Genomic DNA, 57,671 nt, shown 5'->3' on the forward strand with positions numbered 1-57,671 from the left:
GTTAGTCGTCCTATACCTTGGGCCATCATTGCTGCGTTTTGCTCGTGACGCGTAACAATAAGTTCAGGTCCATCGTCTTCAAGTGCGTTAAATAAATAGTCAATTTTTGCACCTGGAATACCAAATACGTATTCTACTCCATTATTTTTTAATGTGTCTATGACCATATCAGCTGCAGTATATTTTTTGTCTGCCATTATATTCATTTCCTTCCAATGCTCACATTTTATTTTATCTTTACGATAACATCAGTGTGAAATCAATTCCCCGTTGCTCATTTATACATTAAAGATGGATCATTCATGTTTTATTGTTCTAAAAGATGTTTCACTGAATCATATGAAGCTTCTAATGCCTCAACAGATTGTTTAAACAATTCTTTTTCGTGATCGCTTAATGGTGTTTCATAAATTTTACTTGCACCATTTTCGTTAATTAATGTTGGTACACCAATGTATACATCTTTAAATCCATACTCTCCATTTAATTGTGAAGAAACTGTTAAAATAGTGTTTTCGTTGTTTAATAAGGCTTTTGAAATTCTTAATAAGGCTAAAGCAATACCGTAGTATGTTGAACCTTTAGCTTGAATAATTTCATATGCAGCGTCTCTAGTTTTTTCATAAATTTCTTGTGCTTTAGCTTCACTACCAGTTTGTTCTTTAAGCGTATCGAATACTGAAATACCAGCAATATTCGCTTTAGACCATACCGCTAATTCAGAGTCACCGTGTTCACCTATAATAGCAGCATGAACGCTTGCAGGCGCTACATTTAACTCGTTACTGATTAAATATCTAAGTCTTGCAGAGTCTAATACTGTACCTGAACCGATAACACGTTCCGCTGGTAAGCCAGTTAATTCTTTGACATAGCGTGTTAGAATATCCACAGGATTTGCCGCAATTAAGAAGTAACCATCAAAGCCACTATCCATAATGCTTGTCACAATGCTGTGCATAATTTTTGTGTTTTTCTCTACTAATTGTAAACGTGTTTCACCTGGTTTTTGTGGTGCTCCAGCAGTAATAACAACTAAATCAGCATCTTTACAATCGCTATATTCTCCAGCTTTAACAATAACTGGTGAATCACTGTGAAGTGCCCCGTGGTTTAAGTCTTGAACGTCCGCATTCACTTTGTCTTTAGCAATATCAATAATTACAAATTCATCTGCAATACCTTGTGTGACCATTGCAAAAGCATAACTAGAGCCTACTGAGCCATCCCCAACTAAAACAACTTTTTTACCAAATTTTTTCATAATGAAAAACTCCTTCACTTTGAAGAGATAAAGATTAAAGTTTACCTTTTTATCTCATTCATTTATAATAAATTACAATTAAATCCGACTTCATTTTAAATATACTTTATTAAATTTTATGTGTAAACATTCAAGGGGGTGAATGATGTTAACGTCACCATTTGTTGGTTTTATGTGCCTTACATCATTCATTATAGTCCCTCTTGAAGTATTAATAAAATACATATTTTCGATTAATAACATTCCTAAAAGGAATACATTATATATAGAAAAAAGTAATAAAAAATACTTTGATGTACAATGACTGACACCAAAGTATTTTTCAATTCACGTATTTATTTGTATTAAAGAATTACTACTTCTCTCTTAAGTCCCTTATAAATTGTATCCATTCGCGTGTCACAAAATTAAGATATGCATCTCTCCTCCAGATTAAACCTAAATGCCATGATAACTCTGCATTTTCGAGTTTCAATGCTTTCACATTATCTCCCATTAAATGTACTAAACTTTCTGGTACGACACTAATACCAATACCTTGACTAATCATATTCGCTATAAAACTAATTTGGGAGATATTAGCTACAGTTTTCGGATAAAAGCCTAATCGTTTACAGTTCTCGATAATTTGATCTTTTAAGTAATAATCATCATGAAATAGCACAAACTCTTCTTCTTTAAGTTCGGCTAAATCCACTTTTTCTTGTTGTGCCAATGCATGGTCTTTACTCACAACGAGTAGTAACTCTTCATTATATAATGGAACCGAATGAAATAAAGTTGCATCAACAGGTAAAGTCGTAATACCTATATCCACTTCATCTGTTTCTGTGAGGTTTTCTACTATTTTACCTCCACCTTCCATTACTTCATAGGTAACTTTCGGATATAGTTGGTGAAATTGATTTAAACTATCTGTAAATAATTGAACATTCATCATCGGTGATAGCGCTATTCTAATATGGCCTTTTTGAACATTCATCACATCATTCATTTCTAATGATAGTTTCTCAAACAATGCTAAAAACTCTAAGCTATTGTCGTAAAATGTCTGACCGATGTCTGTCAGTTTAATTTGCTTTTGTGAACGATCAAATAATGTAATATCATATTCATTTTCTATACTTTTGATTGCTTTACTAATTGTTGACTGTGCAATATATAAATGTTCAGATGCTTGCGTCATACCACCGCGTCGAACAGTTTCAACAAAATATTTTATCTGTTTTATTTCCATAGCACTAACCTCTTAATTTGATTTTTGAAAGTTATTCCACTGTATGCTCTCTTCTATAAATTAATATACTATAAAAGATAAATATTAATACTAGAATCATTGCTGCAACTAATATGGCATAGGTGCCTATATATTTTTGAACTTCTGCTGAAATAATAGCTCCAATAATAAAACTTAATACTATTCTAATGTAAAGTTTAGCCTTTCTCAATTGGGCGGTATCACCATTTAATATATATTCACTCAACGCTATCACACCATTTTTAAGGTTCCCAGTTGAAAAGGTATTATTATAACCTTCACCTTCTATTTTACTAAATGAAGTTGTTAGCATTGCCATACCGAATGCTAATGGTGGTAAAATATACAAATTAGGTATACTCATTGGCAAAAATCCTACAACGAGGCAACTTAATGTAATAGGTATTAATGAGACTAATCTCCAATACCGTGTTGCCAATTGATGATGAATTAAAGATACAAACATTACGCCAATCATAAAGGAGACAACCGAAGCAACCTTCAACATACCGCCTCTTAAATCTCTATGTGACAACTCTGAAGCAAGAAAAATAATGTTTCCTGTTTGACCTGCTGCTAGTGTACCTCCACGACTTAAAAAGGTGTAAGCATCAATATATCCACCAACAAAGGTTAAGAGTATAGCCATTTCTTTACTCTGATATATATTTCTTCTCATAAATTTTTCTAAAGCCATCGTTATCGCCTCAACGTTTTTATAATAGTAATATGACACATATCGTTCATTGATAAGTTTCATATACCTTTATTCTATAGAATATGTTGTAAAAAGCTAAAATATCGTTCACATTTATAAAAAAATACTTCTTATCCCGTTATTTTCTGTTATAATCAAGTTTATCCTTTTAAATTTGAGCGTGAAACAGAAATAACTAATCACTTTATTTCATTGTGTCACCTCGGCAAGGATAGCTCTAATTGTAATACATTAATATACAATTTAGATAGCTACTGCCATTTTGTAGACATATAACATAATGCGAATTGATGTCACGTATAATAGAAGTGAACAAGAAAGTTTTGATTTTTCAGAATTTTTAGACAAAATATGTGTTTTTTATGCTATGATATAAATTATTAAAATGACAGTTAAATATAACTCATTGATATACGGAGGTTTATTATGTCTAGTTTTTTTAAACGATTAACACAAAAAGAAGATCCATCCATCTATCAAAGCAAAGATGGTCATTTAAAAAGAACATTACGTGTTCGTGATTTTCTTGCATTAGGTGTAGGTACTATTGTTTCTACGTCTATATTTACTTTACCTGGTGTTGTAGCAGCTGAGCATGCTGGACCAGCGGTTGCATTATCATTCTTACTTGCAGCCATTGTAGCAGGATTAGTTGCCTTTACATATGCTGAAATGGCTTCTACTATGCCATTTGCAGGTTCTGCTTATTCTTGGATTAACGTACTATTTGGTGAATTTTTTGGTTGGGTTGCCGGTTGGGCGCTCCTAGCCGAATACTTCATTGCTGTCGCCTTTGTGGCTTCTGGCTTTTCTGCTAACTTACGAGGTTTAGTCAAACCCTTAGGTATTGAATTACCAAAAGCATTATCCAATCCATTTGGTAGTGATGGTGGCGTGATTGATATTGTTGCAGCCATAGTTATTATCTTAACTGCTTTACTATTATCACGTGGTATGAGTGAAGCTGCACGTATGGAAAATATTTTAGTTATTTTAAAGGTGTTAGCAATTATCTTATTCGTCATTGTAGGACTAACTGCTATCAACTTTAGCAACTATGTACCATTTATTCCAGAACACAAGGTTACTGATGCAGGTGATTTTGGTGGCTGGCAAGGTATTTATGCTGGTGTATCTATGATTTTCTTAGCATATATTGGATTTGACTCTATCGCTGCCAACTCTGCTGAAGCGATTAACCCTCAAAAAACAATGCCAAGAGGAATTTTAGGATCATTATTAGTCGCTATTATACTATTTGTTGCAGTTGCTTTAATATTAGTAGGTATGTTCCATTACAGTCAATATGCGGACAACGCTGAACCAGTAGGTTGGGCATTACGTGAAAGTGGTCACGGTATTGTTGCCGCAGTTGTGCAAGCTATCTCAGTCATTGGTATGTTTACTGCTTTAATTGGTATGATACTTGCTGGATCAAGACTATTATACTCATTTGGTCGTGACGGTTTATTACCTTCTTGGCTAGGTAAATTAAATAACAAACATTTACCAAATAGAGCATTAGTTATTTTAACAGTAATTGGAGTCTTAATCGGATCAATGTTCCCATTTGCTTTCTTAGCTCAATTAATTTCAGCAGGAACATTAGTTGCATTTATGTTTGTTTCATTAGCAATGTATCAACTTAGAAAGCGTGAAGGTAAAGACTTACCAATACCATCTTTCAAATTGCCTTTATACCCAGTATTACCCGCAATCACTTTCATACTAGTTCTATTAGTATTCTGGGGGTTAAGTTTTGAAGCAAAATTATATACACTGATTTGGTTTATTATAGGTATATTTATCTATTTACTTTATGGCATGAGACATTCTAAAAAAGATCGTGATGATGCCTACAAATCTCCTAAAAAATCTTAATCAAAACATTAAAAGAGCGATTCCACAATGATTATCATGTGTGGAATCGCTCTTTTATTTATAGCCTAAACTCCTTTTACCAACCTTGACCTTCTATTTCATATTGGTCTAAATCTCCTCGATTTAACGCTTGTATCGCTTTCTCAAGTGTCGATAATGCATAATCTAACTGGTCGTATGAGATAACTAGTGGCGGTTGAAATCTTAACACATTCCCTGCTACTGCTATGATAACTACACCTTTATCAAAACAATAATTACAAATTTTTAATGCCGCTTCAGGGTCACGCGTCTTTTGAATTGGATCAGATACTATATCGATACCAATTGATAATCCTTTACCACGGACATCTCCAATACATTCATAATCAGTAATCCATCTATCCATTGTTTGACGTACATAGTCACCTTTTTCTAGACTTGCTTCAAGTAACTGTTCTTCCTCAATCATCTCAAGTGTAGCTAAGGCCGCTTCACAACTAACTGGATTCGCACCAGTAGTAAATAGATGTGCCGGTGCTTCTAACGTCTCCATGATTTCTTTACGACCAACTATGGCTGACATAGGCAATCCTCCGGCAAGTGACTTACCAAACGTAATTAAATCTGGTGTAAAGTTGAAGTGCTCTACTGAACTCCATTTCCCAGTACGTCCTAATCCTTGTTGAATATCATCAACCGCAATTAGAATGCCATGTTCTCTACAAATACTTTGTAAAGCTTCAAAGTAGCCTGGCACAGGTTCTAATAGACCACCATCCCCTTGTATCGTTTCTAATACAATACATGCTACTTCGTCAGCCGGAACATATTTATTAAACATTTCTTTAAGTGGCGCTAAATATTCATCTACAGTATTCGGAGTAGGTTGTTCAAATAAACCTCTATAATTGTCAGGAAAAGGTATGTGATAAAAGCCATTCAAAAGCGGACCATATTTCTTTCTCATATTCAAGCTAATTGCCGACATAGAAAGCGAACCAAATGTTGAACCATGATACGCATTTGTAAAACTGATGATATAAGGTCGTCCTGTATATGCACGAGCAAACTTGATAATACCATCATTGGCATCTGAACCACTCAAACCATATGTCACTCTTTTTTCATAATCCCCGGGTGATATATCGCATAACTTTTTAGACAAACGAATTAGCGGCTCATGGTACATATACGCTGGCGTATAGTGGACAAACTTATCAACTTGCTTTTTAATCGCTTCGGTGACTTTTTTAGGCGCATGGCCCACGTTTTGTGAACTTGCACTGGCTAATAAGTCGATGTACTCTTTTCCATCAACATCTACTAGCGTTGCACCGTACCCATGATCGATGGCTAAAGGATAATATTTGATTCTGCCAGATTTAGCAAAATATTGCTCATCTTCTTTTATTAAGTCTTGTGCTTTACTCATGATCAAATCATCCTTCCTTAATTAAACTTCACTTCATTACTGACGATTAAAAAGATGATTCAAATGCTTCAGTTATAAAATGATTTCGATTTGATGATAGTACTCAATATACTAATAATTTTCAGATTTGTAAATATTTTCCGAAAATTCTAACTAAATAAAATAGATATCTTTTTTGTATGTATATGTTATCCGTATTAGGGAATAAAATATACATCAAACGTGGACTAGGAGGGGTATTATTCTAAGACTGACTTACCACTTTTTAAGTGCCGTTGCTTCATCCTTTGTATTATTACTCAGTACTATGATTTTAGATGTTCTCATACAGCATACTCATCTAACACAGCTATTATTAAATATAGATTTTTTAGTTAACCCTAAACTTGTACCAACATGGATGGAAGTCATCATACATCTGTCTATAGGTTTGATGATTTATCTCATCTTCATGGTACTTTACAATATATCAAAACTACTCTATCACTTAGCCTATCTACCTTTACTAGTGATATTTATTGGTATGTATCCTTTCCTCATTGCCATCGCTCAAAGATCATTCTTTGTATTTAATGCGACGGAATGGATTTGGTGGCTCATTGCACATATGATCTTTGTAGTATTCATGTATTTCTGTAACTTTGCTATTTCAAAATTACATTTATAAAACAATGGAGTGGGACAGAAATAATAAAGAACCACTAATCATTGATTATGTAGTGGTTCTTACGCATTAGCCACAGCTAATGTGTACTTTAAATATAGAAATACATGAGTGAAACTCATGCATAAGAGATACTAATTTCTAAAGAAAAAGAATGACTTTACAGTCAACTACGGCCTAAATATCAATGTAACTTGAGGTATATATTTATGTCCTAGCCTATCGCTAATTGAATGATGATTATTCTTCGTCACCATTTTCATCGTATTTCGTTACATTTCCATCTTCATCAATAATATAAGAACCTGCTAAGTTACCGTCTTTATCTGTGAATGAGAATCCCCATTCTCCATCGCTATTTTTCTCAGGTTCTTTATACGTATATGTTGATGTATCCAATTGATGACCTTCATAGTCTTCAACTTTATCAATAACATTATCACGAGTCACTGTTGTATCACTAGAATCTGAAGACGTGTCATCATCTGAATCGTCAGATGAATCGCTTGATACATCATCATCAGTCGCGGCTACGGTATCTGATTCATTAAAGTAACCTTTAACTTTATCAATTTCATCTTGACTCGCATCATATAACTTAATCGTATTAGCATTATCTAAAATACGTTTTGTTTCAGATTTTGTATAATCATCTTCCATCCAACGACGGTCTTGGAAATGAGATGGCGTACCATAAGTCGTTATTGTGCCATCCCCATTATTTTTATATATAACGTGCCCAGCAGCAGTTGGTGTACCATTTATAATTTGAACGCCATCTGGATATTTTTCTGATGCCTCTTTATTGTATGGGTTAATTGCTTCACCACTAACATCAGTATGAGACATATTTGATATATGGTTCTCTACTTCACCGCTTCCACGGTAGTCTTTAAATACAGTAAGCCAAACTTTAGCATAATAATCTTGCGTATTGGTATTTTCTTGTTGTGTTTTTGAACTTTTTGAAGATGATTGACTTGAACTTTGATTCGATTGTGATGATTGATCACCTTTATTATCACTGCTTTGATGACTCTTACTTGTTGAATCATCAGAGACTTTAGAACTTCCTTTGTCATTATTCCCAAACCCACAACCTGCTAATACTATAGATGCTGTTAGTATTGTCCCAGCTAATTTTTTCATTAAAGAATCCCCTTTATTTATTTTTTGTATATACATTACATTATAAATTTATTATAAACTACCTTATTTCAAAAACATATATCTAATTACACATTAATTGTAAATAAATAAATTGTGGACCTTCTAAACTATTTGGTTTGTTTATAACTTTTGATACCCATTTCTAAATCATTTATTAATTTCTTTAAATTAGCTTTAAGTTTGAGTATTGATTCTTTTAAAAAGGCTTATTCAGAAAAAAATGGTGGTACACTATTAATGTAAACGAAATTAAATCATTCTCTAATTGGAAATGGGGTTTTCATTGTGAAGAAACGCTCTATAATAGCAACAACTGTTTTAGCTAGCACTGTTTTATTTTCAGTATCTTTCGCAAGTGAGGCAAAAGCTGAAGAAGTCACTGCAGACAATGCCATCAATGTTGCACAACAAGCTATGAAAAATAGCAGCGGTAATCCCGACTTACAAAATTTCAACGACGTCAAAGATAAAGGTTCCTATTTTATCATTAATATTAATAATAAATCTGGTGCCGGTGTTGGTGCGTATAAAGTATATAAAAATGGAGAAGTTCAATATAAAAGTGGTAATTTCGGAGATTTTAGTTCTTTGAATTCATCAGATAACTATACAGGCCAAGGTATCAGCGCCAAAAACTATGAAGAAAATCACGAAAGCCAACAAGAAAATGCCTCAGTAGATAGCACTAAAGAGTTAAATGCGTATTATGTTGGTAAAGTGAAATCTAACGAATTACCAGAGTCAGGTAAGGATGACACAATACCTACCGATGCATTAGCAGTGCTATCTCTAGTAGCAGGCACAGCTTTCATTAGCCAAAGACCATTAAGAAAAATTTCATAATTCATATATTTAAAAAAGAGGTTGAGATATAAAGCTTTGTACTTTGGGAAACCGATTAACGGCGTTCCAAAAGTAGGATTATCGGCAGAAGGGACCCAACATAGAGAAATTGGTATTCCAATTTCTGCAAATAATGCAAGTTGGGCAAATGTTCACGATTCGACAAAATTTGGAAAACAATTCAAATGAACAAACTCAACTATTGAGTTTGTAAGAACTACTAACCTATGAATAAGGAAGTAGTTCTTTATCATTGTTCGGTTCTGCTCAAATCCTAAACGCTTTTGTCACGACCTCTTTTTATGTTTTCAAAACTGTTAATCATGACAAATTTTTGAACATTGCTCAAAACAGTCCTTTCTCTGAATAAAAAATAAATATAGTGGTAAATATAATTTGTGAACGAAAATAAATTGTTTTCATATGTATAAAATTCTAATAGGAGGTAATAAAATGAAATACATCATTGTTGGTACATCTCATGCTGGATATGAGGTCATCCAAACATTACTTAAAGAAGACAAAGGTGCCGATATACATGTATATGAAAGTGGTGACAAACCTTCTTTCCTATCTTGTGGTATACAAAGTTACTTAGAAGATGTATCACCATCTCTCGATTCATTACACTATGCGAATGAACAATCATATAAAGATCAAGGCGTTAATATTCATGTTAATAGCACCGTTACTGATATAGATACTGAACAAAAAGTCATAACAGTTAATCAAAATGGTAATACTGAACAAGTAAATTACGACAAACTCTTCTTAAGTCCAGGAGGCAAACCAGTCACTCCTCCAGTTGAAGGTATTGATCAATATAACCATGTTTTATTCATGCGTGGCAGAGATTGGGCTGATCAAGTAAAATCACGTATGTCAAACGCCAAAAAAGCAGTTGTCGTGGGTGGTGGCTATATCGGTATTGAAGCCGCAGAAGCCTTCGCTAAAGCCGGTATTCAAACGAAAGTGATTGATGTAGCGGATCGTATTTTAAGTACGTATTTAGATCAAGAATTTACTGATATTCTTGAGGATAATGCTAAAGAACATGGATTAGAATTTATTGGTGACGAAACCGTTCAATCCTTAAATGGTGATGAACAAGGTAATGTAACTAAAGTTATCACAGACAAAAATGAGTATGAAGCAGATACAGTACTATTTGCCGTAGGTGTCCAACCAGCAACAGATTGGTTAGAAGGTAAAATAGATTTAGGTAAAAAAGGTGTCATTACTATTAATCATCATCAACAAACATCTGCTAAAGATGTCTATGCTGGTGGCGATGCAACACTTGTCCCATTTGCACCAGTTGAAGAAGATCGCTATATTGCTTTAGCAACCAATTCACGTCGACAAGGTGTCACAGCAGCTAAAAATATGTTAGGCCATGATAAGACAATGCCACGTGTTTCTGGTACCTCTGGATTACAATTGTTTGATTATAAATTTGGTCAAACAGGCATTCATGGTACTGAACAAGATAATTATGATGGAAACTTAGGACAAAAATATGTCAAAGAACTTATTCGTCCAAAATTCATGCAAGATGAAATCCCTGTACACATGAAAATAATTTATGATGAAGATAGTCATAAAATTTTAGGCGCACAGCTAATGTCTAAAGAGAATATCACTGAATCAATCAACACAATGTCCATTGCGATTTCAGCTGGTTATACTTTAGAACAACTTGCAGTACAAGACTTCTTCTTCCAACCTTACTACGACAGACCTTGGAATTACTTAAACGTACTTGCTCAACAAGCATTAAATGACACATTCGGTAGTGACCAAATGTTATTTTAATTGATATTGAAAGAAACACCTCTAGTGCATTGCATGCATTAGAGGTGTTTTTTGATTAACTATTCATCTTTTTTATCTTTTTGGTAATCTTTATCTTGATTCTTTCCTTTTTCAGGATTGAAGTTGGCACCTTCTGTATAGTCATTGCCAGCATTCCATAATAAGAATTCGTTAACGCCATTATCTTTTAACGCTTGTACTTGATCAGATAATGCTTTTGCATCATATTCTTTATACTTTCCTTCTCCAAGATATGAAGCGGTAAAGTCTTGAATCCATGGACGAGAAATTGGTTTTTGTTTACCTAATGAATCTAAAATACTATTTTCTTTTTGGATATATCGATTAATCGTTTTATATGGTTCAGTATCTGGTGCTTCTAATCCAAAATCTCCTGGACTCCAATGTGATGGATAAATCATAGAAGAAATTGCATCCACGTTTTTAGAAATTTTAGGGAAACTTTGACCGATTCCTGGTGCATTTTTCACTAATGCAGAATATCCAAAGACATCCGCTGATATTTTCACATTGTATGGTTTTAATTCTTTACGTGCATATTCTAAATAACTTGTAACAGCATCTACACGCTGATCACCTTTACTTAATTTACTATTTCTATAATCGCCTTTATCATAATCCAATTGATCAGCTTCATTTTCAAATCCTTCTGGGAATCTAACATAGTCATATTGAATGTCTTGGAAACCAGCTTTAGCTGCTTCTTTAGAAATACTTACATTATATTTCCAAACATCTTTCACAAATGGGTTTACAAAACTATCCCCTTTACCATTCTGCCATACAGAACCATCTTTCTCTTTATATGACCATTCTGGATGTTCTTTAGCTAGTTTAGTATCTTTAAATGTAACGATTCTTGCGACAGGATAAATGTCATTATCTTTTAACTTTTTCAATAATGGTTTAGCATCTGCAATATCCATAGAATTTTTGTCGATCAATTTATTTCCAGTATTAAATTTCATAGTGACATTACCTTCGTCATCTTTGACATCGATAACCATTGCATTTAATTTGGCATCTTTCACATATTTGATTAATTGATCAATTTTATCACCTTGTGTTGAATTACTTGTAACGTAGATACCTTTCACACCATCTTTAGGATAAGCGACTTTATTTCTTTGATTAGCCGTTTGTTCTGCTTTATTATCTTTTGATTCATCTTTCTCATGCCAGAACTACACCCCGTAATTATTAATGCACTTGCTGCTAATGTAATCCAGATTTTCTTTTGCTTCATCCTTAATCCCCTTTTATGTATTGAAAAATGATTCTTACAAATAATTTAAGTAGTGATACAAATTTTTAAAAATCATAAATCTTTTCTTATATTATATATTATCATATTTCATACATAGCATGTACATTACATATATTTAATTTCTTTATTTGATAATCCATAATTTCTCAGGGTACTTACGTTGTAACTTCTTTATTTGTTCGTCATTAATCTTTGGAAAATCCCAGATAAATTTTAAAAATGCTAGACTCATTGTTTTAGGATTCTTTCCAATCGTTTGCTTACAAATGACATGTAGGAAATACCGTTTTAGTACTCTCCATATACACGTCACTCTTTTTTCTTGTAACCAAATAACAACTTCAGCATGACTTACTCTCAGTTCTAATGTGTCTATATAATTACCATCAATAATCCAATATTGTTGTATCAAGATATCTTTGATTTCGTTAATCAATTCATCTTGTTCTATCGTCTGATTATCATCTTTCCAATTGATTTGATCCAAATGATAAAGAGGCAAGCTCATATATTTAGACAAATGAGTACTTAAAGCAGATTTACCGCTCCCTGGACTACCTATAACTAGAACTTTGTTATACATTGTTATCCTCCTTCAAATCATCACATTATAAGGCGATTTTTTGACTTTATACTATTATAGTGTAATTTTCTAGGTAATTATAAGTTGAATCGCTTGAGAATAACAATATTTTTTATCATACTGTAGATGAAAGTTAAGTTAAGGAGTGGAAAGTATGAATAAAGAACAATTAGAAAAAATGAAGAATGGTAAAGGATTTATTGCTGCATTAGACCAAAGTGGCGGTAGTACCCCTAAAGCACTTAAAGAATATGGTGTTAACGAAGATGAATATAGCAATGACGATGAAATGTTCAAACTTGTTCATGACATGCGTACTCGCGTGGTGACTTCACCATCATTCTCAGCTGATAAAATCCTAGGTGCAATTCTTTTCGAACAAACAATGGATCGTGAAGTTGAAGGTAAATATACTGGAGACTATTTAGCTGATAAAGGCGTTGTTCCTTTCTTAAAAGTTGATAAAGGTTTAGCTGAGGAACAAAACGGTGTTCAATTAATGAAACCAATTGACGATTTAGACGAAACATTAGATCGTGCTAATGAACGTCATATTTTTGGTACTAAAATGCGTTCAAACATTTTAGAATTAAACGAACAAGGTATCAAAGATGTTGTTGAACAACAATTTGAATTCGCTAAAAAAATTATTGCTAAAGGTTTAGTACCAATTATTGAACCTGAAGTAAATATCAATGCTAAAGATAAAGCTGAAATTGAAAATGTCTTAAAAGATGAACTTAAAAAAGGTTTAGATAGCTTAGACAGTGATCAATTAGTAATGCTTAAATTAACTATCCCAACTCAACCTAACTTATATAAAGAATTAGCTCAACATCCAAATGTTGTACGTGTTGTAGTACTTTCTGGTGGTTACAGCAGAGATGAAGCTAACAAATTATTAAAAGATAACGATGAACTTATCGCAAGCTTCTCACGTGCATTAGCTAGTGACTTAAGAGCTAGTCAATCTCAAGAAGAATTCGATAAAGCATTAGGTGACGCTGTAGATTCAATCTACGATGCATCAGTTAATAAAAACTAATTTCCACATTTAAAAAAGGTCGTGCAGTTTTCCTGCACGACCTTTCTTTATGTCATTTTTATTTTTTATGCTTCATCAAAAGCTTGGTTGAAAAAATCACCAAATTTTTGTGCACTATTTTCACTAAACATTAATTCTAAGTTATCTTGTGACTCTTGTGCTCTTGGTGCCGAACTTTCATACATTGCTTCTTCATACTGTTTCAATGCCGTTTGTAAATCTTCATTGCGTTCTATAGATTTAGCTAGTAAATAAGCATCATATAGCGCCATATTAACACCTTCACCTGCAAATGGGCTCATGACATGCGCTGCATCACCAATTAAAGTAATATGTGGATGATTGTCCCATTTGAAACCAATAGGCAATTTATAAATTCTTCTACACATCACGTCATCGCTAGCATATTTGATATATTTTTTTAGATCTTCATCCCAATCAGAGAAATCTTCAAGTAATTGTTCTTTCAACTCACCTACTGATAACACTTTGTAATCATCAAGCTTTTCACTTGGCATGCGGAAGGCAACATATACTTTTATACGCCCATTACCAGTAAACTGACCTAATATACCTTTATAATCTCCTAATGCGACTAAGCTACCATTACTATTGATTTGAACTAAGTCTGGATGTTTATTGACAACATCGTCAATATTCAATTCAATCATTGAAATATCGTTATAAGTTACATCTACATGTGCAACATCATTTCTAACTTTCGAGAACGCACCATCAGCACCGACAACCACGTCGAACTGTTGCACTTCATCTTCTAAAAATTGTAAAGTTACTTTACCATTATCTAATTCTGTTAAAGATTGATACGTATAGCCATATTGAATCGTATCTTCTTTAAGCTTTTCAATAATAATATCACATAGTTTACCTCGATCAATTTCAGGACGATCGCCTGTTCCTTGACCAATTTCTTCAAAATAAACAGTGCCATCTTTACCTAGCACACGTGTATCTTCCCCTTCTACACGGGCTAATGCTTGGAATCGTTCGAATATATCTGCTTCTTTCAATGCTAATTGGCCACTTTCTTCATGTATATCAAGAGAGCCCCCTCTTTTTTGATTTGAATCTGGACTCGCTTTTTCATATATTGAAACGTCATGTCCTTGTTGTTGAAGTAGCAAACCTAACATTAATCCTCCTGGACCTGCACCTATAATTCCAATTCTTTGTTTTTTCATTGAAAAGACCTCCTACACGACAACTATATCTCTATTTAGATAATTGTTCTAATTTCTCTTTTGTTTCTTTTATAATCTTATCTAACTGTTCTTTTTTATCATTGTCTTGCATAGATTCTTTTGAAGCTTTCATAAATAAATGGAATAAATCATGTAATTTTTCGCGTGATTGTTTCATTTCTTCAAAGTCTACATTTTCAAATTGTGCCATACGTTCTGAAAAATCACTATTTTCTTTGTTTTTTTCAACAAATTGTTGACCTTCTTCTGTAATTGAATACACTTTTTTATTGCCATCTTTAGTGATTGTGACAAAATCTCTGTCTTCTAACATTTGTAAAATAGGATACACTGAACCTGGACTTGGAGAATAAAAACCTTTAAATTTTTCTTCTAAATCTTTAATAATTTGATAACCATGTCTTGGTTCCTCTTTTAACATTTCTAAAATTACAAATTGTAAGTTTCCTTTTTTGAAGAATCTATCTCTACCATTCATTTGTCTAAAGTCTCCAAACTGACCTGGCCCTCTACCTTGGCCTCTATTCATGTCAAATCCTTCAAAATGTCTCATACCTCTATTTAAACGATTATTATTTCTATTAAACATGTTAATCACCTTTCTTTTTTCGATATATCGATATACTAAACGATATATCGAAATAAGTCAACGATATATCGTTAATTATTTTAAATAAAAAAATGGTACTATGATTTTTCCTTTCATAGCACCATTTATATTAATTAATCTTCTTCTATAGGACTAGTTATCTCGATATTTTCTGGCTTACCAAACATAGGTGTCCATTGTTCTATCGTATAATCTGCCACTAATCCTTCTTTCCAAAACGGATCAGCTTTGAGTAATGACATTAATTGGTCTTCATTATTTGCTTTGAGTACTAAATACGCTTCCAATTTGCTTTTATCTTCATTTTCGACTGGACCTGATACTAATAAGTCACCAGATTCAACGAGCTGATATAAATAAATAGCATGATCACGTATGTGCTGTTGCCAGCCTTTCATATCTGTATGAACAAATTTCACTAAATAATAAGACATAGTATACTCCATTTTAATAATGCGTTATTTATATTCTTATAACCGTTCTCCATTAGATTCAATCACATTTCTATACCATTCAAAAGAATCTTTTTTCGTGCGTTCGAGTGTACCTTGTCCTTTATTATCTCTATCAACATGGATTAAACCATATCGTTTTTTCATTTCTCCAGTAGTGAAAGATACAATATCTATAATACCCCAAGGTGTATAACCCATTAAGTCAACACCATCCTGGTCGACTGCATCAATTGCGGCTTCAATATGTTCTTTTAAATATTGAATACGGTAGTCATCATGTATATTTCCTTTTTCATCCATTTCATCAACTGCACCAAAGCCATTTTCGACTATAAACAATGGAATTTGATAACGATTATATAATACATTCAATGTGAATCTTAAACCTACCGGATCAATTGCCCAACCCCAATCACTAGTTTGAATATAAGGATTTTCAACTGAATTAGGTAAGCCACCGTTCACAACGTTATCTTCTACACTACTATTACTATCATGTTTAACTACTGTAGACATATAATAGCTAAATCCAATGTAATCGACTGTACCTTCTTGTAAAATTTGGTCGTCTCCTTCAAGCCAACCTATGTTAATATTTTCTCTTTCAAACATTTTCGTAGCATAACCTGGGTAATACCCTCTAACTTGCACATCTGGGAAGAAGAAACGCATTCTACCTGCAATTTCCGCTTCCAACATATCTTTAGGATTACAACTATATGGATAAATAGGTACATGTGAAATCATTGCGCCTATTTCAAATTCAGGATTAATGTCTTTACCAATTTTGACAGCTTTGGCACTTGCGATGAGTTCATTATGTGCGACTTGATATAATACCTCTTCTTTATTATCTTCTTCGGATAATAACACACCAGAGTTTGTCCATAAAAAGAGAGGATTATTCAAATCCATCTGGTTATTAATTTCATTGAATGTCATCCAATATTTCACTTTATCTTTATAACGTTGAAATACTGTTTCTGCAAAGTGAGCGAAGAAATCTGCTACTTTTCTATTTTTAAATCCACCATATTCTCTAGCAAGGTGTAATGGCATTTCAAAATGCGATAGCGTAATGACTGGTTGAATATCATATTTTAATAATTCATCAAATAAGTCACCATAAAATTTTAGTCCTTCTTCGTTAGGTTCTTCTTCATCCCCATTAGGGAAAATACGTGTCCAAGCAATAGACGTACGTAAACATTTTAATCCCATTTCACTAAATAATTTCACATCTTCTTTATAACGATGATAAAAGTCAATACCTTCGTGGTTAGGATAATACTTGTTTGCTTCTACTTCTTGTGTGATTTCACGTGCTTTTCCGTGTTCACCTGCTGTCATCACATCAATCACACTAAGCCCTTTTCCGCCTTGATCATAGCCACCTTCAAATTGGTTAGCCGCTAATGCGCCACCCCATAAAAAATCATTAGGTAATTTAGACATTGTCATTCTCTCCTTTATTTTTTAATAATTGTCATTATATTATCTTTATCTGTAACTTCATTTCTATCTTCGATTAGTATTTCTTCAAAATCATCACTATTAGTTACAATAATTGGTGTAATAGTGTTATATCCTTGCTTTTCAATATCACTCTGATTAAATCTAAGTAATGTTTGACCAATTTCTACATTGTCATTTTCACTTATTAATACTTCGAATCCATTGCCCTTTAAATTCACTGTATCTAAACCAACATGGATTAATATTTCTATACCATTATTAGAAGTAATACCTATAGCATGTTTACTCGGGGCAATCATACTTACTTTACCGATAACAGGCGATTTTATTTCACCCTCAATCGGTTGAATTGCTACCCCTTTACCCATCATTCCTTCAGAGAAGATTGGATCTTCGACATCTTTCAAAGGTACTATTGAACCAGTTGCTGGTGATAAAATATATTCTTCTAATAAATCATTATTAACGTCTGTTACATTGTTATTTATATCTGCATCTTGAACTTTATCTGTTGTGTCTTCGCCATAACCAAAAATTTGTATTAAAATGATTGGTAAAACAATGGCTATAATAGAACCAATTACTATCCCCCATATTGACGTTGGATTATCGCCGCTATATCCATTAACAATAGTTATTGGCCCAGGCAACCCTGCATAAGCATAGTATTTAGGATTAAAGAAACTCGCAACTAAAGCACCAATACCACCACTAATACATGCAATAATAAATGGCTTTTTAAATCTTAAGTTAATTCCATACATAGCAGGTTCTGTTATTCCAAATATACCTGTTATACCAGCAGATAAGGAGACTTTTTTAATTTCTGCATTTTTTGATTTGAAAAAGACACCCAATACTGCTCCAAATTGTGCGATAACTGCGATAGTTTGGAAGGCTTGAAATGCATCACTTTTATATTCTTCAAAGTTTGCAAGAACCATTGGTGTAACACCCCAATGCACACCAAAAATAACAAATACTTGCCAAAATGCTCCAATTAAAATACCTGCTAACCACGGCGCTACCTCTACCAATGTATTAAAACCATTTGCAATACCATGTGCTGCACCTGAAGCTAATGGACCTATTACCATTAGTGTTAACGGTACCATGATGACAATACTGAAAAATGGTACAAATAATTGTCGAACCACTTCAGGTATATATTTATTCAAATACTTTTCAACATATGATAAAGCCCAAACTAATAATAGTGGTGGCAAAACAGATGAAACATAACTCGTTTCCGATAAGGGTAAACCTAAGAAATGAAAACTTTCACCTTTACCTATTCTTTCTATTATTCCCGCTAAATCTGGACTAACCAGAGCTGCACAACATGCAACTGCAATATAAGTATTAACATTAAAATGTTTTGACGCAGTTAAAGCTATGAAAATAGGTAAAAAGGTAAACGGTGCCCATGAAATAAAGTTGAAAACTTCAAAAGTCCCCGTTTCTTTAAAGCTAGGCATTATCAAATTGATGATAATTAATAATCCCTGCAATATTCCTGCCGCTGCAAGAACATAAATAAAAGGGGCGAACACAGCAGACATCGTAGCAATAACTCTATTCAATATAGACCCTTTTTGCTCTTGGCTATCATTATTAGAGTCCTCATTTTGGTCAATTAATTTTTCAAACTCTTGGAATACAGAACCTACTGCGTTACCAATGACAACTTGGAATTGACCATTGTTTTCAACTACAGTTACAACGCCATCTAAATTCGATACTTGTTTCTTAGCATTAGGTATAGATCTTTTTAATACAATTCTTAGCCTTGTAGCACAATGTGATGCTTTAACAACATTTTCATTCCCACCGATAATATCTAAAATATCCTTAGCTAATTCTTTATTTTTGACGCTCAATGTCATTACCTCCCAATGGCATATATTTTGTAAGCCTTTTCACTATCATTATAATTATACCGGTACAATTTGTAAATGAAATTACCACTATTATACCGGTACAATTCTATTTTGTTATAATATATGTATGTTTATAGATTGGAGAATTAAAATCATGTTGAAATACGAACATATCGCTAATAATATTGAAAAGTTTATTGAGAATGGACAATATCAAGCCGGTGATAAATTGCCTAGCGTAGAAGAATTAAAAACAAATTATGCGGTAAGTAAAAGTACTATCATAAAAGCGCTCGAGGTTTTGGAAAAAGAAGGAACTATATTTCAAGCTCGTGGTAGTGGTATCTATGTTAGAAATAAAAGAATTGATGGTTACGTTAATTTATTAAAAACAAAAGGATTTTCTGATAATCTACAAGATCATGATATAAGTAGTTTAGTCGTTGAATTTGATGAATTTATCCCAGATGAAGCAGTAAGAGCACATCTAAAATTAAATCAAAATGAAAAAGTGATTTATATTAAAAGATTACGCTTTTTAGATAATCAATTACTATGTATAGAAACATCGTACTTTAATAAACGAATTGTTCCTACACTTGATACACAAATAGCTACGCAATCCATTTTCAATCATATACAAGAACAATTAGATATCAACATAGGATTTTCTGACATATATTTTTATGTGGATTTTCTTAACAAAAATGAGTCACAGCTATTAGAATTAAATGAAGGTGATCCTTGCATGAGACATGAACTCATATTCCACACTAATAAAGGTATGCCTTTTGACTATTCTAATATTGTGTATCACTTTAAAAACGCTAAATTTTTCGTACCAATTCAAAGTTAATAAAACAAAAAACTCAACCAAAGTTTTTGACGCTTTGGTTGAGTTAATTTTTAATTATTTTTCTCCATAGAAACCTAATTTAAGGTCTTTAGAAGTTTGTTTACGGATTTTTCTCATTAATTGTTCATCTTCAATTAATGATTCTCCATATGATGGAATCATTTTCTTAATTAATGGTTTCCATTCATCAGCATATTCAGCGAAGTTTTTCTCAAGTACTTCTAATGCTACAGATACTGAAGTTGAAGCACCTGGTGATTCACCTAATAATGCAATCACTGAGTGGTCTTGTGAGTTTACTACTTCAGTACCAAACTGAATGTAACCTTTACCATGTTCTTCTGTATCTTTAATGACTTGTACACGTTTACCCGCTGTATAAACTTGCCAATCTTCATCACGTGCTTCTGGATAGAATGTACGTAAATGATTCATACAACCTTCTTTAGTCATAATCACTTGGTCAAATGAATATTTGATTAATGGTAAGTTTTTAACTGCAGATGCAAGTAGAGTTGTAATATTGTATGGTTTTACAGATTTGAATAAATCTAAGTTTGAACCATTTTTAAGGAATTTAGGACCTACGTTCGCAAATGGTCCGAATAATAATGTTCTTTCACCATCAATATAACGTGTATCTAAATGAGGTACAGTCATTGGTGGTGTGCCTGGTGGTTCTTTACCATATACTTTGGCATCGTGTTGTTTGATTACTTCTGGGTTGGTACATGCAATGAATTGTCCACTGATTGGGAATCCACCTAAATGTTTACTTTCAGGGATACCTGTTTTTTGTAATAGTGGAATTGCGCCACCACCAGCACCAATAAATACATAATCCGTTTCTTGTTCAAACACGTCACCTGTGTTACGGTTTTTAATTTTTACTGACCATTTACCATTTGATAAACGTGTAAAATCAACCACTTCATGATTATATTTTACTTCTACATTATCAGTTTCTTGAAGGTGTTGTGCCATCTTACGTGTTAATTCACCGTAGTTTACATCTGTACCTTCATCAATTTTACTTGCTGCCATGTAGCCACCATCATTTTGGCGACCTTTCATCATTAACGGAATCCACTTTCTCATTACTTCGATATCTTCAGTGTATTCGATATTATCGAACATTGGGAAAGCTTTCATTTTTTCATAACGATCTTTTAAGAATTTAACGTTATTTTTACCTCTTACAAAACTAATATGAGGTAATGGATTAATAAATGCGCGTGGGTCTTCAATATTTCCTGATTTAACTAAATGACCCCAAAATTGTTTAGAAATCTCAAACTGTTCGTTGATTTCTTTCGCTTTTTCGATATCAATTGAACCATCAGGTTGTTGAACAGTATAGTTCAATTCACAAAGCGCAGCATGACCTGTACCTGCATTGTTACGTTCGTTAGAACTTTCAATACCAGGACGGTCTAAGCGTTCATACAAATGAATATTCCAGTCTGGCGCAATTTCTTTTAACATTGATCCGAAAGTTGTACTAAGTACACCGGCACCAATTAAAATTACGTCTTTTTTGTCAGACTTTGCCATGTTGTTCACCTCTCCAAAATAAATACTTACACCAGTCCACTAAAATTGCATTTTATTGACTAAATCAGGATTTAATACAATTTTTCTAACATTTCATCTCGTAAACTAGTCTTCTATTCTTATGTTAAATCAACCATTGATAAAAGTAAATTATTATTCTTTATAATAATAGAAATTGATTTAGAAGGTGATTATATTTTTCCACAAATACATGAAATTATATATATGTCACATTAATTCACTGCGGAATAATATTTAATTTGATTATACTTTAATCATTTTGTTGTAAAAATTTCTCGATATAAAATGCTGATTCTTCTATAGATTTATATTCTGTATTAATAACGGTAGCATTTAATTTATTGAATATTTCTTCAGCATAGGATAATTCTTTCTTAATTCTATCTAAACTATTGTATGTTGACGATTTTGAAATACCTAACGCTTCGGCACGATTTTTTCTAATATTAGCGATATAATTAGGACTTGCTGTTAAACCGAATACCTTTAACCCTTTATGTTGGAAAACACTTTCGGGAATCGTCACTTCTGGCACTAATGGTATATTCGCTATTTTATAGCCTTTATTGGCTAAGTACATACTCAATGGTGTTTTAGACGTTCGAGATACGCCAACGATTAGGGCGTCTGCTTCTCCAATATCAGTGAAGTGTTTACCATCATCGTATTTCACCGAATATTCTATGGCTTCTATACGTTTGAAATATTCTGTGTTCATTTTTCGTAATGCGCCACTTTCCATCAACGGTGTAGATTGCGTATGTTGCTCGATCATCGTAATTAATTCCGACATATAATCTATATATGATATTTGATGTTCCTTTGCATATTGATGACCAAGTGCATTGAAGGATTCACTAACCAGTGTTGTAACCACTATCGCATTTTTTTCATGTGCTAATTCTAATACATTAAGAAATTCATTTTCATCTTTAATATATGGGAACTTCTTAATTTCTATTTGGGTTAAGTCTGGAAATTGAGTTAATGTCGCATGTATCATCCGTTGTGCTGTTTCCCCTATAGAGTCAGAAACGATGTAAATCGTTAATTGTTGTGCTTGTTGTTCTTTCACATTATCTCTCACTTTCTTCAGCTTGACTCTGAGCTGTAGCTAGGATTGCTCCAGGTACACGGAATGGTGAACATGAAACATAATCAATGTCCAATTGGTTAAATCTACGTATTGATTTAGCATCTCCACCTAATTCTCCACAAACACCTATTTTAATAGACGAATTAACGCGTTTAGCATTTGTGACCGCTATGTCTATCAGTTGACCTACGCCATCATGATCTAACGTTTGGAAAGGGTCAAGCTGTAATATATTACTTTCAGTATACACATTTATAAATTTGCCTGCATCATCTCTTGAGAACCCATATGTTAATTGCGTCAAATCGTTCGTTCCAAAGCTAAAGAAGTCACAATGTTGTGCCAATTGGTCTGCAATCAAACATGCTCTTGGCGTTTCTATCATAGTGCCAATCAAATAATGTACTTTATCTTCCATAGCATTCTCTAAATCCTGAATAGTTGATACTAATTGTGCTTTTAATGTTGTGAATTCTTCAACTGTAGACACAAGCGGAATCATAATTTCTGGTTGAGATGTCATACCTTCTTTTTTAAGGTTAAACACGCTAGTCATGATTGCCTCAACTTGCATTTCATAAAGTTCAGGGTAAGTAATAGCTAAGCGACATCCTCTATGTCCTAACATTGGGTTAACTTCATTCAAATCATTGATTCTTCGTTTTAGATGTGCTGTAGAAACATTTAATTGGTCTGCAACCATAGCAATATCTTCTTCTGTTGATGGTAAGAACTCATGTAACGGTGGATCTAATAGGCGGACAATTGTTGGTCGCCCAGATGACAATTTAAATATGGCTTCAAAGTCTTCGATTTGATATGTCTTGATTTTATTTAATGCTTCTACACGTTCATCATAATTAGAAGCTAATATAAATCGACGCATTTCCACAAGGCGCTCCGCACCGAAAAACATATGCTCTGTACGCACTAAGCCAATGCCTTTAGCATTAAACTGATAACCTGCTTGTATATCTTGTGGTGTTTCTGCATTCATGCGTACTTGTAATCGTGCAATCTCTTCTGACCATTCCATAAATTGTTCGAACTCATCACTATGTTCAGCGCTAACTGTTTCAATTTCTCCAAGATATAAATCTCCAGCGCTACCATCAACTGAAATGATATCCCCTTCATGTAACATATCACCATTAGGGTAATATACTGTTTTGTTTACTGTATCAATTTCGACATCAGAACAACCTGTCACACAACATTTCCCCATCCCTCTAGCGACAACTGCAGCATGTGATGTCATTCCTCCATGTGTAGTGACGATAGCTTCACTAGCCACCATGCCTTCGATATCTTCCGGAGATGTTTCAGGTCTCATTAAAATAACACTGTCACCATTCTCTGCTTGAACTTTAGCTTCTTCAGCTGAAAATACAACTTTTCCAGTCGCTGCACCTGGACTTGCAGGTAGCCCCATTTTCGAAATAACCGTCGCTTGTTTTAATGCTTCTTCTTTAAAATTAGGATGTAGTAATGTCTCAATTGATTTTACATCAACTTGTGTGACAGCTTCTTCTTTAGTGATGAGTCCTTCGTTAACTAAATCAACGGCTACTTTAATAGCTGCTCGTGCTGTACGCTTACCATTACGCGTTTGTAATAAATACAGTTTTCCATTTTCAATTGTAAATTCAATGTCTTGTAAATCTTTATAATGCGTTTCTAATTGTTTCGTCACATTGACAAATTGTTGATGCACGTCTGGCATTTGTTCCTTCAATGTATCGATATCCTTTGGTGTACGAATACCTGCTACGACATCTTCACCTTGAGCATTTAATAGATATTCTCCAAACAATTGATTCTCTCCTGTCACAGGGTTTCTAGTAAATGCCACGCCTGTACCACTTCGTTCACCACTATTACCAAACACCATTTCCTGAATGTTCACAGCTGTACCAATATCATGTGGAATCTCATTTAAATCTCTATAGACACGAGCACGATCATTATCCCAAGACTTAAATACAGCTTCAATTGATTCTTCTAATTGTTGAAGCGGATCTTGAGGAAAGGGTTGGTGACCATGTTCTAAATAAATATCTTTATATTGTTCACAAATTTCTTTTAACCCTTCAGCAGTAATATCAGCATCAGAGTCATATTGATGTTCTTTTTTATATTGTTCAAAATATGTATCAAAATGAGTCATTGCTACGCCATAAACAACATCGCCAAACATTTGTAATAGACGACGATAGCAATCATACGCAAATCGAGCATCATTTGTTTTAGTAGCAAGTTTTTCTACATTCTCATCATTTAATCCTAAATTTAATATAGTATCCATCATACCTGGCATGGATATTTTCGCACCACTACGTACTGATACAAGTAATAAGTGATCCTGTGATGAAAAAGATTTACCTGTTCTATTTGAAAAGGCTGTTAAATGCTTATGTAATTGTGCCTTTACATCGTCAGATAAACGTTCACCTTGTTTTAAATAATCTATACAAGCTTCTGTAGTAATTGTAAAACCGTCCGGAACAGGTAACCCCAATCGTTTCATTTCTGATAAATTGGCACCTTTTCCGCCTAGTAAGTCTTTCATCGATTTTTGTCCTTCATCAAATGCATAAATCAATTTTGTCATAAGTAAGCACCTCTTTTTATTATGTCATACTAATTAATTTTGAGTATGTCATAATAAAAAGAAAAATACAAGTATGATATGAAAACGATTACGTATAGTTTTTATTTTTGACACAAATTATCTAAATATTTGTGCTAAAAACCTATAGTTATTTTAGCCATATAATCACAAACAATGTGTCATACTAATTAAAAAAGAACCTGAGCATAGATTCAATGCTCAGGTTCTTTATACTTTATATTTTATTCATGTTCTTGATTATATTTTTCTACTTCTGCGTCTCTTAATTTCACACGTCTAATTTTACCTGAATTTGTTTTTGGCAAATCTTCTACAAATTCTATAGCACGTGGATATTTGTAAGGTGCTACTTCATTTTTTGTGAATGTTTGAAGCTCTTTAATTAGCTCGTCATCACCTGTGTATCCATTTTGAAGAATGATAAATGCTTTAACAATATTACCTCTTAATTCATGTGGACTTGCAACAACCGCACATTCTTTAACAGCAGGGTGATTAGTTAGTGCATCTTCAACTTCAAAAGGTCCAATCGTATAACCTGAACTAATAATGATGTCATCTTTACGACCTTCAAACCAGAAATAACCATCTTCATCTTGATGAGCTAAATCACCTGTCACATAGTAGTCGCCTAATCTTGCAGCTGCAGTGCGTTCTGGTTCTTTGAAATAACCTTTAAATAGTGCTGGTAAGTCTAATGGCACAGCAATATTACCTTTGACGTTTGGTTCTACTTCATTTCCATCATCATCAATAATGGTTGTGTAACTACCTGGAATGGATTTACCCATTGCACCTGGACGAGATGCTGTGTCTTTTAAGAAGCCAATTAATAATGTGCTTTCTGTTTGACCATACCCATCTCTCACCGTGATATTAAAATACTTCTTAAATTGTTCAACGACTTCTCTGTTTAATGGTTCACCCGCTGACACCGCACTATGCAGATGTTCTAAATGATAATCATCTAGATTTTGTAATTTGGCCATCATACGATATTCAGTTGGGGTGCAACATAAAACATTGATTTGATATTCTTGTAATAATTCTAAATATGTTTCTGGTTTAAAACGACCGTTATATACAAACGCTGTTGCCCCTGAACCTAAACTTGATAAGAATGGACTCCATACCCATTTTTGCCAACCTGGTGCTGCAGTAGCCCAAACAAGATCATCTTCTTTAATACATAGCCAATGTTTAGGCGCCATTTGTAAATGAGCATAACCCCAGCCATGTGTATGGGTAACGGCTTTGGGATTACCAGTAGTACCAGACGTGTATGATAAAATAGCAACATCTTCTCGAGAAGTATCAGCCGCTTCTAATTCATCACTTGCATTGGCTTTTTCTTCTTCAATTGAAATCCAATCTGGATGTGTATCACCAACAATAAATTTAGTAAGGTTTTGATATTCTTTTAAACCTTCAAATTCCTTAATAAATTTCCCAAATGAAATTACTGCATCAATTTCACCATGGCTTACTCGATATTGTAAGTCTTTGGTACGTAACATTTCAGAACTTGGAATGATGGCAATACCTAATTTTAATGCTGCAATATATAATTCATATGTAGCTATAGCTCTAGGCATCATGATTAATACTTTATCACCATATTTCAAGCCATGCTTTTTGAAAACATTACCTACTTTATTCGCATTTTTTATCAATTCTTGATAAGTCACTTCAATATGATCATGTTCTGAATCTCTGTAAATAATTGCTTTTTTAGTTGCATCTGTAGCATATTGTTCTATTGCTGATGTAATATTATACTTTTCAGGTGCAAGTAAATCTGTTTTTTGCATATTTTTACTCCCTTTCCATGTCATTCATTTTAATTTTATCAAATGTATTATCACATTGGTATATTTTACTCTTTATTGACGGATGACCAAACTATTATGACTTTCATAGTTATCAAAAAAACGATACAGAATTAATTTCTGTATCGTTTCTTTATATATGTTAAAAAATATCTTCGTAATTTAGAAATTGATTGGTCATATCTTCAAGTTCTATTCTAATATTATATGATAAATCACGATTTACGATTAGGTTATCTACCCCACGTTTTGTTCCACGCTTACGATGTGTTTGCGCGTATGCTGATGACTTTTGCCAATCGTAAAAAGCTTGTCTCGATTGCCATAAAGTCACTATAATATAATGTTTATGTTTCGCTTGAGGTCTAAGAAAACGTAACGCTTTAAATCCCGGTACATCTTGCAAATGCTTTTGACGTCCTAAAAATTTATCTTCAAATTGAGATTCTTTATCTTCATTGACATATAAATGATTGAGCACACAAAATGTATCATTTGATAGCTCATTGATCGATTCTAAGATGTCATAATACTGAGCATCATTATTTTTTTCAATCATAAATGTATCTTCTGATTCGTTCATTTTATATGTTTTATAGTAATCATTTAATAACATGTTATACCTTCATCCTAGTTCATTTTTACATTTATTTATACAGCTTGTTCGTATAATGAGAGTGATCTTTTAACTATTTCTAATTTTTCATCATCTAAATTAGATACTTGATTAAAATATAATAATATATTGTCAGCTAACTTTTCTTCTTTGGGAAACTGTATATCTTTATCTACCCATGCTGCAAGTTCACCTAGAGGTGTTTGGTCCCCTGTAAACCCTTGTATAAATTCATAAAACGTCACGTTATCACCTCATCTTACTTATTGCTACTATACTATCACGAAATGCGTCATAAAACATCACTATCAATCAAATAGTATTAAATTTTTTAGTTTTTCAAAATTATACCAACTCATATGTAAGCCTATAAACATAAGTGATATTATTTTGAACGATGTGTTAATTTTGGCAAAGCTAAACAAACAACTAAAAATGAGCTTAATGCCATTAAAGCATTAAACCAGAAGCTTATCATAGCACCAGTAGCAATAGAAGATGTACTTGCTGTTACACTATAAATGGTACCAGCTAAAGTAATACCAAATGCGCCACCTAATGATGATGACATTTTATATATACCTGCTGCCACACCGACTTCAGATTCTGCACAATTGGAAATAGCCGTATCTGTAGATGGCGTTGCAAACAAACCTAATCCCAATCCAAATAACAGATATCCTAATATACAGGCTACAATGTAACTTGTAACTGAGAGCATAGTCATCGACATGAGTAACACGCCTAACATGGTTGTAAACGTACCAAGCAACATGGGTTGTCTTGGCCCTACTTTTCTTAATAGCATTTCGCCAACTCTTATCATTGAAAGCACAGCAACTAAATATGTGATTGATAACATACCTGCCTTAAAAGCAGAAAAGCCTAATCCTTGTTGTACAAACGTATTTGCAACAATGAGTGTACCTGCCACTGTATTTAATAAAAAGTTAGCTAACGTCGCAACCGAATATAATCTATTATTAAAAAGATTAAAGTCTATTAATGGATGCGTGTATTTTCTTTCAAAATAATAAAATACAATGGCCATCATAATGCAAAAACATATCAAGCATATGATAAATATAGACAACCATCCCATCTTCGAACCTTGCGTAATGATGATATTAATACTTAGCATAATTAAAACAAGTAATCCTACACCTATAACATCAAAGCGTTTCTTCTCATTCCCTTGATGTGCAGTTGTTTCAGGCGTGCCTTTAATAAGAAACAACGCTGTGAGTGCTACGATAATGGAAAATATAAAAATATATTTCCATCCTAAAAATGTGGTCACTACACCACCAAATATGGAGGCTAATCCTGAACCGCCCCAAGACCCTATGGACCAAAAACTCAATGCACGTTGTCTATCTTTACCGTGATAATATGTTTTAACTATTGCCAAAGTCGCCGGCATAATAGCTGCTGCTGACAAACCTTGAATCGCTCTTCCTATTAATAGCAACGGAACAAAAGATGTTGCAATAACAAGTAATGACCCTACGATATGAAGCCATAAACCGATATTCGTTAATTTAACGCGTCCATATGTATCAGCAAGACCGCCAGCACCTACAACAAACATTCCACAAAAGAGTGCTGTTAGGCTGACGGCTATACTGATTGTCTCCAATCGACTATGAAAGGTTTGTGTCAATGTCGGGATCACGTTAACTAATGATGTCGCAAATAACCAAAATGTTAATACCGATAATACGATACCAATTAATAATCTATTATTACCTTTAAATTCTTGTTGTTGATTCATAGTTGTATTAAACTCCTTTAATTCAAGTAATCGAGCACGACAGTTCCTACTGCTTCAGCTGCAACTAACATAGAAGATTCACTAATATTAAATTTAGGATGATGATGTGGATAAATTTCACCATCTTCAGGTGCTGCCCCTGAATAAATAAATGTACTTGGCAATTCTACTGCATAAAATGCAAAGTCTTCAGAAGGGGGTTGTGGTTCACATTCTTCAACACCTTTAATATCATTGTCTTCTGCATTATTAATTGTGTCTGCAACGTAAGATGTAAATTCCGGATCATTATATAAGGCAGGATAGTCCTTATTAAATTCAAAATCGCATGTCACACCGAATGTACTTTCTAATCCTTTAACAAGACGCGTTAATTCTTTTTCAATTGTATCTCTAGTATCATCTGTTAACGCACGTCACCTTCAATTTCAATACTATCTTTAATAACATTAAATTGACCCTTACCATCAAATGAACCAATTGTAACAACACCTGTTTCAAACGGACTTAAGCGTCTAGACACCACAGTTTGTGCTGTTGTCACAAAGTTAGCACCCGCAACAATCGCATCATTTGCCATGTGAGGTGATGAACCATGACCACCTTTACCGTGTACAGTAAGTTTGAAATACGCACGTCCTGTTTGAACAAATCCTTCTTTATAAAAGACTTTTCCAGCTTCCATTGTACTCATCACGTGTGCGCCTAATACATGATCAACGCCGTCTAAGACACCATCTTTAATCATACCTTGTGCACCACCTGGAGGCATTTCTTCAGCTGGTTGGTGAATAACAACAACTTTACCTTTAAATTGGTCTTTCATTTCGATAAGCGTTTCAGCCAAAATTAACATATATGCAGTATGTGCGTCGTGACCACACGCATGCATAACGCCTTCGTTCTTAGAGGCGAATGGTAACCCAGTTTCTTCTTTAATTGGTAACGCATCAAAATCAGCACGAATCGCAAGTGTTTTACCAGGCTTACCACTATCAATCGTTACTTTCACACCATTTTGTCCTATATTCGTTTCTACTTTACAATCTTTGTCTTTGTAAAAGTCTGCGATATATTTAGGCGTTTCTACTTCTTTAAATGATAATTCAGGATGTTGATGAAGATATCTTCTAATCTCAATCATTCTATCTTCTTTTTCACGTAGACGTTCAACTAAAGTATTACTCATAAAATCCTCTCCTTTTATCTATATTATAATACGATATGCCATTTTATTGTTGTGTCACACTTTACATTGTTAAAGATATGATTATGACAATATAAAAAATCACTTCGATATGAATCATGTCATACCGAAGTGATTGATTGAAAAAATTAATGTTTATAAAATGGGTCGTTTTCTTTAGCGCCAGCCATTTCATCATGAACACCATGTTTATAATAATCTACATACTGAGGTTCTAATGGTTTTCTACCGCGAATAATGTCAGCAGCTTTTTCAGCTAACATTAAAACTGGTGCATGAATATTTCCGTTTGTTGTTCTAGGCATTGCTGATGCATCAACAACGCGTAAATTTTCCATACCATGTACTTTCATTGTTAGTGGGTCTACAACTGCCATTGGATCTGATGCAGGTCCCATTTTCGCACTGCATGAAGGATGTAACGCTGTTTCACCGTCTTTACGTACCCAATCTAAAATTTCTTCATCTGTTTGAACAGATGGTCCTGGAGAAATTTCTCCAGCATTAAATGGATCCATCGCTTTTTGAGATAAGATGTTTCTTGCAACTCGAATAGCTTCTACCCATTCACGTTCATCTTCTTTTGTTGATAAATAGTTAAAGATGATACTTGGTTTTTCAAATGGATCTTTAGATTTAATTTTCAAGCTACCGCGTGAATTAGAGTACATTGGACCTACGTGCACTTGGTAACCATGTGCGACAGGTGCTTTTTGACCATCGTAACGTACTGCAATTGGTAAGAAGTGGAACATTAAATTAGGATAATCCACTTCATTATTTGAACGTACGAAACCACCACCCTCAAAGTGGTTAGAAGCTGCAGCACCTTTACGTGCGAAAATCCATTGTAAGCCGATAAATGGCATACGTTTAATATCTAAACTAGGTTGTAATGATACAGGCTCTTTACATTCATGTTGAATATAAACTTCTAAGTGGTCTTCAAAGTTTTCCCCAACACCAGGTAAATGAACACGAGGTTCAATACCTTTAGATTTCAAGAATTCTGAATCACCAATACCTGATAATTGTAATAATTGTGGCGTATTGAAAGCACCGCCAGATAAAATAACTTCTTTGGCATTAATTGTTCTTTCTTTACCATTTTTCTTGTAAGTGACACCCGTTGCTCTTCTACCATCGAAATTAATTTTAGTTACAAATGCTCTTGTTTCCACATCTAAATTTTTACGTTTCATAGCTGGACGTAAATAAGCTCTTGATGCTGACATACGGCGTCCATGATGTACTTGACTATCAAATGGACCGAATCCTTCTTGACGGAAACCATTCACGTCAGGTGTTTTATGATATCCTGCTTCAACACCTGCATCAAAGAATGATTTGAACAATGGATTAGTTGCTGGACCACGTTTCAATTTGATTGGGCCATCATGTCCTCTATATTTATCATATGGCGCTGAACCATATGTTGTTTCTAATTTTTTAAAGTATGGTAAGCAATGTGCAAAGTCCCAAGTTTCCATACCTTCAGGTTCTGCCCAACCTTCATAGTCCATTGGGTTACCTCTTTGATAAATCATACCGTTAATTGAACTTGAACCACCTAATACTTTACCTCTTGCATGGTCTACTTTACGTCCCATATGTGGTTCTTCTTCAGTTTGATAAATCCAATCATATAATGGATTACCAGAAGGGAACATTAACGCAGCTGGCATTTGAATAAATAGATCCCAGAAATAGTCATTACGTCCCGCTTCTAATACTAATACATTTTTATCTTTATCTTCACTTAGTCTTGCACCTAATACTGATCCTGCACTACCGCCACCAATAATGATGTAATCGTATGAATCGTGTTTTCTACTCATCACGTATAACCTCCGAAATCAATTTTTGTTTGTATACATCTCTTTCATTGTTATCTTGAATGGTACTGATATATGTAAGAGGTCGAGCAACCCATATAACATACGTCACTCTAACCTCTGTTTCATTATTATGTTTTATTTACTGAAAAAGTTAACTGGTTCTGGATTAGTGTTTGTTAGAATGTGTTTAGATGTTAAATACTCTTCTAAACCTTCTTTACCAAGTTCTCTGCCGATACCTGATTGTTTATATCCACCCCATGGTGCTTGTGCGAAATATGGATGGAAATCATTAATCCATACAGTGCCTAGCTTTAATTTGTTAGCAACACGTTGTGCTTTACCGATATCTTTACTAAATACAGCACCAGCTAATCCATAAATAGAATCATTAGCTAAGTGAATGGCTTCTGCTTCATCAGAAAATCCTTCTACTGTAACAACTGGTCCAAATACCTCTTCTTGTACAATACGCATAGATGTATCGCAATCCGTAATTACAGTTGGTTCAAAGAATAAGCCTGCTTGTAAATCTTCTCTTTCAGGATGTTTACCACCAATAGCGATTGTAGCGCCATCTTCTTTGGCAACTTCCATATATTTCTCAATTTTATCTCTATGTTCTTTTGAAATCACTGGACCCATTTCTGTTTCATCATCAAAACCATTACCAAGTTTAATTTTGCTAACACGATCGATGAGTGCCTTTTCAAAGTCCTCTTTAATGTCGTTATGCACTAATATTCTTGAACCTGCTGAGCATACTTGTCCTGCGTGGAAATAACCACCATTCAATGCTTGGTCAACTGCTAATTCAAAATCTGCATCATCAAAAATGATATTTGGATTCTTACCACCAAGTTCTAATGCTATGTTCGTTACATGGTCTGCTGCTTGTTTCATGATATGTTTACCAGTCTTAATACCACCTGTAAATGATACAAGATCCACTTCTTCGTGACCTGACATCACATCACCAATTTCTGAACCAGCACCTAAAACTAAGTTAATTGTACCTTTAGGGAAACCTACTTCTTCCATCAATTCGAATACTCGAATCGTTGTTAGTGGTGTAATTTCACTTGGTTTCATAACAAGTGAACATCCAGTTGCTAATGCTGGCGCGATTTTCCATGATGCTTGTAATAAAGGATAGTTCCAAGGTGTAATTTGTGTCACCACGCCTACTGGTTCTTTAACGACTTTACTTTCTGAATTAGGAATTGGCGTATTAATTATTTCGCCACCGTCTTTATCAGCTAATCCCGCAAAATACATAAATACATTATGAATATCATCCATATCTGCATAAGATTCTTCTAACGTTTTACCTGTATCTAATGTTTCTAATTTTGCTAATTCTTCACGATGTTCTTTGATTTTATCTGCAATGGCTCTTACTTTTTGACCTCTGACTTCACTTGTTTCTGAGGACAACTCACCATCTTCAAATGATTGTCTTGCCGCTAAAATAGCGCGTTCTACATCTTCTTTTGTTCCTTCAGCTACCGTGAAAATAACTTCTTGATTATAAGGATTTATTATATCTCTCGTGTTTTTATTTGAGCTATCTACCCATTCACCATCAATGAATTGACGATTTGACAAGCGCTTTACAAGTTCCATCAAAATACCTCCGTTAAGTTTGTTAAATTTTTATTTAACGAATTTTACAGAAATATGTTAGCATATAAAACGAAAACATGTCAAAAGGTCTGAAGAAAAGCGTTTAGGATTTGAGCTGATTCGAACGATAAATAAAATTGCTTTTCAAATTTTATGCGTCGTGAGTATTTCAGCCGAAAATCCTGCTTTTTGGAAGCCGTCAAAAGGTCTGGAGAATAAAGAATCACTCTTAATTTTATTAAGTTAGATATTCTTACGCACTAGCTTTAGCTAGAGTGTTCCTTTTTGAGCTGATTCAAACAGCGCTCTTACAACGAGATAAAACAAAATAATTTTTCTAAAACCTTGCTTTTCATTTTTTTAAATAAAATTATATAATTGATTAGCATATAAAAGATGAAATCATGTTAACTTTATGTTGAGACGTGGTAAAATGAAATAATTCTTTTTGGAGGTACAGTCATGATACGTTCGGAAAACTACACATCTCAAGTCGAAGAAGCCAAAGACTTGGTAATTAATTCCATTGGCGAAACAATGGACTTGTATGGCATTAATCGTAGTGTTGGTAACTTATACGGTATCATGGTGTTTGAAGGAAGTATGACACTAGATGAAATGAGACAACAACTGCAAATGAGTAAACCTAGCATGAGTGCAGGTGTAAAGAAACTACAAGAATATGACATCGTTAAACAACAATTTACAAGAGGTAGCAGAAAGCAACATTTCATTGCTGAAAAAGACTTCTTTACTTTCTTCCGCAATTTCTTCACAAAAAAATGGGAACGAGAAATCGATACAAACATGGAAGCAGTTAAAGATGCTGAAGCTATTTTAAATCCTCTCTTAAACAACAGTGATTTAACTGATGAAGAAAGACAAGATATTGATAAAGTGAAAGCACAACTCGATCATTCAAAGGTGTATTACGAATGGTTAGCACAACTTAGCGAAGCTTTAGAAACAGGAGAAATCTTTAAATACTTCCCTATTCCAGAACACGAAGATAAGTAAAAGGCTAAAGGATATCAATCCTTTAGCCTTTTTAATATGTTATAAATTATCGTCTTGTTCTTCTTCTTTCACTTGAACAATTCGTAGTGAACGTCTTTCAACCTCTTTTAATTTCTCAGCACGTGTTTCTAATTTGATTCGATCTCGTCCTAAAGTAATCAAGAATGAGACCATCATAAATATAAATATGACGATTAATGGTACACTCGCAAGTATCGATGCAGTCTTAAGTACATCTAGTGCACGTTCCCCACCCACTAACATTAGTGAGAATGGCAATAAACATAACGCAAATGCCCAGAATAATCTGTTCGCTCTTAATGGCTCCCCAATCACTTTCTTTTGAGAAGCAGCTGCTAAAATATAAGAACCAGAATCAAATGTTGTCGCTAAGAATAAGAATGCTGAAATTAAGAATAAGACAATCGTTATAGTTGGGAATGGTAAATGATGCATTACCTCAATGATAGTCGCTTCTGTACTGTGATGATTTAAGAAATCAACCACATTAAATTGACCAGAAATTTGTAAATAAACGGCATAGTTACCAAATATACCAAAGAATAATGCACAACCTAACGTACCATATATCATTGTACCAAGAACGACTTCTTTTAGAGTTCTACCTTTTGAAATTCGAGCAATAAATAAACCAATAAATGGTGCATACACTAGCCACCATGACCAATAGAATATCGTCCAATCTTGAGGGAAATGTGTCTCTTTACGATGACCGATACCACCAAATGGCTCAACCCAAGTGGCCATATGGAAGAAATCTCGCATCATGTTCCCTAAACCAGTCACTGTAGTTTCCATAATAAATACAGTTGGTCCAATAATGAAGACAAAGGCTAATAAGATAAATGATAACCATACATTGACGTCACTCAGCTTTTGAATCCCTTTTTTCAATCCTGTATATGAACTAATGGCAAATATAACTGTGATAGTTAATAAAATAATTGAACGCATTATCATATTCTCGCCATTCAGACCAGTAAGTCTTTCAATACCTGCTGATATTAAAGGTACACCTAAGGCAAGTGAGGTCGCTGCACCGCCTAATAATCCGAAGATAAATAAGATATCAACAAGTTTACCTACAAACTTATCTGTTTGTCCTTTTAATATAGGTCTACACGCTTGGCTAATTTTATATATATGTTGTTTTTTAACGAACACTAAATAACCAATTGGTAATGCTGGCAATACATAAATCGCCCATGCAATCGGACCCCAGTGGAACATTCCGTATTGCGTCGCATACTGTAGTGCTTCATCGGACATACTTTTAGCGCCATTAGGTGGCACTTGATAATAGAATGCCCACTCAATTACACCCCAATATAGAATATCTGAACCAATACCTGCACAGAATAACATGGCTGCCCAAGTAAATGTGTTAAATTCCGGCTTGTCACTCGCTCTACCTAGAGTAACATTACCGTATTTACCAAATGCTATGTATAAAACGAAACAAAAAATAGCTAATCCTAAGAATAAATAAACAGAACCAATCGAGTTAGAAATTGCACTATTGATATCTGTAATAATTGTCTCACTTGCTTTCGGGAAAACCATCATAGGTATAACAGCTAAAAGTAACACTATGACTACACCTATAAAGGTCGTCCAGTCCATAACTTTTTCTTTTCTCAATCGTGATCCCCCTAATACTAAATGATTTATGAATCTTGATGTTCTTAAGTTCCACGTTCAAATATAATTGATTCACAAAATTGACAATAACGAACATTTAATAATAATGCAAATTACATACAAAGAAATACAATCCCAATATTGAATAATTATATAATTTCTGACGATTATTCTTTCACAATCAATTGTTGTGACAACAGTGTTAAATTTAGATTTAACGAATTGAACAAACTTAACTTCTTTAAAACTATGAATTTTTATGCATACAAATAGAATTTTTATTTATTTCAGTTTCTTTTAATAAATGTGCTTTATTACAAAAAAACTATCTCTCACTTAATTCGTGAAAGATAGTTTAAATCATCAATGGTTAGTATCCTAATAATAATTTCAATGTAAAACCAATCACAACTGATACGATAATGACAAAGAATCCTGGAATAATAAAACTTGTAGGTCTTGTTCTGCCTGTTTCGTCCAATTCAACTGCAAATAATATAGTGGGTTGTGCTGGGATCACAAAGTTAACGTTAAGTGTTTGAACCATGGCGACAAAATAAATGGGTGGAATACCTAGACTCATTACAATTGGCACCATAATGGATGCAGTCGCTGTTTGAGAAATCACGATCATCGCTACTACTGATACGAGAATGATGACTAGCCAAGGTACACTGCTAATGGCTTGGCCAATATCATTTTTTAATATTTTCAAATTATTAGGTGCATTAAATATAGTAGCGCCTAACCAACCAGGACCTAATACTGCAAACAATGCGCCAAATGCTGATTGAGAAATATGTGATGTTAGAATATCTGACGTATTAATTTTTGATAATAATAGATTAATTGCGGCACTTAAATACATAAAGAATTGTACAATATCTGTCATTTCAACATTGACCGTTTTACCATTTACATTAAAAGATGGCATTAAATGAGGGAATATCCCAAATGTTAGTATACCTAACACACATATCAAGAATGCTAATACACCGAATTTCACATTTTTAGAAAATTCACTAGGTAAAGTCTCTTCTGGCAGTTCAACTAACTTTTGTGATGATATTGAATTATTTTTGCCAACAAATGTGCAGAATACGCTTAATAAAAGCATACTCAAAATCGCAGTTGGTAATACGATACTTAAATATTTACCCATAGAAATATCGTAACCAGCTAATACAGAAATAATATAAGCTGTTGCTGATGCAGCCGGACTACATAAAAGTGCTAAATTCGCAGTGAGTACTGATGCAGTAAGTGCTTTTTTAGGTTGTATGTTTGCTTTTTGAGCTGTCTTAGCAATAATAGGTTCTAATGATAAAGCAATATTGGCAGTACCAATACCAAAGACAAAGACAAACACAATCATTGGTGCAATAAAAATAATTGATTTTGGGAATCTCTCGATAATTTTAGATGCAATATATACAAGGTAGTCTATACCGCCAGTAGCTTGCAACGTGCCACCTGCAATACCTATTGAAAGAATAATTAACACAGCTGTGACAGGTGCCGAACCAGGTGGTAATTGAAAGCCAAAAATCATAATCAGTTGCGCTACAATGGCAAATATGCCACAACCAAGTGCTCCGGCTGTTCTTAAACCTAGTAACACCGCTAAAATCATAATCATAATTTCTATTATAAACAGTAGCAATTTAGGAACTCCTAACTCTCTTATGATGTTAATTTTTAGTAACATTGATATTTTATCACTTAAACATGTGATAAGTATATATTTTCATATTTGATTACAAAATCAAAAGTATTATTTCATCAATCAAAACGAGTCTTTAAGACTGATATATCTAGTATTTCAACATCGTCAAAAATTGTTAACAATTATAAATTAGATTTACATCAAAAAAATATATGAGCAACACTACACATTGTAGTTATTGCCCATATGATTCATTGTCTTATTATTGTTGTGTTTTACGTGCTTGTCGACGTTTTTTATAAATCGTTTCTTCAATAATGGAACCTACGATAAGACCAATGGCAATCATCCATTTACCTATTAATAACCACATACTGTCTCACCTTCTCTATATTGAATCTTTACTCTTATAATTACATTTCCCTTTTATATCGATTTATAACATGATTAAAAACTGTGACTCGTCGATGGACCACTGTAAATGTATTCACACAATTGGTGTCGTTGCAATGATGTATTGACATCAATCACTCTTTGATTTAAAGAACCTTTGTAAGGTAGATTAGGACGATATAACTGAGTGATAAACATGCCATCAACTAACACATCTACATATTCTAATAATTCAAAACGTAGCCCCTTATCTTGTGAAAGATATTCATATTGAAACCCAGTCCAAATCCATATTGTTTTGGTCTGTCCAAATCTTTGTCGAAATGCTTGCACGAGTCTCAATGTCACATCTAAATTACAAAAGGGTTCGCCTCCTAAAATACTTAAGCCACTAATATAACCCGGTTCACAATATGAGAGAATCTCTTGTAATATTTTTTCTGTAAATGGTTCACCATATTTAAAATGTTGTGCCGCTTTGTTATAGCAATCTAGACATTGGAATGGACATCCCGAAACATACACACTACACCGTACACCCTCACCGTCTACAAAGCTATGTGTTTCAATTTTGGCTATATATCCCTGTCCATGTTCTATTCCTAATATAGGTGTCATGATTAAGATTCCTTCATATGTTTCACACGAGCACACATTTCTTTATGACGTCCTTCAATCACAGGTCGTTGTACTGGATTACCTAAATAACCGCATGTCCGTTTAACAACATCGACCGTTTCAGGGTTATCATTACCACATTCTGGACATTGATAGCCTTGTGGTGTTGATTTAAAATCTCCATCAAATCCACATTCATAACAGTGATCTATTGGAATATTAGTACCTAAATATCCTACCTTATCATAAGCATAATCCCATACCGCTTCTAGTGCTTTAATATTATGATTTAATTTAGGATACTCACAATAATGGATAAAGCCACCACTCGCATAATAGGGATAATCTTTTTCAAAATCTAATTTTTCAAATGGCGTAATATCTTTTCTTACATCATAATGAAATGAATTTTGATAATAACCTTTACTTGTAATATCTGGAATATCTCCAAATCGTTCTTGATCTAAACGGCAAAAGCGATCAGTCAATGACTCACTAGGTGTACTGTATATACTGAACCAAATGTCATATTGTTTTGTCCATTGCTTTTGAAGACATTGCATTTCTTTTAATATTTCAATTGTAAATGCTTTGGCTTCATCATTATGTTCCCAATTAGGACCATAAAAGACTGTAGCAGTTTCATATAATCCGATGTATCCCATGGAAATCGTAGCTCTTTTATTCTTAAATAGCGCCATTACATCTTCATGATCATCGAGTTTATATTTAAACGCACCGCTTTTATATAAGATAGGTGCATTATTAACTGTCGCTTCTTTTAATCGCTCTATTCTATATACTAAAGCATCGTGCATCAACGTCATTTTGTGATAAAAAATTTTCCAAAACGTTGTCATGTCACCTTGTGATTCAAGCGCGATTCTTGGTAAATTGAGAGTGACAACACCTAAATTGCAACGGCCATTATTTTCGTTTTCACCTTGTTCATTACGCCAACTTGGTAAAAAAGATCGACATCCCATCGGCGCTTTAAAATCGCCTAATAGTTCAACGATTTTGTCGTAATTTAATATATCAGGATACATACGTTTTGTTGAACATTCTAACGCAAGTTGTTTGATGTCATAATTAGGATCAGCTTTTTTCAAATTAATACCATCTTTAATTGAAAATACTAATTTAGGGAAAATGGCAGTGACACGATCTTTACCTAACCCTTTAATTCTCGTGTTCAATATCGCCTGTTGTATTTTACGGCTTAATGTATCTGTTCCTAAACCAAAGCCTAATGTAACAAATGGTGTTTGACCATTCGAGGTATATAATGTATTTATCTCATACTCCAAACTTTCAATGGCGTCATTAATATCTTTAGTAACTTGTTGCTCTACATATGTTTCTAGCTGCTCAGCTTTAACATAGGCCTGTGCTACTTCACGATGATGTCGTTCATTATGTTGTGCATACTCACTCAACAATTCATCTACACGATCCACTGTACATCCGCCGTATTGACTACTAGAGACATTAGCAATGATTTGCACAAGTTGTGCTGACGCTGTCTGAATAGATTTTGGGGAGGTTACATTGGCATTACCTATTTCAAAGCCATTTTTCAACATACTTTTTGCATCAATTAAGCAACAATTTGTTAATGGTTGGAATGGATGATAATCTAAATCATGAAAGTGAATGTCACCATTTTGATGCGCCTCAGCAATATGTTTAGGCAATAAATAATTTAAAGCATATGATTTTGAAACAATACCTGCCGTTAAATCGCGCATAGTCGAAAAGGTATTGCTATCTTTATTAGCATTCTCATTTACGATAGTTGGATCCTTCTCAATCAAACCAGTTAATGATTGTTCTAGTTGATTCATCTTACCACTCTTTTCTATATATAGTGCTTATTTAAAATTTAAAACACAATATATAGTATTACAATGTATAATCGATGACTTAACTAAACTGTCATAAGTTTATTACTAATTCATGAACAACTATAAAAATAATCATTCAATTTTTGAAATCATTGTTTTGAAAATTGAAGTATGTCAAATAATAATAAAACCCCATGGATGCACGAATTTAATAGCATGACAAATATGTCATACACATTAAAAATTTAATCCAAAACAAAAAAAGAACTCGAAATAATATTAAATATTATTTCGAGTTCGCATTTAAACATATATCATTATGAGATGTAGTTGTATGAACCAGCTTGGCTAGCTGAAATTGTACGAGTTGAAACGTTACCTGGTCCACCATTATAGTTCATTTCTGAAACTTTGATTGAACCATCACTATTTACATTTTCAACATAGGCAACGTGACCAAATGCACCTTGTGATGTTTGCATAATTGCACCTTGTTTAGGTGAATTACTTACATTATAACCATCTTGTGCTGCTGCGTTTGTCCAGTTACTTGCGTTACCCCAATTAGAACCAATTTTACCGCCAACTTTGTCATATACATAATAAGTACATTGACCAGCAGTATACGCATTTGAACCAGAACCTGATTGTCCAGAAAATGCAGTTGAGTTATTTGAAGATGGCGCATTTTGTGTAGTCACTTTGATGTTTTTATCTGATGTTGAATAATCAGCACCTAATCCGCCACCTTGATTATTGGTATTGTCAGTTGTGTAAGATTGTGTATTTTGATTATTGTTTGTAGCGTTATTTGAATTGTAGTTTTGAGTAGCTTGGTTACCATATGAATAACTATTGTTATTGCCTTGTTGTTGGCTAGGACTCCAATTACCTTTCCAATCATAGTGGTAGTTACCTTGTTGATCAATCGTATATGTGTATTCATATGAATAAGGGTCATTAGGATTATATCCGTTATTGTTTTCTGCTGCATCTGCATCATGTTGCATTAAACCAAATGTTGCGAAACCTGCTGTTGCAATTGTAGCTGTAGCGATTTTTTTCATTTTAAATATCCTCCTAAGAATGATAAAGCTTTTTTGTTTATTATCTCGTGGCTACCTTCAATTTTCTATAAACATATAAGTTTTTTCTTCGTTAAATAACGACAAGACACACTCTAACAAACAAACAAGCTTTTGTGGGCAATGTTAAGATTTTGTAAATGAATCATAATAATCCAACATTTTTTGTAAAATTGTTGTGTTATCATTGTAATGGGTTTCAAAAGGGTAGCTACGCAACTTAATCATTTTGTTCATATTAATTATTACTACGTATGTAATTTATCTGACAATTTCCAGCATAAAAAAACTAAGATTATTGCATTTCATTCCCGCAATAATCTTAGTTCATCTCACTTTCCTTTATTTGGTTTTGTTTAAATAATTCAACATTACTTGTTGATACATATCTGTATAGTCTAAATATCTTGATTTATAAACATATTCATCTGTTTTGTGTGCCATAGTCATATGACCTGGGCCAATAATAGCTAAATCAAAGTCTTCATCTTTATCTACTAATAATTCTGCTGCATCAGTCGCCCCAACTAAACCAGATACTTTAAATTCATTATTATAATCTAAAAAGCTTTGTACTAACGTGTTATCTTTTTGAGAATATACGGTTTGATGATCGACAGTCACTTCTAAAGAAAGTCTGTCACTATCAACCTCTTCTATCGTATCTTTAAATAATTTTTCAATGGCTCGATTATCATATTCAGGTACAGTTCTCACATTAAATTCAGCATAGGCTTCTTCAGGAACTGTATTAAATTGTTCTCCACCTCGTATAATCGAATTAACAATAACCAGTCCTGCTGCTACGTCTTCAACTTTTTCTTCCGTCTTATCGTCAACTTGGTCTCCAAAAAATTCATCTATAAATGGGTGAACATCAAGTGCATGTGTTCCTTCGTTTTTCTTGATATCATCATACTTTTCTTTAATTTTTTGAATAAATTCAATGAGGGTATTAATCGCATTATGTCCCAGTGATGGTAATGAGCTATGTGCGGGCACGCCTTTAGATGTTACTTTTAATCCCATGGACCCTTTTGAGGCGTAAAATACGAAGCCATCTGACGGTTCGGCAATAATTAAACCATCTAAATCATCAACATAGCCTTGTTCTTTAAGTTTCTCTGCCCCTGACATTTCTCTTTCTTCTGCTGTAGTAGCCATTAATCTAATTGAACCTTGTTGTAGATGACCTGACGCTTTAATTTCAATCATAGCAATAACTAATGCTGCTAAACCGCCCTTCATATCAGTCGTACCTCGACCGTACAATTTACCATCTTCTTCTGTTAATTTAAATGGATCATGCTTCCATTCATTATGATCCCCAGCATCAACAACATCCATATGCCCTGAGATACCAAGCTTCGGCGACCCATCACCAATTTCAGCTATTAAATTAGCACGATTATCATCCACTTCTAGAATTTTTGAATCTATGTCATATTTGCTCAATAATGATTTAAGATATTTACATACTTCAAGTTCATTATCATTTTCAGTATTGATCTCAATCATATCTGACAATATTTGAATTTTATCCTCTTTAGAAAAGACACTCATGTTATCACCTTCATTTTATGTGTATAATTACTTATTTATTATTTCACAATCAGTAGATGTTCAAACATTAATTTAATTTTCGATTCATATTGATAACTATCTTATTCCATAAAAAATAAAGCGTGTATGAAAATTGAATCAGTTTCAATACACGCTTTACCTCGTATATTTAAATATAACGATGTTCTTTCAAATAGTTTAATATTTGGTTAACTGAAGCCTCGACACTATTATCTTCAGTATCAATGATAATCTCTGGATTTTCAGGTGGTTCATATGGTGCACTAATACCTGTAAATTCAGGTATTTCACCTGTACGTGCCTTCTTATATAAGCCTTTAGGATCACGTTGCTCACAAGTCTCAATACTGCATTGTGTATAAACTTCGATAAATTCTTGTTCCTCAAATAATTGTCTAACATTATCCCTATCTTGTTTGTACGGTGATATAAAAGCTGTAACTGTAATTGCACCTGAATCTACCATTAGCTTACCTACTTCACCGATGCGTCGAATATTCTCTTGTCTATCTTCAGGAGAAAATCCCAAATTTTTATTTAAACCGTGTCTGACATTATCTCCATCTAAACGATACGTTTGTTTGCCATCTTCAAATAATGCCTTTTCTAAAGCAACCGATACCGTAGATTTACCTGATCCTGATAAACCAGTAAACCAAATTAATACACTTTGATGACCATTACGCGTTTGTCGTTGTGCTTTTGTGACTTCAGATTCGTGCCATGTAATATGTTTTGTTTCACTCATTTAACATCACCCTTTGTCATTTCTCTTTTAATCCTTTGATCAGCACATTTGCCACTTCTGGTCTTGAAAATTTTTCTGGTAATGATTCTCCGTTGCGTAATTTCTCTCTCACTTTCGTACCACTTAAATGTAAATGATTCGAAGCATCGTGTGGACAAGTTTTAGCTGTAGCCATATTGCCACATGCTTCACAGTAAAAGGCATGCTCAAATTTTAAAATTTGTATATCTAATTCATTTTCAAATTGAGAAATAAATTCCTGTGCTTCATAAGTGCCATAATAGTCACCAACACCTGCATGGTCTCTACCAACAATAAAGTGTGTGCAACCATAGTTTTGTCTTACTAGCGCATGTAAAATGGCTTCTCTTGGACCTGCATATCTCATCGCAGCTGGATAAATGACTAAACGTGCTCGATTTTCTGGGAAATAGTTTTTAAGTATGGCTTGATAACTTTCCATTCTTACCTCTGCTGGAATATCATCAGATTTAGTTTCACCTACTAATGGATTTAATAGTAATCCATCTACAATTTCTAATGCTGATTTCTGAATATATTCATGGGCACGATGAACTGGGTTTCTAGTTTGAAATCCTACAACAGTCTTCCAATTCAATTCATTAAATAGCTGTCTCGTTTCTAATGGGTCAAGATGGTAATCTACAAATGCATCATGTTGTGGACGATTAATCAATTGTATTGGCCCCGCTAAGTAATACTCACCTTTTTCGTAAACCTTTTTCACCCCTGGATGTGCATTATCTGTTGTACCATAAACATGTTGTGCTTCCTTTTCTTTATCATAAGTATATTTTTCTTCTAAATCTAACACACCATACAATGTACCATCTTCTCCATATAGTGCTACCTGTTCGCCAATCTCTAAATTGTTAGCCTCTGTTTGACTTACTGGCAATGTAATTGGCACACTCCAAACATGACCATTTTTTAGATGAACATGTTCTACGACACTTTCATAATCAGCTTGATTCATAAAACCAGTTAATGGACTGAACCCACCAATGCCTATTAATTCTAGATCCGATAAGCTCCATTGATTTAATATAATTGAATGTAAAGACTTCGCATTTTCAATCAGTTGTTCTCTTTCTGTACCTTTTACAATACGATTGACCAATGTTCCACCATGTGGGCGAATAGTATCATTTGTATACGTTTTATGCTCTGACATATTTAAATCTCCTTTTCCAATTAATTATATTTGTTTACTCGGCTTTTATTGTAAGAAAAACTCAGTATTCTATTTCTAATGACCTGGATAACAAGTAGACTTAACACAACTACGATAATGATGACTCTCACAATGTTAGATAACACCTCGTCCTCAACAAAGTAACTAAGTAATGCATTACTATTAGTGAAAATAATTAATCCTCCAACACATATTGCTAAAATATTAATCGGTAGGATTTTAACTAGATATGCGGAAATAGGTGCTGCAATCAGTCCACCTACACTCAGCGCTATCACTGCCAACCAATTGATATGCGTCATACCTAAGAAGACGATAAAACTTAAAGATGCTGACAGTGTGACGAAAAACTCGCTTGCTGAGACTGTACCAATCACATAACGTGGTTCCATCTTTTTACTAGATAAAAGTAACGGTGTATTGACAGGTCCCCATCCGCCTCCACCTATAGCATCTAAAAAGCCTGCGATAGCACCTTGTAACACCATTCTAATTCGGCCAAATTGACCTGAATAATGATGTTCCTCGTTCGTATGCTTAAATATAAATTGATATAATATATAAACGCCCATCGACAATAGAAATAAAGCAATCAGTGGTTTAATTGCATTAGCATTAATTCTTGTTAATACTGCTGCACCTAGAAATGCACTAATTGCACCTGGAATAGCTAATTTCAACATCGTTGGATAATGGACATTTTCAAACTTCCAATGTGAGGTTCCTGATGCTGCGGTAGTCGCTATTTCTGAAAAATGAACTGTAGCTGAGACAATCGCAGGTGCCACACCAAAGGTTAATAGAATAGAGGATGATGACGCACCAAATCCCATTCCAAGTGATCCATCTACTAATTGTGCTAAAAAGCCTGCTAACGCAAAAACAAGTAATTTCCGCATATATGATCTTGCCCCCTATCTGGATGAATCTAGCGTTTTCAACCAGCTTATAAAAGATTGTTGTGCATTCGGATGTTTATATTCCTCAGTCAAAATATCTTGGAGTAACCTTTGCCTTTCTGTTGATGTGAGTGCTTTTTCTTTAATGAGTTGTCTAGACTCATATAAAAAGTCAATATAATCTTCATATGAAGCATCATACGTTTGTGCCAAATCCTGTATGATTTGCTTAGCTAGTTTAGGACTTGCGCCATCTGTTGATACACTTAAAGTGAGCTTGCCTCTTCTAAGTTGATTAGGAAATGTGATATTACCCTCTTTTGCATTACCTACATGATTAAATAATGTGCGAGACCCTAGATGTTGTTTAACCTCGTCATTCACTAGGTCGTCATTAGTAGCAGCGATGACTAAGTCTGCATTTTCAACATCTGAGGCTTCAAATTCCTTTTGATGCCATGTTACCTGTTGTTGTTGGATAAGCTCATTTAAATGTTCCGTTATTTGAGGGCTTACTATGTGAATCTGTTTGGCATACTCAAGTAGCAATTCCACACGTCGTGTCGCTATTCGACCACCTCCAATAACCACAACATTCATTTGTGATAAATTAATCATGATTGGCATTTGCATGCGCTCGTCACCTTTCCTATTAAAATAATTATTTTAATATTCTAAAAATTAAGTGTATCTTACTTAGCCAAATTGACATCTTCTTTAAAGATTTGCTCTTTAAACCAACTGATTTTGTCTCTCATATTCACTACATCTCCAACTACAATCATCGCTGGATTAGTAATGTTACTCGCCTTATTTGTGATATCTTGCAATGTGCCAGTCACTGTATGTTGTGATGTGGATGTACCCATATGTACAAGTGCGACTGGCGTTTGTGGATCCTTTCCAAATTTAACTAGTAACTCACAAATCTCCGGTAATCGTTTGACGCCCATATAAATACATAAGGTTTCAGGACCATGCGCTAAATGTTGCCAATATTCTTCCTTATCCATTCCCGGTCTATTAACAGCAGTGATAAACGCCACAGATGAGCTATAATCTCGATGGGTTACTGGGATGCCTGCGTATGCTGGTGCAGCTATCCCTGATGTAATACCTGGGACAATTTCAAATGGAATATGTTGTGTCGCCAATTGCTCCGCTTCTTCTCCGCCACGACCAAATACAAATGGATCGCCGCCTTTTAACCGTGTAACTGTATGTCCTTTTTTGGCTAACTGAATCATCATACGATTCATTTCTTCTTGAGGTAACGAATGTCTATATGGGTCCTTTCCACAATAGAAAAACTTGGTGTTGGGCTTAGCATAATCTAATATGTCTTTATTAATTAGTCTGTCATACAAAATAACATCTGCTTCTTTAATTGCTCTAAGCCCTTTGATCGTTAATAATTCAGGATCTCCTGGTCCTGCACCTACTAAATAAACTTTGCCCATAGAAACTCAACCCCTAACGCCTTTTTATCTTTTAACTATGGAAATCTCTTCCATCGTTAACTTTTGACACCACACCAGTGCGTATCACAAAATCACCAAAATGTTCATTCGGTAATTTTTCTTTTCCATACTGAATGAGTAATGGTCTTAACGTTTGTAAAATTTCGTTTTCATCAATATTTTCTTTATATAATTTATTGAGTCTTTCCCCTTTAAATCCACCGCCTAAATACATATTGTATTTTCCTGGTGCTTTACCGATAAATGCAATTTCTGCTAAAGCTGGTCGAGCACAACCGTTTGGACAGCCTGTCATTCGAATCGTAATGTCTTCTTCTTGAACACCCGCTTCATCAAGTAAATTTTCAATTTTAGAAATGAGTGAAGGTAAATAACGTTCTGATTCTGCCATAGCAAGACCACATGTAGGAAATGCTACACAAGCCATTGAATTACGTCTTAATCCAGTATAATAAGTACCATCTGTAAGTTGATATTTATCTATAATTTGTTGTATGTCGTTTTTCTTTTCTGGAGAAATGTTAGCAATGACCAAATTTTGATTAGGTGACAATCTGAAATCTCCAGTATGTGTCTCTGCAATTTCACGAAGTGCTGTTTTAAGTTGATAATCTTCAGTATCTTTTACACGTCCGTTTTGAATAAATAGCGTATAGTTCCAATTATTCTCACCCTCTATCCATCCAAGACGATCGCCATTATGGTCAAACTCATAATCTTTTTCAGGCTCAATCTCCCAACCTAAGCGTCGATTTAGCTCTTCAGTCACCCAGGCTTCACCTAAACGATCAACAGTATATTTAAAACGTGCATTTTTTCGATTTTCTCTATTACCATAATCTCGTTGAATCGTTAATAGTTTTTCACACACATCAACCGCTTGGTCTTTAGGAATGAAACCAATTAATCGACCTAACTGAGGGTATGTCTCTTTATTACCATGCGTCATACCCATACCACCACCGATAGTAATGTTAAAGCCTATTAATTCACCTTGCTCAATAATGGCAATCAAACCAATGTCTTGGGAGTAAACATCAATATCATTAGACGGGGGTACTGCAATACCAATTTTAAACTTTCGAGGTAAATAGGTACTTCCATAAATGGGTTCTGATTCTTCACTTGAATCTAATACTTTCTCACCGTCTAACCATATTTCATGATATGCACCTGTACTAGGAAGTAAATGATTGCTAATAGCTGTAGCATAATCATTTACTTCAGCATGTACTTTAGATTGATATGGATTGGGATTACACATTGTATTTCGGTTAACGTCACCACAGGCCGCAATCGAATCGAGTACAGATTGATTAATATCTTTCATAGATTGTTTTAAATTTCGTTTTAAAATACCATGAAATTGGAATGCTTGACGCGTTGTCAATTTGATGGTGTGGTTAGCATATTGATTGGAAATATCATCCATGGCAATCCATTGTTCTGGCGTAGCTTTGCCACCTGGAACACGAACACGAATCATAAAACTATAAGCAGGTTCTAATTTCTGCTTACGTCGTTCATCTCTTAGATCTCTATCATCTTGCATATAACTACCATGAAACTTTAATAACTTCGCATCATCTTGAGAAATCGCACCAGTAATAGGATTAGCTAACCCTTGTTCGATGGTTCCTCTCAAATACTGGCTATCTGCCTTCAAATATTCCATTTGATCTAGATGATCATCTAATTCATCTGACAGTTTTTGATTTGATTTAACCATGTTTGACACCCTTTCTTGTTAATAGACGTCTCTTTGATATCTTTTCTCTCTCTTCATTTGCTTAAGATACGCTTCAGCATCTTCGTCGGATAAGTTTTGTTCTTTCATCAATACTTCCTTAATTGTTTGGTGTACATCTTTAGCCATTTGCTTTTCGTCACCACATACGAAAATCGCGGCACCATTTTGTATCCATTCATTAAACTGCTTACTATTTTCTAATATACGGTGTTGCACATACACTTTATGCTCAGTATCTCTAGAAAATGCAACATCCAGCTTTGATAAATAACCTTTATCTAACCATTCTTGCCAATCTGTTTGATATAGAAAATCCGTTGTAAAATGTTGTTCACCAAAGAACAACCAAGTATTACCTTTAAATCCTAACTCTTCTCTTTCCTGCATATAACTTCTGAAAGGTGCGACGCCTGTACCAGGTCCAATCATGATGACTGGCACTTCACTTTCTTGTGGAAATTTAAAGTTTGGATTACGTTTTAAATAAATCGGTACCGTATCGCCGGGTTGCAAACGTTCTGCAAATTGAACTGAGCAGACACCTGTTCGATCTCGACCATGAGAATGGTATCTTACCGCACCAACTGTAATATGTACTTCATCAGGCGTTGCTTTATAACTACTTGAAATAGAATATTCTCTAGGTGGTAACTTTCTCAATAGTTGATATAGGTTATCGGGTTGAAGTTCAGTCGTATTAAAATCGTTTAATAAATCGATAAGGTCTCGTCCTTCAATATAATTTTGAACCCATGCTTTATCTTGGACTTTTCCTTTTAGTTCATCGTTATCAAATAGTGCTGATGCATTCTCTAATAATGGTTTCGTTAGTTTAGTAATTTCAAAATGCGATGTTAATGCCTCTTCAAGGTTTAATGTATCGCCATCTTCATTGATAAGTACTTGTTCTTCATAATCCCATCCTAATGTGCTGATTAATAATTCAACAATAGATGGATCATTTTGTGGTAATACTACAATACAATCGCCTGGTTCGTATTCCTCTCCAAAATTATCTAATAGTAATTCAACATGTCTTGTTTCTTTATTAGATCCTCTACCATTTAAATTTATGTTCTCTAATACTTCTGCTTCATATGGATTGGATTTAGAATATTTACGCTCCTTGGCTGATTTAATCGATTCGCTTACAACTTGCTCACTATCAGTATCTTTGGGTTTGGAGCCTATAGCATTAATGACGTTGGCCATCCATTTTTCGGCATCTTCTTCGTAATCGATATCACAATCTACACGGTCATATAATCGCTCAGCGCCTAATTCGGCTAATTTAAAGTCGAAATCTTTACCAGCTTGACAGAAATATTCGTATGATTGATCACCTAAAGCAAGTACAGAAAATCTCACACCTTCTAGTTTCGGTGCTTTACGCCCATGTAAGTATTCATGTAATTCAATAGCATTATCAGGTGGATCACCTTCGCCATGTGTCGATGTGATTATAAATAAATCTTCAACTTTTTTAATATCTTTAGGTTTAATGTCTTCCATAGATTTCAAGGTCACGTTGTTACCCATATCTACAAGACGTTCTTCAAAGATTTCTGCCAAACTTTGGGCATTTCCTGTCTCTGACCCATATAAAATTGTAATGGCACGAGTTTCTGGTGTAACTTCAGGTTCTTTATCAGCAAGCATTGTTTCAGTTTGTTGGTCTTGTTGTGCTATTTGATTCGACGTCACTGATTCATTGGTCTCAGCTTGTTGACTCGCTGTTAAATAACCACTTAACCAAAGCTTTTGTTCAGGTGTTAAAGTTGGTAGTAATTCATTAAGTTGTTTTGCTTGTTCCTCATTGAAAGGACTATTTGTGATGTTAATATTCACTATTTTCCACCTCTTGTCTTCAATCCTAAATTTGAAAGTCTGGGTATCGTATGTTGCAATCTATCCTATATTTTGACCTCAACATCATACTTGTTCAATCCAGTCATAGTTAACTCTGCGTTATTTATTTTCCTTTACGTTCCATTCATGACCTAGCTCCCAGATTCGATTAATTTAATTATGTACCAAACTGTTAAATGAGTAAACGAAATATAACGCTATTACATTTTGTAAAATTCTTATCGGAATACTAGGTTTTATATATAAAATTTTTAACCTTATTTAAGGTTTGTCATGAACATGTAATCCGCATTCAGTTTTATCAAAATTTGACCAACGTCCTGCTCGAGAATCTTCAGAGTCTAATACTGGTGACGTACATGGAATACAACCAATACTTGGATAATGATGGTCATGCAATTCATTATAAGGTAATTGATGTTGTTTAATATATTGCCAAACATCGTCTTCAGACCAGTATATAAGCGGACAAACTTTGATTGAATGAAACCGTTCATCTTTATTAATAAAATTAGTATGTGCTCTCGTCGGAGATTGTGCACGTCTCAGCCCTGATACCCAAGCCTTAGCCCCAGATAAGACCTCTTCCAGTGGTTTAATCTTTCTGATATAACAACATTGGTTAGGATTATTTTTCCATAACGCAGGGTTATATCGGTTAGCTTGTTCTTCCAATGTTAAATCAGGTTTCTTCATTTCGATGCGTAATTCAGGATATGTTGCTTTTACTTCATCAATTAAGTTATATGTTTCTTGAAAATGTAGGTCAGTATCCAAAAAGACAATTTTTGCATTCGGTTTGATTTGATGGATTAAATCAATCAATACCATACTTTCTGCACCAAAACTACATGAATAAACTAATTCATCGTCATATTGATCATACGCCCATTTTAATATTTGATATGCGCCCCTAGTGTCGTTATCAGTGTTGAGGGAGTTTATAAAAGGATCGCCTGTAAAATTATCGTATGTCATCGCTTTGACTGACATCTCTATCATCCCCCGATCGATTTTTATTTCATCCTCATCAAAACATATCTGAATTGTCAGAATAATATGGTAATACTTTAACTATTTTTAAAATTAAAGTCAACCCATTTTTTAATAGTTATCAGAAAATTAATGTTTTAAATAAAAAAACGACCAGTATTAACTGATCGTTTCCTCTCTTTATAATTGATCTATATTTTCAATTAACGTAATCTTACCTTTTTTACTGTGAGCTATAACTGAGAAGTCATTATCTTTGTTACTATCATAAATTAACTCATCACTTTTTCGATCATCAGGTTCATAGTAATGTTCTAAAAATTCATCTTCAGTAACATTAGAAGGTGCAACACCTACACGATCTACTTTATCTCCAGAATACAGCACCGCTAAATCACCATATTTTTCATAATATGTTTGACCACCGTCAACTTTGCCTGATGATTTACCAAATTTAGCTTCTACTTCTTTTCTAGTCATATCCTTATAAATACCTTTATAGCCTTCAGTCGATGCAGATTTCATATAGCCTTGATCAAAGTTATTACTAAATACATCGATTGTTGGTGCTTTCTCTGATGAATTAGACTCACTAGAGGATGACTCTTTGGACTGACTATCATCTTTAGATTTATTTTGTGTTTCAGTAGTTTGATTATCACTATCATTGTCTTTAATTACATTATTGTAATAGTAGTAAGCACCATAAAGTAATGCACCAATTAATAAAATAAAGATAATTGAGAGTATTATAATCCAAATTGGCTTCTTATTTTTGTTCTTTTGTTGAGGAGTATATTTGTTACGATCTGGATATGTTTGCTTGGATTGAGTCGCTTGTTTCCCTTGTGATGACGTTTCCGCTTGTTTGTTTTCTTTTTTTAATGTGTTACCACATTTGTTACAAAATGCTTGTCCAGGTTTTACTTCATTGCCACAGTTAGGACAATATTTCATTTCCCACCATTCCCTTCATAATGAATGTTTGTACATTTTTAGATTCTAAAAAATATTGTTAACCAATATTTTAAATTACTTTTTCTAAAAAGACTATCTTTTCAATACAATTTTTAAAATTTAATATTTTAATATTTAAAGAAATAATTAGGTGAAGGTTGTGAAATAGTAAGGTAAGGTTTTCTAAATAAATCTATTCTATAAAAAATAACCTGAGACATACCAAACGTCCCAGGTTATATATTATTGCTTTTTATGTGTATCTTCATATCGAATTCGTTGTCGATATCCATACGTACTTTCTTTGATTAGTTCTTCGTCAAGTAAACCTGCACCAATGGCACCTGCTACAGTTGATATTGAAGCTGCAAACCATGGAATACTTAGATATAAGTCAGGGCCGGCTGGTCCTTTAAGACTAATTTGTTGGCCTAAGAAATCGGCAGGTAAAAGAACTAATTCTGCAAATAAAAACATTAAGTACAGGATAATATAATAAATGATAACTGCAATCAAGAGTGTCATCACTGTAGTTAAATTATATAAAAGTGTAATTCTTTTATTACTACTCTGCTTTGTGGATTCCCATAGGTCATGTGACATCATAACCCATAGCAACATACCTAGTATCGCAATAATAGAAATCCCAAATAATCGCCACATTGAGAAATTATTAGCCATTTGCCACATTGTTGTAAATATTAAACCAAACGCACCAGTAGTAAAAGCAATGGCAACAATGTTACTTAAACTCGCCATCATATTTAACGGATTATTGGCAAATGTCATCCCACTGACTAATCTAAACATGCCTCTTGATCTAGAACTAGATAAGTATCGTATATGTTTTGAATCTGTGTCATCTAAATACACTTGTGTCTTGTCTATTTTAGAAAGTGGGATCTGTTGTTTAACACTTTGTTCGATATAATCATTATCATCATAATTACGGTGGTCTTGCTCTGCATGATGGACTTCATTAATGATTGTAACAATCGCGTTTTTAAATCTTTTTTTAACTGGTCTCCAACCAAACGCAGGATATGAGAAGATAGCTGCACCGTTTCTCATATTAATGTCCAGTGCCATGACGCGTCTGTGGTGAAATATCGGTAAGTCTGTAATAGCTAATACGTAATCCCATTCTCGTTCATCATGATACGCTTGTACCTTTTTAAATATTTCTTCTACTCTTTCCGCATAGCCGGTTAGAGGGTCAACAACTAAATCAATTTCCCATTCAATTTGATTATTGTGTTGTTCTGATAAAATGTCAGGTATATCTTCCATTAAATTCTCTGCTAGTTTTTCAGTAACACCAGGTGCTACAACTAAACCAATTACCTTTCTTTCAGACATTAATGACCCTCCTCTCTATGGTCTTGTTTCTTTTCTTCATATACATCGTCATCACTATCATCACTAGTAGACTGTCTTTCAACCTCTTGTTGTGATGGATCATGTTGTTGTTCTTGCTCTTCTTTTTCTTCTTGTGCTTCCTTATAACGATGGTATTGACGGTATGAATACGTAATCTTTCTTATTTTCTCTTCATCTTCTACTGTAGATCCCATTGCTCCAGCTAATAAGCCTAGTGATGATACAAACCAAATTAATTTAACATAATTCATAAAAGTAAATTCTGCTTGTGCACTAGTCCAACTATTAAATAAACTCACTGGTACAAATAATGTGATACTTATAATTAATAATAAATACAATATGAAATAATTGATTAGCGTAATCACAATCAGTGTCAACATCGTTGTGGCATTGTATATCCATCTATACGTTCTTTGCGATTTGGCTGTTTTTCTTTCAATCAATTTATGCGCATATAGCAGCCAACATGCCATACCTACAATAGAAATAATCATTAATACAATAAATCTGATAGGTGAGTAAATCACACTAAGCTCCCACGGCATAGAAAAAATAGACACATATGTCCCTGTAGCAAAGGCAACTGAAATAATTTTTTTGAAATTAAAAATATTTTTCCATGGTTTATTAGCACGCGTCAAACCACAAATCAACTGAATCCAACTTATAATCATTAATGTATTAATATATCGCCTCTTGGGAGATTCGTCTTCTTCGGGTTCTACCGATTTTAAATGAATGAATGGATGGGTGCTCGTCTTTGATAATGGTTCATTATAATAAAGTTGTTCAATCATCGTAGTAATACTACTAATCAACTTTCTTTTTAAATCAATCGCACCCAATGAAGGTAATGATAACATTGCGACTTGCTTTTCGTTATTGAAATCACTAACGACTACCTTTTTTCCAGAAATACTAGGAAGGTCCGTAACACATATTGCGAAATCCCAATGTTTTTCATTTTTAATTTGTTCTGCTTTATCAACACTCTCGTGTACATCTTCTGCTGAACCGATAATTAAATCCTCTTGAACATCAAAGTTCCACTGACTATCATCATTAATCCTTTCTGTCAGCAATTGTTTGATTTTGGGAATAATCTTCGTCACATGCTCATGCGCAACACCAGGCGATGGTACCAACCCTACTGTATACATCGATGAATCCTCCTTTCTTTAAAATATATGATTCAAAAAAACAATATAATCATCTCTTTGTTTACAATGATTAAAATCATGTTATCTATCTTTGAAATTTTCATAATAATTTGCACGCAAATTATATTATAGACTTATAGAGAAATTTCAAACCTTTTCAATGAAAAAAGTCAATATCAATTCATAATAACGATATTGATTACATTTGACAAATAACATGTATTCACAATTACTTTTTTAAAATAATTAGTTGCGCATATAGAAATTGTTCCTCAAATAAAAAACCTTGAAAGGAACAATGAAATGTTCCCTTCAAGGTAAAGCATAAAATCTACTACTTATAGTTATTTCTTATCATCATTCTTGAAGCGACGTGTTACTTTATCAACGAAGTTATCTTTATTATGTGTTTCATTTTCAAAATGGTCTTGAGAATGGTCTGTATCACGACGATTGTCATCTCTGCGATCTGCATCGAATCCGTTGCGTGCGTCTCTTCCTTCTACGTTACGATCATCGTGTCTTCTTTCTGTATCTTCGAATCGACGATCTGTGTCTTGATGATTAGCATCACGACGGTCTACATCATGATGGTCTGCTCCGTGACGATTGTCATCTCTGCGATCTGCATCGAATCCGTTACGTGCGTCTCTTCCTTCTACATCACGATCATGTCTATCTTCTACATCGTGATGATGTTTACGATT

General features: G+C 33.9%; 48 protein-coding genes and 1 pseudogene (1 of these 49 running past the window's edge). 8 read left to right on the forward strand and 41 right to left on the reverse strand.

All coding sequences use genetic code 11. The features are described 5' to 3' along the window. The 4 genes from ACJQQZ_RS09680 to ACJQQZ_RS09695 form a co-directional block, all read right to left on the reverse strand. Window positions 1-197 (reverse strand): thiamine pyrophosphate-binding protein (locus ACJQQZ_RS09680; protein ID WP_269667927.1); only part of this gene is annotated, 197 nt, incomplete at its 3' end. Between the two features lie 110 nt (window positions 198-307). Then, complete coding sequence (locus ACJQQZ_RS09685) at window positions 308-1,264, reverse strand: L-lactate dehydrogenase (RefSeq protein WP_049423292.1); 957 nt, start codon at window positions 1,262-1,264, stop codon at window positions 308-310. A gap of 355 nt (window positions 1,265-1,619) precedes the next feature. Beyond that, window positions 1,620-2,501 carry a cidABC operon transcriptional activator CidR gene (gene cidR, locus ACJQQZ_RS09690; protein ID WP_002450462.1) on the reverse strand — a complete coding sequence of 294 codons (882 nt, stop codon included), beginning with the start codon at window positions 2,499-2,501 and terminating at the stop codon, window positions 1,620-1,622. Window positions 2,502-2,532: 31 nt separating this feature from the next. After that, a complete protein-coding gene (locus tag ACJQQZ_RS09695) occupies window positions 2,533-3,219 on the reverse strand; it encodes a YoaK family protein (RefSeq protein WP_002450461.1) in 687 nt (228 codons plus the stop codon). A 447-nt stretch (window positions 3,220-3,666) separates the two neighbouring features. Here ACJQQZ_RS09695 and ACJQQZ_RS09700 point away from each other — a divergent pair, with 447 nt between their 5' ends. Beyond that, window positions 3,667-5,121 carry an APC family permease gene (locus ACJQQZ_RS09700; RefSeq protein ID WP_124228138.1) on the forward strand — a complete coding sequence of 485 codons (1,455 nt, stop codon included), beginning with the start codon at window positions 3,667-3,669 and terminating at the stop codon, window positions 5,119-5,121. 76 nt (window positions 5,122-5,197) lie between these two features. Here the strand turns inward: ACJQQZ_RS09700 and ACJQQZ_RS09705 are convergent, their stop codons facing one another. After that, complete coding sequence (locus tag ACJQQZ_RS09705; RefSeq protein WP_049423295.1) at window positions 5,198-6,535, reverse strand: aspartate aminotransferase family protein; 1,338 nt, start codon at window positions 6,533-6,535, stop codon at window positions 5,198-5,200. A 238-nt stretch (window positions 6,536-6,773) separates the two neighbouring features. Between ACJQQZ_RS09705 and ACJQQZ_RS09710 the strand changes: the two genes are divergently transcribed. Then, a complete protein-coding gene (locus ACJQQZ_RS09710) occupies window positions 6,774-7,202 on the forward strand; it encodes a hypothetical protein (RefSeq protein WP_242244656.1) in 429 nt (142 codons plus the stop codon). Window positions 7,203-7,439: 237 nt separating this feature from the next. On the opposite strand, the gene ACJQQZ_RS09715 is transcribed toward ACJQQZ_RS09710, so the two are convergent. Beyond that, window positions 7,440-8,348 carry a hypothetical protein gene (locus tag ACJQQZ_RS09715; protein WP_124228135.1) on the reverse strand — a complete coding sequence of 303 codons (909 nt, stop codon included), beginning with the start codon at window positions 8,346-8,348 and terminating at the stop codon, window positions 7,440-7,442. Between the two features lie 306 nt (window positions 8,349-8,654). Here ACJQQZ_RS09715 and ACJQQZ_RS09720 point away from each other — a divergent pair, with 306 nt between their 5' ends. The 3 genes from ACJQQZ_RS09720 (at window position 8,655) to ACJQQZ_RS09730 (ending at window position 11,027) form a co-directional block, all read left to right on the forward strand. Further along, complete coding sequence (locus tag ACJQQZ_RS09720; protein WP_145506321.1) at window positions 8,655-9,212, forward strand: cell surface protein; 558 nt, start codon at window positions 8,655-8,657, stop codon at window positions 9,210-9,212. A 21-nt stretch (window positions 9,213-9,233) separates the two neighbouring features. Beyond that, window positions 9,234-9,401, forward strand: coding sequence for a hypothetical protein (locus ACJQQZ_RS09725; protein WP_158256386.1), 168 nt, complete (start codon window positions 9,234-9,236; stop codon window positions 9,399-9,401). A gap of 264 nt (window positions 9,402-9,665) precedes the next feature. Continuing rightward, window positions 9,666-11,027, forward strand: coding sequence for an FAD-dependent oxidoreductase (locus tag ACJQQZ_RS09730; protein WP_145506324.1), 1,362 nt, complete (start codon window positions 9,666-9,668; stop codon window positions 11,025-11,027). 59 nt (window positions 11,028-11,086) lie between these two features. Here ACJQQZ_RS09730 and ACJQQZ_RS09735 read toward each other — a convergent pair whose 3' ends face one another. Further along, the gene (locus ACJQQZ_RS09735; protein WP_408023126.1) at window positions 11,087-12,145 is read right to left on the reverse strand and encodes a putative glycoside hydrolase; all 1,059 of its coding nucleotides are present in this window, start codon (window positions 12,143-12,145) and stop codon (window positions 11,087-11,089) included. Between the two features lie 294 nt (window positions 12,146-12,439). After that, window positions 12,440-12,898 (reverse strand): P-loop NTPase family protein, encoded by a 459-nt coding sequence (locus tag ACJQQZ_RS09740; protein ID WP_145506327.1) that lies wholly within the window; start codon window positions 12,896-12,898, stop codon window positions 12,440-12,442. A gap of 154 nt (window positions 12,899-13,052) precedes the next feature. Between ACJQQZ_RS09740 and ACJQQZ_RS09745 the strand changes: the two genes are divergently transcribed. Next, window positions 13,053-13,943, forward strand: coding sequence for a fructose bisphosphate aldolase (locus ACJQQZ_RS09745; RefSeq protein ID WP_002451238.1), 891 nt, complete (start codon window positions 13,053-13,055; stop codon window positions 13,941-13,943). Between the two features lie 65 nt (window positions 13,944-14,008). Here the strand turns inward: ACJQQZ_RS09745 and ACJQQZ_RS09750 are convergent, their stop codons facing one another. The 5 genes from ACJQQZ_RS09750 to ACJQQZ_RS09770 all read right to left on the reverse strand — a co-directional run bounded on the left by ACJQQZ_RS09750 (window position 14,009) and on the right by ACJQQZ_RS09770 (window position 19,587). Further along, a complete protein-coding gene (locus ACJQQZ_RS09750) occupies window positions 14,009-15,145 on the reverse strand; it encodes an FAD-dependent oxidoreductase (RefSeq protein WP_145506330.1) in 1,137 nt (378 codons plus the stop codon). A 31-nt stretch (window positions 15,146-15,176) separates the two neighbouring features. Further along, a complete protein-coding gene (locus tag ACJQQZ_RS09755; RefSeq protein ID WP_145506333.1) occupies window positions 15,177-15,755 on the reverse strand; it encodes a PadR family transcriptional regulator in 579 nt (192 codons plus the stop codon). Window positions 15,756-15,889: 134 nt separating this feature from the next. Next, window positions 15,890-16,210, reverse strand: a complete 321-nt coding sequence (locus ACJQQZ_RS09760) for a YciI family protein (RefSeq protein WP_047211194.1) — start codon at window positions 16,208-16,210, stop codon at window positions 15,890-15,892. Window positions 16,211-16,246: 36 nt separating this feature from the next. Then, complete coding sequence (locus ACJQQZ_RS09765; protein WP_145506336.1) at window positions 16,247-17,686, reverse strand: 6-phospho-beta-glucosidase; 1,440 nt, start codon at window positions 17,684-17,686, stop codon at window positions 16,247-16,249. Between the two features lie 14 nt (window positions 17,687-17,700). Continuing rightward, entirely contained in the window at window positions 17,701-19,587 is a 1,887-nt protein-coding gene (locus ACJQQZ_RS09770; RefSeq protein ID WP_242244655.1) for a beta-glucoside-specific PTS transporter subunit IIABC, read from the reverse strand. 154 nt (window positions 19,588-19,741) lie between these two features. On the opposite strand from ACJQQZ_RS09770, the gene ACJQQZ_RS09775 reads away from it, so the two are divergent. Continuing rightward, a complete protein-coding gene (locus tag ACJQQZ_RS09775; protein WP_002451230.1) occupies window positions 19,742-20,443 on the forward strand; it encodes a GntR family transcriptional regulator in 702 nt (233 codons plus the stop codon). Between the two features lie 54 nt (window positions 20,444-20,497). On the opposite strand, the gene lqo is transcribed toward ACJQQZ_RS09775, so the two are convergent. The 10 genes and pseudogenes from lqo to betB all read right to left on the reverse strand — a co-directional run bounded on the left by lqo (window position 20,498) and on the right by betB (window position 34,636). Further along, window positions 20,498-21,997, reverse strand: coding sequence for an L-lactate dehydrogenase (quinone) (lqo, locus tag ACJQQZ_RS09780; RefSeq protein ID WP_015364658.1), 1,500 nt, complete (start codon window positions 21,995-21,997; stop codon window positions 20,498-20,500). Window positions 21,998-22,268: 271 nt separating this feature from the next. Next, a complete protein-coding gene (locus ACJQQZ_RS09785) occupies window positions 22,269-23,093 on the reverse strand; it encodes a pyruvate, water dikinase regulatory protein (RefSeq protein ID WP_145506343.1) in 825 nt (274 codons plus the stop codon). Between the two features lies 1 nt (window position 23,094). Further along, complete coding sequence (ppdK, locus tag ACJQQZ_RS09790) at window positions 23,095-25,725, reverse strand: pyruvate, phosphate dikinase (protein ID WP_145506346.1); 2,631 nt, start codon at window positions 25,723-25,725, stop codon at window positions 23,095-23,097. A gap of 242 nt (window positions 25,726-25,967) precedes the next feature. Then, the gene (gene mbcS, locus ACJQQZ_RS09795; protein WP_145506349.1) at window positions 25,968-27,557 is read right to left on the reverse strand and encodes an acyl-CoA synthetase MbcS; all 1,590 of its coding nucleotides are present in this window, start codon (window positions 27,555-27,557) and stop codon (window positions 25,968-25,970) included. A gap of 160 nt (window positions 27,558-27,717) precedes the next feature. Continuing rightward, window positions 27,718-28,191 (reverse strand): antibiotic biosynthesis monooxygenase family protein, encoded by a 474-nt coding sequence (locus ACJQQZ_RS09800; protein ID WP_002452088.1) that lies wholly within the window; start codon window positions 28,189-28,191, stop codon window positions 27,718-27,720. A 35-nt stretch (window positions 28,192-28,226) separates the two neighbouring features. After that, window positions 28,227-28,436 (reverse strand): sterile alpha motif-like domain-containing protein, encoded by a 210-nt coding sequence (locus ACJQQZ_RS09805; protein ID WP_049423144.1) that lies wholly within the window; start codon window positions 28,434-28,436, stop codon window positions 28,227-28,229. A 140-nt stretch (window positions 28,437-28,576) separates the two neighbouring features. After that, complete coding sequence (locus ACJQQZ_RS09810) at window positions 28,577-29,965, reverse strand: MFS transporter (RefSeq protein WP_145506352.1); 1,389 nt, start codon at window positions 29,963-29,965, stop codon at window positions 28,577-28,579. A 17-nt stretch (window positions 29,966-29,982) separates the two neighbouring features. Further along, a pseudogene (locus tag ACJQQZ_RS09815) lies at window positions 29,983-31,154 on the reverse strand (M20 family metallopeptidase). Window positions 31,155-31,300: 146 nt separating this feature from the next. Beyond that, window positions 31,301-33,010 carry a choline dehydrogenase gene (gene betA, locus ACJQQZ_RS09820; protein WP_145506355.1) on the reverse strand — a complete coding sequence of 570 codons (1,710 nt, stop codon included), beginning with the start codon at window positions 33,008-33,010 and terminating at the stop codon, window positions 31,301-31,303. A 135-nt stretch (window positions 33,011-33,145) separates the two neighbouring features. Next, on the reverse strand, window positions 33,146-34,636 hold the full coding sequence (gene betB / locus ACJQQZ_RS09825) for a betaine-aldehyde dehydrogenase (RefSeq protein ID WP_145506358.1): 1,491 nt from the start codon (window positions 34,634-34,636) through the stop codon (window positions 33,146-33,148). Window positions 34,637-35,098: 462 nt separating this feature from the next. Between betB and cudC the strand changes: the two genes are divergently transcribed. Then, the gene (gene cudC / locus ACJQQZ_RS09830; RefSeq protein ID WP_049423152.1) at window positions 35,099-35,653 is read left to right on the forward strand and encodes a choline uptake/conversion transcriptional regulator CudC; all 555 of its coding nucleotides are present in this window, start codon (window positions 35,099-35,101) and stop codon (window positions 35,651-35,653) included. A gap of 39 nt (window positions 35,654-35,692) precedes the next feature. On the opposite strand, the gene ACJQQZ_RS09835 is transcribed toward cudC, so the two are convergent. The 18 genes from ACJQQZ_RS09835 to ACJQQZ_RS09920 form a co-directional block, all read right to left on the reverse strand. Continuing rightward, on the reverse strand, window positions 35,693-37,315 hold the full coding sequence (locus ACJQQZ_RS09835) for a BCCT family transporter (RefSeq protein WP_145506361.1): 1,623 nt from the start codon (window positions 37,313-37,315) through the stop codon (window positions 35,693-35,695). Window positions 37,316-37,685: 370 nt separating this feature from the next. Next, window positions 37,686-38,978 (reverse strand): anaerobic C4-dicarboxylate transporter family protein, encoded by a 1,293-nt coding sequence (locus ACJQQZ_RS09840; protein WP_186364170.1) that lies wholly within the window; start codon window positions 38,976-38,978, stop codon window positions 37,686-37,688. Between the two features lie 450 nt (window positions 38,979-39,428). Next, window positions 39,429-39,992: an anaerobic ribonucleoside-triphosphate reductase activating protein gene (gene nrdG / locus ACJQQZ_RS09845; RefSeq protein ID WP_002452079.1), complete on the reverse strand. Its 564-nt coding sequence runs from the start codon at window positions 39,990-39,992 to the stop codon at window positions 39,429-39,431. A gap of 2 nt (window positions 39,993-39,994) precedes the next feature. Continuing rightward, the gene (gene nrdD, locus ACJQQZ_RS09850; RefSeq protein WP_145506364.1) at window positions 39,995-41,839 is read right to left on the reverse strand and encodes an anaerobic ribonucleoside-triphosphate reductase; all 1,845 of its coding nucleotides are present in this window, start codon (window positions 41,837-41,839) and stop codon (window positions 39,995-39,997) included. Window positions 41,840-42,156: 317 nt separating this feature from the next. Then, window positions 42,157-42,906, reverse strand: coding sequence for a CHAP domain-containing protein (locus ACJQQZ_RS09855; RefSeq protein ID WP_145506367.1), 750 nt, complete (start codon window positions 42,904-42,906; stop codon window positions 42,157-42,159). Between the two features lie 360 nt (window positions 42,907-43,266). Beyond that, entirely contained in the window at window positions 43,267-44,487 is a 1,221-nt protein-coding gene (locus ACJQQZ_RS09860; protein ID WP_145506370.1) for an ArgE/DapE family deacylase, read from the reverse strand. 169 nt (window positions 44,488-44,656) lie between these two features. Then, the gene (gene cysC / locus ACJQQZ_RS09865) at window positions 44,657-45,256 is read right to left on the reverse strand and encodes an adenylyl-sulfate kinase (RefSeq protein WP_002452075.1); all 600 of its coding nucleotides are present in this window, start codon (window positions 45,254-45,256) and stop codon (window positions 44,657-44,659) included. A 16-nt stretch (window positions 45,257-45,272) separates the two neighbouring features. Continuing rightward, window positions 45,273-46,451: a sulfate adenylyltransferase gene (gene sat, locus ACJQQZ_RS09870; RefSeq protein WP_145506373.1), complete on the reverse strand. Its 1,179-nt coding sequence runs from the start codon at window positions 46,449-46,451 to the stop codon at window positions 45,273-45,275. Between the two features lie 20 nt (window positions 46,452-46,471). Further along, entirely contained in the window at window positions 46,472-47,371 is a 900-nt protein-coding gene (locus tag ACJQQZ_RS09875; RefSeq protein WP_002452073.1) for a sulfite exporter TauE/SafE family protein, read from the reverse strand. Window positions 47,372-47,386: 15 nt separating this feature from the next. Then, window positions 47,387-48,004, reverse strand: coding sequence for an NAD(P)-binding protein (locus ACJQQZ_RS09880; RefSeq protein ID WP_145506376.1), 618 nt, complete (start codon window positions 48,002-48,004; stop codon window positions 47,387-47,389). A 59-nt stretch (window positions 48,005-48,063) separates the two neighbouring features. Next, window positions 48,064-48,831 carry a uroporphyrinogen-III C-methyltransferase gene (gene cobA, locus ACJQQZ_RS09885; RefSeq protein ID WP_145506379.1) on the reverse strand — a complete coding sequence of 256 codons (768 nt, stop codon included), beginning with the start codon at window positions 48,829-48,831 and terminating at the stop codon, window positions 48,064-48,066. A gap of 31 nt (window positions 48,832-48,862) precedes the next feature. After that, window positions 48,863-50,581 (reverse strand): NADPH-dependent assimilatory sulfite reductase hemoprotein subunit, encoded by a 1,719-nt coding sequence (locus ACJQQZ_RS09890; RefSeq protein ID WP_145506382.1) that lies wholly within the window; start codon window positions 50,579-50,581, stop codon window positions 48,863-48,865. An 18-nt stretch (window positions 50,582-50,599) separates the two neighbouring features. Further along, complete coding sequence (locus ACJQQZ_RS09895) at window positions 50,600-52,450, reverse strand: assimilatory sulfite reductase (NADPH) flavoprotein subunit (protein WP_145506385.1); 1,851 nt, start codon at window positions 52,448-52,450, stop codon at window positions 50,600-50,602. A 282-nt stretch (window positions 52,451-52,732) separates the two neighbouring features. Beyond that, entirely contained in the window at window positions 52,733-53,464 is a 732-nt protein-coding gene (locus ACJQQZ_RS09900; RefSeq protein WP_145506388.1) for a phosphoadenylyl-sulfate reductase, read from the reverse strand. 180 nt (window positions 53,465-53,644) lie between these two features. Beyond that, window positions 53,645-54,421, reverse strand: coding sequence for a zinc ribbon domain-containing protein (locus tag ACJQQZ_RS09905; protein ID WP_002452067.1), 777 nt, complete (start codon window positions 54,419-54,421; stop codon window positions 53,645-53,647). A gap of 243 nt (window positions 54,422-54,664) precedes the next feature. Beyond that, a complete protein-coding gene (locus ACJQQZ_RS09910) occupies window positions 54,665-55,780 on the reverse strand; it encodes an MFS transporter (RefSeq protein ID WP_408023127.1) in 1,116 nt (371 codons plus the stop codon). Next, entirely contained in the window at window positions 55,780-56,964 is a 1,185-nt protein-coding gene (locus tag ACJQQZ_RS09915; protein ID WP_049423172.1) for a hypothetical protein, read from the reverse strand. The genes ACJQQZ_RS09910 and ACJQQZ_RS09915 overlap by 1 nt, the downstream gene beginning before the upstream one ends. 344 nt (window positions 56,965-57,308) lie before the next feature. Continuing rightward, window positions 57,309-57,671 carry the 3' portion of a DUF4064 domain-containing protein gene (locus ACJQQZ_RS09920; RefSeq protein ID WP_145506393.1) on the reverse strand. 483 nt of this gene lie beyond the right edge of the window, so the window shows 363 of its 846 coding nt (coding positions 484-846); the start codon falls outside the window, past its right edge — the gene reads right to left on this strand; it ends in the stop codon at window positions 57,309-57,311.

Source organism: Staphylococcus sp. KUGN1, from assembly GCF_045984185.1.
Classification (GTDB): Bacteria; Bacillota; Bacilli; order Staphylococcales; family Staphylococcaceae; genus Staphylococcus; species Staphylococcus warneri_A.

Coding starts and splice junctions, on each gene's coding strand:
- ACJQQZ_RS09685 (WP_049423292.1), bottom strand. CDS start 1,264: ATGAAAAAATTTGGTAAAAAAGTTGTTTTAGTTGGGGATGGCTCAGTA.
- cidR (WP_002450462.1), bottom strand. CDS start 2,501: ATGGAAATAAAACAGATAAAATATTTTGTTGAAACTGTTCGACGCGGT.
- ACJQQZ_RS09695 (WP_002450461.1), bottom strand. CDS start 3,219: ATGGCTTTAGAAAAATTTATGAGAAGAAATATATATCAGAGTAAAGAA.
- ACJQQZ_RS09700 (WP_124228138.1), top strand. CDS start 3,667: ATGTCTAGTTTTTTTAAACGATTAACACAAAAAGAAGATCCATCCATC.
- ACJQQZ_RS09705 (WP_049423295.1), bottom strand. CDS start 6,535: ATGAGTAAAGCACAAGACTTAATAAAAGAAGATGAGCAATATTTTGCT.
- ACJQQZ_RS09715 (WP_124228135.1), bottom strand. CDS start 8,348: ATGAAAAAATTAGCTGGGACAATACTAACAGCATCTATAGTATTAGCA.
- ACJQQZ_RS09730 (WP_145506324.1), top strand. CDS start 9,666: ATGAAATACATCATTGTTGGTACATCTCATGCTGGATATGAGGTCATC.
- ACJQQZ_RS09740 (WP_145506327.1), bottom strand. CDS start 12,898: ATGTATAACAAAGTTCTAGTTATAGGTAGTCCAGGGAGCGGTAAATCT.
- ACJQQZ_RS09745 (WP_002451238.1), top strand. CDS start 13,053: ATGAATAAAGAACAATTAGAAAAAATGAAGAATGGTAAAGGATTTATT.
- ACJQQZ_RS09750 (WP_145506330.1), bottom strand. CDS start 15,145: ATGAAAAAACAAAGAATTGGAATTATAGGTGCAGGTCCAGGAGGATTA.
- ACJQQZ_RS09755 (WP_145506333.1), bottom strand. CDS start 15,755: ATGTTTAATAGAAATAATAATCGTTTAAATAGAGGTATGAGACATTTT.
- ACJQQZ_RS09760 (WP_047211194.1), bottom strand. CDS start 16,210: ATGTCTTATTATTTAGTGAAATTTGTTCATACAGATATGAAAGGCTGG.
- ACJQQZ_RS09765 (WP_145506336.1), bottom strand. CDS start 17,686: ATGTCTAAATTACCTAATGATTTTTTATGGGGTGGCGCATTAGCGGCT.
- ACJQQZ_RS09775 (WP_002451230.1), top strand. CDS start 19,742: ATGTTGAAATACGAACATATCGCTAATAATATTGAAAAGTTTATTGAG.
- lqo (WP_015364658.1), bottom strand. CDS start 21,997: ATGGCAAAGTCTGACAAAAAAGACGTAATTTTAATTGGTGCCGGTGTA.
- ppdK (WP_145506346.1), bottom strand. CDS start 25,725: ATGACAAAATTGATTTATGCATTTGATGAAGGACAAAAATCGATGAAA.
- mbcS (WP_145506349.1), bottom strand. CDS start 27,557: ATGCAAAAAACAGATTTACTTGCACCTGAAAAGTATAATATTACATCA.
- ACJQQZ_RS09800 (WP_002452088.1), bottom strand. CDS start 28,191: ATGTTATTAAATGATTACTATAAAACATATAAAATGAACGAATCAGAA.
- ACJQQZ_RS09810 (WP_145506352.1), bottom strand. CDS start 29,965: ATGAATCAACAACAAGAATTTAAAGGTAATAATAGATTATTAATTGGT.
- betA (WP_145506355.1), bottom strand. CDS start 33,010: ATGAGTAGAAAACACGATTCATACGATTACATCATTATTGGTGGCGGT.
- betB (WP_145506358.1), bottom strand. CDS start 34,636: ATGGAACTTGTAAAGCGCTTGTCAAATCGTCAATTCATTGATGGTGAA.
- cudC (WP_049423152.1), top strand. CDS start 35,099: ATGATACGTTCGGAAAACTACACATCTCAAGTCGAAGAAGCCAAAGAC.
- nrdG (WP_002452079.1), bottom strand. CDS start 39,992: ATGACACCTATATTAGGAATAGAACATGGACAGGGATATATAGCCAAA.
- nrdD (WP_145506364.1), bottom strand. CDS start 41,839: ATGAATCAACTAGAACAATCATTAACTGGTTTGATTGAGAAGGATCCA.
- ACJQQZ_RS09855 (WP_145506367.1), bottom strand. CDS start 42,906: ATGAAAAAAATCGCTACAGCTACAATTGCAACAGCAGGTTTCGCAACA.
- ACJQQZ_RS09860 (WP_145506370.1), bottom strand. CDS start 44,487: ATGAGTGTCTTTTCTAAAGAGGATAAAATTCAAATATTGTCAGATATG.
- cysC (WP_002452075.1), bottom strand. CDS start 45,256: ATGAGTGAAACAAAACATATTACATGGCACGAATCTGAAGTCACAAAA.
- sat (WP_145506373.1), bottom strand. CDS start 46,451: ATGTCAGAGCATAAAACGTATACAAATGATACTATTCGCCCACATGGT.
- ACJQQZ_RS09875 (WP_002452073.1), bottom strand. CDS start 47,371: ATGCGGAAATTACTTGTTTTTGCGTTAGCAGGCTTTTTAGCACAATTA.
- ACJQQZ_RS09880 (WP_145506376.1), bottom strand. CDS start 48,004: ATGCAAATGCCAATCATGATTAATTTATCACAAATGAATGTTGTGGTT.
- cobA (WP_145506379.1), bottom strand. CDS start 48,831: ATGGGCAAAGTTTATTTAGTAGGTGCAGGACCAGGAGATCCTGAATTA.
- ACJQQZ_RS09890 (WP_145506382.1), bottom strand. CDS start 50,581: ATGGTTAAATCAAATCAAAAACTGTCAGATGAATTAGATGATCATCTA.
- ACJQQZ_RS09900 (WP_145506388.1), bottom strand. CDS start 53,464: ATGTCAGTCAAAGCGATGACATACGATAATTTTACAGGCGATCCTTTT.
- ACJQQZ_RS09905 (WP_002452067.1), bottom strand. CDS start 54,421: ATGAAATATTGTCCTAACTGTGGCAATGAAGTAAAACCTGGACAAGCA.
- ACJQQZ_RS09910 (WP_408023127.1), bottom strand. CDS start 55,780: ATGTCTGAAAGAAAGGTAATTGGTTTAGTTGTAGCACCTGGTGTTACT.
- ACJQQZ_RS09915 (WP_049423172.1), bottom strand. CDS start 56,964: ATGTATACAGTAGGGTTGGTACCATCGCCTGGTGTTGCGCATGAGCAT.